This window comes from Paraburkholderia kirstenboschensis (genome assembly GCF_904848585.1).
In the GTDB taxonomy this organism is placed as follows: Bacteria; Pseudomonadota; Gammaproteobacteria; order Burkholderiales; family Burkholderiaceae; genus Paraburkholderia; species Paraburkholderia kirstenboschensis.
This window is the reverse complement of record NZ_CAJHCR010000005.1, coordinates 401,120-458,790: the sequence shown is the minus strand read 5'-3', so window position 1 is coordinate 458,790 and position 57,671 is coordinate 401,120. Positions and strand designations below refer to the sequence as shown.

Below are 57,671 nucleotides of genomic sequence, written 5' to 3'. Positions count from 1 at the left end.
GAGGAGACGTTCGAGCGGCTGGCGGTAACCGAGATCCGTCATTCGCGACCATCTGCGTGTTGGCGAAGCTACCGCGAGTCCGGGCGCACTTGAACTGCCGCGACAGCGATTTGAGCCGGCGATATATTGAACAGCGCCCCGACGGCCCTTCGAGCACACCACGCGCCGTCTTGATTCGGACCAGTTCATGTGCGCCTCGTAGTCCGAGCAGCAGCGCTGAGGGGGCGGACCAATATTGGTTACCGTTGCGTCAGTCCGTGTGTCACGTTTTGATTCTTCTCATGCATCGTGCGTAGTTCCTGAGCGCTGCGTGCTTCTTCCGCAAAGCCTTCTCTTCGACTACGGACAACACGCTTTCCATTGCCGACGGCTGCGACTTTTGCACGGCGTGCGGTGAAATTGGCGCATGTGGATAATGCGGCCGCAGTTTTTACCTGTCAGCGTTATTCATCAATGATGCAAGCGAACTAAACTGGTTTATGCATGCCTTAATTGGTGAGAGTCTAGATGGATCGGGGTGGGCGGTAGGGTGATCGACTACATCGTTGGCAAGGTCGGATTGATTGCGCGCCGCAATCCAGTTCTCTGGATTGCCGGCGCGCTATTGCTTGTGAACAGCGCGATGTCCTTCGCCAAACGTCCCGTCCACATTTCATCCCAAACGCGTTATTCGACTTCAGTTCTTTTCTATTCGTACCCAGTCTCTGCATCACCGGCCTACACGCCGTTTCGCCACGTACGCCGCTATGTGGTCCAGAATGCGATGCAATGGAGTGCTGTGGCTTACGGCCCGCCCGATAGCAACAATATCGTGCAAGGCAAACAGCGCTTCCGTTATGGGAATGCGCCGGGTAACCCTTACCTGGCCCCGCTCGACAGCGCTCAGGCCGCCCATTCACCCTTGCCCCCCGTTGGCTTCGGCCTTTCGTCCGACCCGCAGAGCGTTCCGCCCACTGCCGCAAGCGGTGACGACGACTGGAGCTTCAGGGCCAATCCGCTTCTGAACCTCAATCACGCGCATGAGCGCGGCGCAACCTTCTCGATTCGACACGACTTCTGAAGCGCGGCATCTCCCATCGCGTGAATAAAAAAGGCGGTGAAGGAACGCGGCGTTCGCCATTTTGCCCGTGCGAACGTGACGGCCGGGACGCCGGCACACTTAAACACGCCGGAAACCTCCCCGTTATGCCGGTGGTGTCAATGCCGCTCACCCTTCGGCATTGCGTTTCATGGCATGAAAATGCCGAGTGGCCGCATCCTTCATGGCGCGCAACCGGAATGGCAGCCACGCCGACTGGCCGGCCGTTAAACTTCGGAAGCCGTCGCTGTGGCCACTCTGGGTCGAGCGACCACAATGGACCCAGCCTGTGTGAAAACACATTGATCCCCTCAACTGAATCAACGCACTGAGGCCGGATGACTCATGAAGCGATTCGTTGAAGGCGATGACCGCAAGCAGGTCGCACTACTTCCCGAATGTGTCGATGACTACGTCGGGCAGGACAATCCGGTGAGAGTGATCGATGCCTTCGTCGACGAACTTGATCTCACAGAGCTCGGTTTCAACGGTACAACACCGGCGCTTACAGGCCGCCCGTCCTACCATCCTGGCGTGGTGCTCATGATGTATATCTACGGCTACCTGAACCGGATACCGTCGAGCCGGCGACTTGAGCGCGAATGCCAGCGCAATGTCGAGCTGATGTGGCTGACTGGACGTCTTGCTCCAGACTTCAAAACGATCGCAGACTTCCGCCGTGACAGCGGCGCGGCGATCCGCAAAGTATGCCGGCGTTTCGTCGAACTGTGTCGCGGGCTCAAGCTGCTATCCAGTGACATGGTGGCCATCGACGGTAGCAAGTTCAAGGCATCAAACAGCCGCGACATGAACTACACGGCAAGCAAGATCGACAAGCGCCAGAAGCAGATCGAGGAAAGCGAGCAGCGATATCTCGATCTGATCGAAAGCGCAGACCGCCGTCAGACTCTACGAGAAGATCGCCGTGCTGCGCCAGCAGATGCGTGAGCTCAACCAGATCAGCAGGCAGCTGGTAAAGCAGCCGGACAGGCAGTTGTCGATGGCGGATCCGGACGCGCGCTCGATGGCAACGAGTGGAAGAGGCTCCGGCATAGTGGGCTACAACGTCCAGGCAGCAGTTGATACGAAACATCATCTGATCGTTGAACACGAAGTAACCAATGTCGGCAACGATCATGGACAACTCAGCAGAATGGCGATATCTGCGAAGCACGCGATGGGCCGATCGAAGCTGAAGGTTGTTGCGGACCGCGGTTACTTCAGCGGGCCGGAGATAAGGGCATGCGATTTGAATGACATCAGCGCGTATGTTCCCAAGCCGCTCACGTCGGCGTCCCGGAAAAAAGGTCTGTTTACGAAGGCCGACTTTATCTACATAGCGAAAAGCGACACGTATCGATGCCCTGCTGGTGAGCGGGCGATCCATCGATTCACGACTGTCGAGCATGACATGAATCTGCGAGTCTACTGGCCCAGCGCGTGCCCACGTTGCCATCTCAAGGAATGATGTTCACCGTCTGACTATCGTCGAATTCGGCGATGGGAACACAAGAATGCGCTGGAAGTGATGCAGCGTCGGCTCGACCGGAAACCCGACGCCATGACCGTCCGCAGAAGTACCGTTGAGCATGTCTTCGGCACGGTCAAGCACTGGATGGGCCCCGCGCACTTCCTGACCAGGACGCTCAGGCGGGTTAGTACGTCTGACCGTAGTGGGTCGTCAGCACGCGTTCGCCGTCATCTGAAGCCGACATTCGATTCGAGTGGACGCAAACGACAGCGAAGCAGCGCGCTGCGGCCGCACGACGGATGAACGGCGAAGGTCGGCTGAGGGCGAACTGTACTCGACGGTCCTCGCGCCGATCTCCAATGCGCTACGGTCAACCGGATGACGACTTCGCGGAACGGGCTGGTGGGAACAACTTGGCCGCTCCGCCAAAAATAGGCGCGACGGAAAGTAGCCGCACGAATGCGCATGCAACATCATGTCGTGCGGCCAGCGTTGACTGCGCTGAACGACTTGCGCCCGCGGTAAGACCTGATTGACGTGGGTGACATCGCGAACTCGCAGACTGACAAGATCACAGCCACGTAGTTTGCTGTCGATTGCGAGGTTGAACAAGGCAAGATCGCGCACAGCGCGAGCGTTCTGGAGGCGAATCCGGATGGCTCAAACGTCTTTCGGTCTGAGCGGCGGCGTCTGGCCGAGCAGCCTGCCTTTGTTCCATGCTTCACGGGGTTGTTCGGTCTTCATGGCAGACTCCCACAAGAAAGATGGGAGTTCCATTGTGAAACGACGCTCTCGCCACTGCACCGTTCACAATCTTGCCGATTGTTGCCGCCAGCGTATCCTCCACCATCGTGACTCAACGGCTGGTTCACATCGAAACTTTCCTAAATGAGTAACGGAGGCGTTTCGGCCAATGCCGACATTCGGGCGTGCTGAGTTCTACGTCAGCAATATGGCGGCGGATTGCCGACGATGGCGGCATTGAGAACTGGGATGGCAGCTTCCTGCTTCAGCGAACTTACACTCTCGACCCCAACGCGCAGGTGAAACCATGCACACGCGCCATCAAATTCACGGCATCGGCCCGGATCCTGTAGGGACTCAGGTCGTGATGCCGATTTTCCGCTAGACACAAATGCCGCAGAAGACGTAAGTGCGTGTAAATTAGGATCTTGCTGCGACCCGCCACTGTGTCTTCGAATCGGTCGCCATCGGAGTCAGTCCTGAAGTTTGCACGGGAGCCGGCGTGAACACGAAGCACAGCAAGAAAGGTCATCTCGAAGCCGCGGCGTCACACCACGAGCAGGCCGCGCGACATCACCGCGAGGCGTCGCGGCATTTCGAGAACGATCGAGACTTTGCCCACGCCGCGCATCAGGCGATGATGGCCCATGGTCACACGTTGCATGCGATCGATCAGGCACACGCCGCTGGCGCGCACAGCACCAATACGCCGTCGATACCGCCTCCTTCGACCGGCTCTGTCGTAGATGCGGCGGACGTGGCGAAACATCATGCCGCGGCCGTGGAGCTTCACACGCAGGCGGCACAGCATATGCGCCATGCCGTCAAGCTCTTCGATCAGGACCGTAGCGCGGTCTCTCACGACGCACAACTAGCGCTCTCCCTTGCGCTGCGCGCGTTATCCCACGGCAACGAAGCGGCCAGACTATTTGTCAAGCTCGCTCCCAGTGGCACTTCGTGAATTAAGATTGGTTTATCACATCTGGTTCAGTGGAGTATTCGGGGTGGTACGGTATCCGCTAACACCGCTTATTGAGCGCACCGAAAGCTGAAACGCTTTCTGCGCGGCACGCACCTGCACAACGTACGGAACCGGGTTATCGCGGGCTATCCGGCCGTAGGACTGCCGTCGAAATCTGTGCATTGATAGGTGTGGCGCAACCCGGAGTACCACTCGCGACTAGGCGTTTCGCTTCAGCACGTCTGTTGCGATCGACTTCGCATGCGCTATGGCCTCTTGCGCGTTGAGAAAAACACCGAGCTGCTCCCAGCGCTCTTCGACAGCGTACGTTCCTTTCATACCAAGTGCCCTCTGAACACGCAATTGAGCTGCGTACCTGCCGTCCTCCAATGGTCGAGCAGTCGCTATTACCTTGTGCGGAAGGTCGGATCTTTCTGGCTGAACCAACTCGACAGGACCGCCAGGTACGCCGATATCTTTCAACTCGTTCCTGGCTTCGCAGTCCGGGCAGTAGAAGCACCACCCCTCGTCCTCGTGATTGGATCTGACCTGACCGCGAGCCAGCACGGCACGACATTCAACGTTTTCGCAGATGAACGGCATCACCAGTTTCCGGAGTTGTTTGAAAGAAATCCTAGCATGTCCGCCGACGGCCAACCATCGGCATTGTTGCCGTGCCTGAGGCTAAGGAAAACCCTCGGGCGCGAGCCGGCCAGGTCGCGTTACGCGCCGCAGAGTCGCCGTTATCGGGTATAAACCGCCGTCGATCGCCATAGTAGGTGGCCTAGGTCGAGCCAACAAATCGAGCAGCCTCGGTCGTGGACTCGCGAGAATGCTGGATGCGATCAACCTATCCGCCAAGGAACGGGATGACATGCCGCCACGATCGCAGCCTCTCGGCGGGGCAGCGTGGAGAGGCTGGCACTTCTGATGCTCGGGTCTTGTTCAGTTGCGAGACGACGGAGTGCATCATGAAAAGACTGATGGTATTCAATCTGTTATGCCCGTGCGGACACCGTGGCTGCATTGTCGAAAGCACAGATGAAAGCGCAGTGCCAGCGTGGCACTTCAACTTCGTCAGGCGCCTTTCTCACACTGGCGATTATGAAGGCCTCGACCCGATATTCGCCGATGTAAAGCCCGCTTGCCCCGATTGCGGAACGTCGTTGGGCCCCGAGCACGTCGTAGCACGGGTTGAGCTACCTGTTACCGGTGGCAACATGCCCCGCGCCACCTCAGGCGTCATGCCCCCGCCCATCGGACTTCAGAACGACCGGGAGCGGGGGTGAGCAAAAGTTGTTTCAGGCTGACACTGACGAAAGAGGGCATCGCTATGGCCGACCGATACGATCTGCAACGCTTCGTGGACGCGCAGCAGCCAGTCTATGCGCGGGTGACTGACGAACTGCACGCCGGCGAGAAGCGCAGTCACTGGATGTGGTTCATCTTCCCGCAAATAGAGGGGATTGGCAGCAGCCCGACCGCGCAACGCTACGCGATCTCCGGGCTCGACGAAGCACGCGACTACCTCGCGCATCCGCTGCTCGGTCCACGTCTGCGAGAGTGCACGGCGATCGTCAATGGCATCGAGGGCAAGAGGGCAGAGGGTGCAATGAGCGCCGGACTGATGTTTAGCCACCGCACGCTCCAGCCGGATCTCGATCGTGCCGGCAGCTAATGCAGGCCTCGTGTCCTGCGCTTGCGGCTCAACCGAAGATGATGCGCCGACTTCCGCTCGCGTGTCGCCTACAACTTTGGTGTCTATAGCTGGTGAAAGGTGCTTTGGGCGACTGCGAGGCCTCCTCGGTTCGAGGGTTCGAAAGCGACTGCAAGATTGAAACTCTTTCCGGTTACTTTGCATTTACCTCGTGCGATCACTCGAGCTGGTTCATCGTCAGGAGCGTCAACGGCGCCCTCGTGCGGGTGTGCTGGCAGGAACTGGGTTGCGCCGGGGGAAGAGTCGGCGCCGCCTCAGCTTCAACGTCAAGCGGGACCAGCCCCGCGATCCCCCGCTGCACGGACCCGAAATACCGACACTGTGGTTTCCAGCTGCCCCGCCTGCTCCTTGAGCGACAGTGCCGCCGCGGACGCCTGTTCGACCAGCGCCGCGTTCTGCTGCGTCACCTGGTCCATCTGTGCCACCGCGACATTGACCTGTTCGATACCCTTCGACTGCTCGTCGGATGCGGCGGCGATCTCGCCCATCAGGTCGCTGACCTTTTGCACCGAAGCGCGGATTTCCGCCATTGCCTGGCTGGCGCGGTCGACCTGCCGCGCGCCAGTCTCGACGCGGCGCAGCGAATCCGTGATCAGTTCCTTGATCTCCCGGGACGCGGTGGCGCTGCGCTGGGCCAGCGAGCGCACCTCACTGGCGACCACCGCGAAACCGCGCCCCTGCTCGCCAGCGCGCGCCGCTTCGACGGCGGCGTTCAGGGACAGGATATTGGTCTGGAATGCGATCCCTTCGATGACGCTGGTAATTTCGGCAATCTTGCCGGACGCGTCGGATAGACCCCGCATCGTCTGGACGACTTCCTGCGTCGCCTGATTGCCCTGCTCGGTCAGCAGCGCCGTGTTCGTCACCACCTGGCTGGCCTGCTTCGCGTTGTCGGCGTTCTGGCGAACCGTCGACGTCAGCTCCTCCATGGACGAGGCAGTTTCCTCCAGCGACGCGGCCTGCTCTTCGGTGCGTTGCGACAGGTCCAGGTTGCCGGCCGAAATTTCCTGCGCGGCGGTGTCGATCGACCGGGAGCCGTCCCGCACGATACTGATCGTCTGGACCAGTTTGCGTTGCATCGCCTGCAGGCCGCTCATCAGCTGCCCCATCTCGTCGCGCGTACGAACCTCGACCTGCGTCGTCAGGTCGCCGTCGGCGATCGCCCTGAAATGATGCAGAGCCTCACCCAATGGCGCACCGATCGCGCGCTGCAGCGACCACCAGGCGAGCACCGCCGCGCTGAGCGCGATCAGCATACCGGCGATGGCTACAACGACGAACCCATGGAAGCGGGCCCGCGCGGCATCAAACGTCGCCCGCGCAGTGGTGATCTGGATCTGGTCCAGTGCATTCAGGCCGTCGGTCACGTCGCTGGCCAGCGACGGCGGGATGTGCAGCCAGACCTCGGGGATCTTCGTCGCATCATGGGTGGCAATCGCGCGGAACATCGGCTCCAGGCCATTGGCGACGAGAGCATCGAATTTCGCATTCACGTCGGCCGCGCGGCGCGCCTCGTCGGGTCCGGAGAACGGCAGCGTGCGATACACGTCCCACGCCCGCTTTGACGTCGTGAGCAGATCACGGGCGGTCTGCGTTTCCTGGGGCACGTCTGGGCTGGCCGGATCAAGCGCGATGCGATACAGCCAGAGACGGGACCTCGACAGTGCAATGCTGGCCTGACCGAGCGCCGCTGAAGGAGCGAGATCGTTGGAATAGAGCTCCTCCACGTCGGCATTGCTCATTGACACGCCGACGACGCCCATGACGCCGCCGAGGATCAGCAGCACGCCGAGAAAACCCATCGCCAGCGCCAGGCGGACACGGATACTTAGATTCTTGAACATGATGATAGAACGGGTGAGAGGAGTGAAGGTCGTGCACAAGGCGCAGGAAGGAGGAAGCGAACCGCGCAAGCGCCAACGATACGTTGATAAAAATGTCATGTGTGATATTCGTATACGGCATTAGGCGGTAGAACTTGAGAGGCCGCGGTGGCTTCGGCTCGCTTTTTTGAGGACGGCAACGAGGTCGGCGTCGACCTCTGCCAGCAGTGCGTCAGGGACACGCTCGGCGCCTGGCTGCTGCGGATCACGCAGCAGTCATGACCCGGCTCGTCATACGTGATGGCATCGCTCCGCCGGCGCTGGATTTTCTCGCGTGGTGCGCCGGTGCCGGCGGAGTGTCAATCACGGCGGTGCAGCCGCTGCACGTCGTTGCGTGGGTCGAGCGGCAGACACATACCCACGCCGCACCGACTGTGAAGCAGCGGCTCGCGGCAATCCGGCATCTCTTTGACTGGCTCGTCAGCGGCCAGATCATCCCGCACAACCCAGCGGCGTCAGTGCGCAGGCAAGGTGAATCGAAATTCAAAACCATATGGTTCAGTATGGTGAAGCATACTGTTTTGCCACCAGAATAAATAAACCATACAGTTCAGTTATGTTAAAATCTACATCTGTAAAGACGGGAGATTGGTCAGGTGCGTTGCCGCCGGCGACGTCGATTCGATCGCATAAACAAAGGAGCGCCCGATGAGGGGGAAAACGGAAGCAAAGCGGCAGGCGATTGTTGACGCCGCGTTTGAGGTGTTCAGCGAGGTGGGGTTCGAGCAGGCGTCGATGTCGGAGATCGCGGCGCGGGCAGGCGGTTCTAAAGCCACGCTCTACAGCTACTTCGAGTCGAAGGAAGAGATGTTCACCGAGTTCATGACCGCCGCCGCGCAGGAGGAAGTCGGAGCGGCGTTCGTGCTGCTTAAGACCTCCACGCCGGTTCGCGATGCACTGGTGAGCTTCGGCACGCACTATCTGGTCGCGGTGCTGAAACCGCAACTGCTCGCGATACGCCGTCTCGCGCATCGCGAAGGCGGCCGGTCGAATGTCGGCGCCCTGTTTTACGAGCGCGGGCCGAAGCTGGGCTGGCAAACGGCGGCTGTCTTCCTGCAGCAATTGATTGACGCCGGGCAGTTGCGCAGCTGTGACGCAGCCATCGCGACAGCGCATCTGCGCACGCTGTATGAAGCTGAGTTGATGGAGCTGTGCCTGTTTGGCGTGCCGGCCGATACCAGCCCCCGCAACATCGCGAAGGTCGTCCAGAGAGCGGTCGACGTGTTCATGGCCGCATACGGGCCGGCGGACGCCGCACACACCACGCACTGACTATCCGGCTGCCGCCCGCATTGTGCGGGCGGCAGATCGGCATCCAGGGCAAACCGGCAGTCAGTCCTTATACAGCGCACTGGCCACGTAGCGGCGCCGCAGGTCGCCCAGCAGCGCTGCAAGGATCGCACTCACTGGCAGCGCGAGCAGCACGCCAAAAAAGCCAAAAAGCTGGCCAAACGCAAGCAGGGCGAAGATCACCGCGAGCGGGTGCAGCCCGATGCGGTCACCCACGAGTTTGGGAACAAGAAACGAACTTTCGAGAACCTGCCCAACTCCGTACACGGCTGCGACTGCGCCGATGCCGTACCAGCCGCCAAACTGCAGAAGCGCGGCAAGAAGGGCAAGGGCGAGTCCCACGGCGAAACCCACGTAGGGGATGAACACCGCCAACCCGGTGAAGAGCCCGATGGGCAGCGCGATGTCGAGGCCGGCCAGCGTTAGCGCTATCGGGTAGAACACGGCGAGCACGCCCATCACGAGCAACTGGCCGCGTAAGTATTGCGACAGCATGTGGTCCATCCTGGTCACGAGTCCCCGGATCTTGCCGACCCAGCGCAGCGGCACAAAGCTTTCCATCCGCGCGAATATCTGGTGCCGGTCGTAAAGCTGATAGAAAAGGACAAGCGGCACCAGTATGACGTTGCTCACCAGAGGCAGGACGACGTTGCTACCTGTACGCACGTACCGCAACGCGGCGAGTATGACGGTCTGGCCACCGCCGAACGTGTCGCCCGTGAGCAGGCGGCGAACTTCGGCCAGATCGAGCGAGTAGCTGATGCCCAGCAGTGCCAGTTTCGGTTGCAGCCACGCGTTGAGGTTCGCGATGAAGACGGGGATGGTCTTCGCGAGCTCCGGCCCTTCCTTGTGCATCACGGCAAGCACAAGGAGCGGCAGCAGGGTCAGAAGCAGTGCGAACAGCAGCATCATCAGCAGGACGGCAACTGCGCGTGGCACACGCTGGCGTACCAGCCACTCGACGCCCGGTTGCAGCATGTACGCGATGAGCGCACCGAGGAGGAACGGTGTCAGAACCGGTCGCAAGGTCCATAGAAGGACACCGAGCCCCGCGGCGATGACGCTCCCGACGAGGGTGTAGCGCTGATAGGGAGTAAGGATCATGGTCGAAAGTTGTATGGAGTAACCCGCAAGCGACCCCGCAGAAACCGGTGGCGTATCGAACGGGCCATCAATCGTCGTCATCCGGCATCGGCGAAGGCGGGGCGGGGGGGGCGCCCCCGGCATTCAGTGCGCCTGTGACGTATCCGCGACACGCATCGGTCTGGGCGCAAGCCAGATCGCAAGCGCGCCGACGATGAAGCAGCATGCGATGTTAAAGAAGAGCTGGTTGGTCGCGAGCATCACCGCCTGCGACTCGACCATGTTGCTGATTTGCGCCTGCGCCTGATCCGCACTCCAGCCGGAACCGGTCAGCGAGGACATGAAGTGGCCGGCCTGATCGACCAGGCCCGACAACTCCGCGCGGTTGTATTTCGTCTTGTCCTCCCACAACGTGTTGACGACCGACGTGGCAATCGCCCCGCTGAAGGTCCGGCAGAAGCTCATCAGCCCCGCCGCCGAGGCCGTTTCGGGCTCGTCGACGCTGCTCAGGCCGATGCTCGTCGTCGGCACGAAGAAGAACGGCAGACCGACGCCTTGCAGCAGCAGCGGCAGTGCCACCTGCCAGAAGTCCATGTCCGAATTCGCATGGGTGCGGAACAGCGTCACCGAACCGAGCAACATCACGCCGGCAAACACCAGCCAGCGTCCATCGAACTTCGTCGACAGCCTGGCTGCAAACGGCGCGGCGACAACCGCGAAGATGCCCGTCGTCGCCTGGGCATACCCGGCCCACGTGGCCGTGTACCCCATATTGTTCTGCAGCCACAGTGGCGTGAGCACGGTGGCGCCGAAGTACGCGCCGAACGCCAGCGACATGGTGACCACACTCGCACCAAAGCCACGATGGCGGAACACACGCAGATCGACGATGGGATTTCGCTCGGTCAGCTCCCAGATGAGGAAGGCGAGGAAACCAATCACCGCAACGATCGCGAGGACGCGAATTTCCATCGAGCTGAACCAGTCCTTGTCCTTGCCATCATCGACCATGATCTGCAGCGCAGAGACCCAGATGATCAGCAGCACGAGCCCGACCGTGTCGATCCGCATCCGGATCTTCTCCGATTCGAAGCGCTTGAGCATCATCCATCCGGCGTATGCGCAGATCAGCGACACCGGCACGTTGATGAAGAAGATGTAGGACCAGTGGTAGTCGTCGCAGATGATACCGCCCAGCACGGGGCCCATCACCGGCGCAATCAGTGTCGTCATGCTCCACAGGCCAAGCGCCGCGGCGGCCTTCTCCTTCGGAAAGATGCGCAGCAGCAGGGTTTGCGAGAGCGGCATGAGCGGGCCGCCCGCGAGCCCCTGAAACACACGGTACAGGATCAGCGTGCCGAGGGAAGTCGCCATCCCGCACAGTGCTGAACCTAGTCCGAACATGACCAGCGCCGCGATGAACACGCGTACCGTCCCGAAGCGACTCGCGAGCCAGCCGGTCAGCGGAACCGTGATCGCTTCGGCCACCGCATAGGACGTGATGACGTACGTGCCCTGGCTGGTCGAGGAGCCGAGTGCACCCGAGATGGTCGCCACGGACACATTCGCAATGGTGCTGTCCAGCACCGCCACAAAGTTGGCGGCGGCGATCATCACCGCCGCGAGAATTAGCATGGGGCCGGACAGCGGCGGCAATGCGATGTCATTGACCTGACTGGAAGACATGATGGCGGATCCTTAGTGAGCGGACGCGTCGTTGCCGCCGCGCGTGTCGACCGTCGCTTCCATCGACAGGTTGATGCCGAGCGGGTGCGCGCGAAGCTCGGCCGGATCGATCCGGACGCGCACCGGCAGGCGCTGCACGACCTTGATCCAGTTGCCGGTGGCGTTCTGCGCGGGGATCATCGCGAACGCGGAACCTGAACCGCCCGAGAAACCAACGACCTTGCCGTGATAGACGACCTTGCTGCCGTACAGGTCCGACTTCAGTTCCACCGGCTGGCCGATGCGCACCTTGCCGAGCTGCGTCTCCTTGTAATTCGCATCGACGTAGACGGATTCGATCGGTACGACTTTCATCAGTGTGGTGCCGCACTGAACACGCTGGCCCACCTGGACCTGGCGACTCGCGACGACGCCGTCGACCGGCGCGCGCAGCACGGTGCGCTCGAGATCGACGCGGGCCTGATCGCGCTTCGCACGTGCGAGCAGGACCTCCGGATTGGTATCGACCGTCGTGTCCGCAATCAGCACCTTGTTCGCCTCGAGCGAGCCGACGGCCGCGTCGCGGCTTGCCTTCGCCTGCAGGGCCGCGGCGCGGGCTGCGTCGAGCACCGCCCTGGCGGTGGCAAACGCGGCGCGCGCGTTGCTCAGCTCTTCGCCGGATACGCTCCCGGTGTGGGTCAGCACTTCGCGGCGCTGCATGTCGATCGCCGCGCGGTCAAAGTCGGCCTGGGCCGATGCGATCTGCGCGGCCATGCGGGTTTGGTCGGCTGCTCGCGCACTGACTTGCGCGCTCAGCTCCGAATCCGTCGCGACATAGCCGCGAACTTTGCGTTCGGCGCGGCCAAGATCGGCTTCGGCCTCCGCGAGCGCAATCTTCGCGTCGGTGTCGTCGACGACGGCCAGTACGTCGCCCTTGTGAACCTGCTCCGTATTCACGACCGGCACGCTTTTGACGATGCCGCTGACCGCCGGCGTGATCGATGCGACTTCGGCCGCGGTGTAGGCGTTGTCGGTCGACACGTAATGCGACGCGACGAAGTGCCAGTAGCTCGCGTACCCGAGACCGGCGACGAGAATGGCGCCGCCGAGCAGCGCGAACAGCTTCTTGCGGTTCGAAGGGGGAGCGGCGGCCGCAGCGCCGGTATCGGCGGAAGCAGCGGGGGCAGCGGAAGCAGGCGAGTCCGGCATCAGCGACTCGCTGGTTTTGACGAATTGGGTTTCAGACATGATCGGAGTCCTTGAAATCAGCTTTGCTTGTTGGAATGCGTTGCGTCGGTCGCGGCCGGCGTGCCGGCCTGATATCCGCCGCCGAGTGCGCGCACGAGCGCGACATCGAGCGAGAAGGTGCGCGACCGGATATCGGCGAGCTGGCGCTGCGCGGAAGTCATCGTGTCGGCGGCGTTCAGCACTTCGAGGTAGCCCGCAAGGCCGGCGCGATAGCGATCGAGTGCGACCTGGTGCGCCTGGGCAGCGTCGTCGTAGGCGGCTTGCGTCGCTTGCAGCCGGTCCGCCAGCGCGCGTTCGCTTGCGGCAACGTCGGCCACGTCGAGCAATGCCTTCGTCAGCGTTTCGTCGTAGTTCGCAACCGCCTCGTCGTAAGTCGCCCGCGCGCCGCGCAGTTCACCGCGCAAACGTCCGCCATTGAAGATGGGCAGCGTGATCGCCGGACCGAAGTTGCCGGCCAGCGAAGCTGCGTTCGTCAGCATGTTCAGGCCAAGCGACTGGAAGCCGATCGACGCGCCGAGCGTGATGTCCGGATAAAACCCGGCTCGCGCGACGTCGATCCGCTTCGCCGCCGCCTCTACGCGCAGGCGTGCAATGACCACGTCCGGGCGGCGGCCCAGCAGGCCGAGTCCGAGGTTGGCGGGCATGCCGGCAGGCTGCGTCAGATCGACGGCCGGCGGTGCGATGCGCAGGCCGCGGTCGGGACCGGCGCCCATCAGCGCGGCGATCTGGTTGCGCTCGAGTGCAATCGATTCATCGAGCGCGAGAAGGTCGGCCTGCGCGCTTTGCTGCTTCGACTCGGCCTGCTTTACGCCGGCCTGCGTTTCCAGGCCGTTTGCGAAACGGTCCCGGAACACCTGTGCGGATTGCGTGCGCACCTGCAGTGCCGCCTGCGCGCTGTCGCGCTCGGCGAACAGACGCGCGAGGTCGGCATACGCTGCCGCGATCGACGCGGAGAGAACCATGCGGGCCTGTGCCGCATCGGCGCGCGCGGCGTCGAGCTCCGACGTAGCGGCGGCCAGCGCCGCGCGATTCTTGCCCCAGAAGTCGATTTCGTAGCTGAAATTCAGCCCGGCGCTGCCGTAGGGGCGCCATCCGTGGGGAACGAAATCCGAGGGAATACCGTTGTTGTAGCTCTGCTTTTTCTTCTGAACCGAGCCGTCCGCATCGATTTCGGGCAGCAGCGCCGCGCCGGCCACTTGCGCCGACGCCTCGGCGTTATGCAGCCGCGCCTGGGCGGCCGCCAGTGTCGGCTCATCCTGGAGCGCTTCCCCGATCAGCGCGTTCAGTTGCGGATCGTTGTAGCCGAGCCACCACTGATCGGTGGGCCACGCAGACGCCGTGCTGCCTTGCTTGCCGCCGTCCGCACCAAGACTCTGCGCCGTCTCATATCTGCTGATGTCTTTCGTGACCGGCTTCTGCGGCATGTCGGGCAGTTGCGCGCAAGCGCTCACCACTATCGCGAACGCGAACGCGACGGCCAGCCTCACCCGTTTCACCTGACTCCGAATGTCCGTGCTCTCTTGCATGCTCCTGCTCCCTTCGCTCTTTACGATACCGGGCAGTCTAGTTATGCCGACCATGCCTGTCAACAGAAATAAACTGTACGGTTCAGATATGGTAAGATCACAACATTGAAAGTCGAAGGCCGGTCACGGGTGTCGCCGCCGGCCATGTTGTTGATCGGTCTTGCGACCGGAGGAGCGCATTGAAAATGAGAGTGAAGACAGAAGAAAAGCGGCAGGCGATCGTCGACGCCGCGTTCGAGGTGTTTAGCGAAGTGGGATTCGAACGGGCATCCATGTCCGAGATCGCGGCGCGGGCAGGCGGATCAAAAGCCACGCTCTACAGCTATTTCGAGTCCAAGGAAGTGATGTTCGCAGACGTCATGATGGCCGCCGCTGAGGAAGCCAAAGTGGCGACGGAGGTACTCAAGACCTCGCTGCCGATTCGCGAGACACTGTTGAAGTTCGGCAAACAGTATCTCGCCGCGACGCTCAAGCCGCAGGTACTGGCGGTGCGCCGTCTCGCGCATCAGGAAGGCGGCCGATCGGACGTCGGCGCCCTGTTTTATGACCGCGGGCCGAAGCTCGCCTGGCAAGTGGTGACTGACTTCCTGCAGCAAGCGATTGACGGCGGGCAGTTGCGCAGCTGTAACGCAGAGGTTGCGACCGCGCATCTGCGCGGGCTATACGATGCGGAGTTGCTGGAACTGTGCCTGGTTGGCGCGCCGGCGGATACCAGTTCCCGCAACGTCGCCAAAGTCGTTCAAAGAGCGGTCGACGTGTTTCTGGCCGCATATGGGCCGACGGACAAAGGTCACGCCGCATAGGCAGGCGCCCGGACGGGCGCGGAACTCGGGAGATGGCAAGCGAACCGCCACCGTGTCGCCAGGCGGGCGGTTTCGCCTACACCGCGTCGGAGAAATCCGCCGCGGGCAACGCCTGCATGGGTAGCAGCCTGCTAGCCTGTACCGGAGCCAATCCTCCCTTAAATCGGCCAGTGGATGTCTACTCTGAAATACGCCGGGATGACGGGCACGCCGATGGCGGTCCATGCGACCGCCGAAACTTCCGCAGGCAGCCGGCGAAGATGCAGCGCCTGATGGAATTGCTGGACAAGCGTTGAGAGCAGCCTATTGCTCGACCAGCCACGGTCTCGCGGCCAGCGATCTGCGGACGTCATAGATGAATCGCCGGCAAACGCCGTCATGCATCGCATGCATGCCTACCGCGACGAACAGCATCGGGGTAGCCGCGACAATCGCCGGTCTCTCAGGTATGGCTGCGTGGCTTGCGCAGCCATACGGGTTATTTCGGAAGCTGGGTCTGGACTTGCGTCGACGCTTGTGTCGGAACCTGGTTCGGAAGCTGCGGAAGCTGGGGAGGGTTCGGAAGCTGCGGCCCACCCTGTGAAAGCTGCTTCGTGGGGGATTGTCCGGCGGACGAGGGCTGCTGCGACGGGAATTGCTGCGGCAGATTGTTTTGCGCAAGCACGGATGTGCTAGTAAGGAATGCGAACAGTACGAGGAAGGTCTTTTTCATTTCAATTTTTCCAGCTGATTGACTTGAATTTGATGCGGTTGGCAGCCGCAGGCTGTCTCAGCGCGCGGCCAGGATTGCCTTGTAACGCCAGGTCGCCGTTGCGGTACTGAAGTCGACGGATCGATTCGACGCTGCGTTGTCTGAGGGGCGGGAAGCGGACGAACTATCCATCCCGCCGTAGTTGTCGAACGCCTGTCGTTGGGCTTCCACGCGGGCGAATACCGCCTGAAAGTCCATTGCATGTTGTGTAGCGGCGCTCGTGCGGTCGTGGTAGCCGACCGTTTGACCCTCAACCGTTTGACGCTGAACCGTTTGCGCAGCCGCTTGCTCATACTTTTGGGGACCATCGCTGCTAGCGAATGCGGCGGTCGAAAGGGACAGGATCGACGCGACAACAGGGACGGGGATGAAGGTCTTGGACTTTTGCATGATCAGACTCCATAGCGAGCGTCGGATGCAGGAGACGCGGTGTTGGGGGAACAACGGTTTGGCGAGGCATGGGTGCTGTTTGCCAGTTCGTTGGTGCCAGTTTAGTCAGTTACCGTCTGCTTACAAGCATCCCCGGAGCAATGGAGAGTTGCCGTCGCTGCAAGCCTCGCAGCCGATTGCCCTGAAGCGGCGCGCGCTTCTATACCGTGCCCGAAGGCAGGGACGCTGCGGACCATCTGAATGACACGCACCACAGTCGCTTCGACGGTCTCGAACTGGGCCTCACGTCAACGGGAGCGGCCAGTCGAGCGTGCACGCCCCGACAGAGGTTCGCTAACAAGACCCGGCGTGAGTACGGGAATAGCTTGAGCCTGTTGTTCTGCTGCCAGCTATTCGCGGTTCACGCAAACCCATATGTTGAAGATCTCGCAACTCATAATTGCGCACGTCGAATGATGGCGCGCTTTGTTTATACTGCATCCACTCATACACACCTCGCTATTTACGCAGGAATACTTATGGAACACCAAATCATATTCCAGGTCGGTTCATCGAACACGGAGGTCATTCATGAGCTCGTACAGCATGCATTGCGCAGCGCTGCTACGGCCTCCACCACGAATGGGGCTATCGATGTGCTTGGCCAGGCGCTACTCGAGGTCGAGCGCCTGGCCGCGCACACGAGCGTCCTCACGCATTGACCCCTCCGCGCATCTGCCACCGTCCGCGAGCCGGACGGCAACGCAGCGCGCGGCGCATCGCGACCGCCGGTGCAGCGTGGTTGCATCTTCTTAAGTCTGCTGTGATGTGTACAATCACATATGATAGTATAATCACATTTGGACCCGTCCACGAAACGGTGTAGGCGAGTCGCCCCAACACACGCTGCATCGACCCTGGAGATGTCACCCATAACTGTTCGACCAAAACTTGAACAATTCGCTGCATCGGTGGCAGGAATGATGCGACGACCGCGCTTCTTTTTCGCCTTGCTGTGCCCGTTCCCGCTCGCTGCGACGGTCTGCGGTTGCTCCACAATTGTGATGCCCACACCGCGGGTCATTGCGATTGTCGTTCCCGCGATGGCCGCACCGGCGATGATGCCGCAGCCCGATCCGAAGGCGCCGCCAATGTGGATTTAGGTCGCCGGGCGACCCGGCGGGCGATCGGATAAGCACCCGCGAGCCGGCGACGCCGCAAGACCCGTCACGCCAACAGGGTAATGCCAGGGTGACTCGCAGCGCCGCTAAACTTGCGACGCGAATCTGACGGATGCGCCGGCGGGCAACCGCGTCATCGTCGGGTCCCGCGGTTAAGACGGAGGCTTCCGCCGACGCTTCGACCCAACGGCCAAAGCCACTCGATCACTCGCTCAATGGGGCGTCGATGACTGTTTGCCATCGCCAATCTTTGGTGTGGTGTGCTGTTGCTTTAGCTTTAGCTTTAGCTGTAGGCAGTATTGCTGCTCAACCTGCGTGCCGTTCTTACGCCGTTTCTGCTTGGGGCGCTCGTTGCATACATTTTTCAGCCGGGCGTGGAGTAGCTGGCGCGCGATCGCCCTCCACGCGGCCTCACGGCGCTGGGGATGATGTATTTGTTTGCGCTGTCCGTCACACTCATCATCCGGCTGATGTGCGTAGCTGCCCAAAAGGAAGCCTCGGAGCGGTTTTGGGCGGCTGTTCGGATTCTTCGCCCTCTACCAGATCAGATCGACGTCGCGTTCGTCCGATCAGATGTGCAGCGCGATCGCGCCTACCGGCCGATTCTGTATCCTGGCCGTGCGGCCGCACGTGCGAAGGGGCGCAAAGCTCGCGCTAGTCGCGCCGTCACGGCAAGGTCTGACCGGCGGGAACGCTGGGCAGTGGACGTCGTGCGATCCGCTCGGCCTCCACACGTGAGAGACCGAACGCCTGCAACACGATGGCGGCGGTTCGCTGCGCAAACTTCTCCTCTTTCGAGCGAAGCATTTTTCGCGCACGAACTGTGCGCTTCGACGAGACGGTCAATTGCAGCTCGGCGGCAATTCCCGCGAGCACCGTGCCGATCACGGAGATAACGGACATGAGCTGGTCCGCGATCACAAAGCGCCTTTCTGAAATGCCCTTCTCGATGTCGCGCAGCAGGCGCAGGCCGAGACCCCTGCTGAGCGCGCGCGGCGACAAGCCTTCGCGGATAAGAAGTTGCCCCCAAACCGGCTCGCGGTGTGCCCGCAACAGCGTATGACGCACTGAGACGGCGATCACTTCCGCTGGATCGGACAACCCCGCGGCGTGGCGATCGAGCGAATTTGCGAATTCCTCGAACAGCCATTCGATCAGCGCCGTGAAGATGCCTTCCTTTGACTCAAAGTGGTTGTAGAAAGAGCCGAACCCGACGTCGGCTGCCTCGGTGATTTCGTTAATGGTCACGGAGTTCAAGCCATTGGCCGCCACCAGTTGCAGCGCAGCGTCGAGCAGGCGGGCGCGCGTCTCGCGTTTGCGACGGGCGCCGCGCGGGAAGCTCCCGTCGACGGCGCCGCAAGATGCGATTGGCGCCTTGAGCGCGCGTGCGCGACTGGTGCGCGGCTTTAGGGCATCTGGCATGTCGGCTCCGTGATCTTACTTGTTCGATGTTCAGATTTTAGATTTATATGTCATGGTTGACAATACCATCAGTAATGGGTCTAATCTCATTCCGGCCGCCGCAACCGGACGTACGAAGAGCTGATTAATGCCGAGGGAGCGAAAAAATGCCCATCGCGGTCTCGCCAGGTCTTCGGGCGAAACTGACAGGCTGGCAGATCATCGGGCCCAGGCATGAGCGGGCGCGGCGTCAACTACTGACTGCGTGAGTCGTGCCCGGATGGCATGCACCGATATGGACGTATAAAGAAGGACAACTAACGTATCAACGGAGCTAGTTTTGTATGTCCTCGCTGATAGCAAGCTGTGCTTGATGGCACTTCAGGTTTGCACCGCATGAGGAAACTTTCTTACCTGGGTTATTGCCCGTCTTGTGAACATCGTGAAACATTCCGGCCCTATCGCGCAGGCGCCTGCGCATCGCTTCTTACCTTCCTTCCTCCAATCTCTGCAGTGCGCACGCGTGGCGCTTGCGGCTAGTTGCGCGGTCCTGTTCTCGGCATGCCACCCGCGGGAAGCGGCCGCTCCGGAGCCGAAGCCCGTGGTCGCCCTGGCCGTGCACGCTGACGGGCGCACGGTAAGTGCTTTATGGCCGGCTCAGGTGCAGGCTCGCTACTCCACGGCGCTTTCGTTCAGAGTGGGAGGCAAGATCATCGAACGGCGCCTTCGTCTCGGCGACGCGGTCAAGGCGGGGCAGGCCGTAGCGCTCCTCGATCCAACGGATCTTCGCAGTAACCTGGCGAACGCGCGAGCGCAGCTCGATGCCGCCGAACACCGGTTCGTCTACGCGAAGCAGCAGCTCAATCGGGATCAGGCGCAGGCGCAAGCAAACCTGATTGCACCTGCGCAGCTCGAACAGACGCAGGACGCGTACGCATCCGCTATTGCGCAGCGCGACTCGGCGCTCGCGCAGATGGCGCTCGCGTCGGACAATCTGCGCTATGCGACGCTGACAGCAGACCATGACGGTGTGATTACGTCGGAGGACGCCGACACGGGCCAGAATGTTCAGGCAACCCAATCCATCTATCACCTCGACTGGACAGGCGACGTAGATATCATCTGCGACGCTCCCGAGCAGACGCTTAGCTCGGTGACAGTCGGCAGCATGGCGCGCGTCAGACTGCCTGCATTGCCCGGCAAGCTGTTCGAAGCTCGCGTGCGCGAGGTCTCGCCCAGCGCAGATCCGCAAAGCCGGACATGGCGCATCAAGCTCACCCTGAACGCGCCCAGCCCTGAAGTGCGCCCCGGCATGACCGCCACCGTTGCGTTCAATGCCGTCGGCAATGCGGCAGCCGCACAGCCGTTCACGATACCTGTGACGGCGCTCTTTCACCAGGGCGAGAACCCCGCAGTCTGGGTGGTGCGTGCGGGCACCGATACGCTCGAATTGCGTCCCGTGACGGTGCAGCGATATGACGAGCGAACGGTCTCCATTGCATCCGGCCTCCATGACGGCGACCGCGTGATAGTTCAAGGCGTGCATGCGGTGAGCGTGGGCCAGCACGTGCATGTAGTGGCGCCCCTGCATGGGGAGGACTTTCCGTCATGAATTCCCGCGACCATGAATCCGTACGCGAGAGCGGGCCCGTTCCGCATTCCGGGGCAGACCAATCTGGCGAGGACGGCTTCAACCTTTCCGGCTGGGCACTGCGTCATCAGCAGTTGGTGATCTTCCTGATTGGCCTCGCCACGCTTTTCGGCGTGATCGGCTATACGAAACTCGCGCAGTCGGAGGACCCGCCGTTCACCTTCCGCACGATGGTGATCAAGACCTACTGGCCTGGTGCGACTGCCCGCGAGGTGCAGGAACAGATCACGGACCGGATCGGCCGCCAGCTTCAAGCCGCGCCGAACATCGACAACATCAAGAGTTACTCGCGCCCGGGCGAGTCGATGATCTTCTTCGCCATGAAGGACTCGGCGCCCGTCAAGGAAGTGCCGGAAACGTGGTATCAGGTGCGCAAAAAGGTCGGCGACATTGCCGCGACACTGCCGAAGGGCACGGTCGGCCCGTTTTTCAACGACGAATTCGGCGACGTCTACACCAACATCTATGCGCTAGAAGGCGACGGCTTTTCGCCGGCGCAACTGCACGACTATGCCGACAAGCTGCGCACCGTCCTGCTGCGAATACACGGCGTTGCCAAGGTCGACTATTTCGGCGATCCCGATCAGCGCATCTTCGTCGAAATCTCGAACGCCCAGCTCTCACGGCTCTCGATCACGCCGCAACAGCTAGCGCAGGCGATCGACGCACAAAACACCGTGGCGCCCGTCGGCACCATCACGACCGCGGACGACCGCGTGTACGTGCGGCCGAGCGGGGCGCTCAAGGATGTACAGGCCCTCTCGGATGTGCTCATCACCATCAACAAGCGCACGTTCCGGCTGGGCGACATTGCGAAAGTCACTCGCGGATATGACGACCCGCCTGCGACCCAGATGCGCGTCGGCGGTCAAGCCGTGCTCGGCATCGGCGTGACGATGCAAAAGGGCGGCGACGTAATAAGCCTCGGCAAGGCGCTCGACGCACAAACCGCCGAACTGCAGGCTACGCTGCCTGCGGGGCTGAAACTTACACCTGTTTCAAGCATGCCGCACGCGGTCAAGCACTCAGTGGATGAGTTCGCAAGGTCGGTCGGCGAAGCGGTGGCAATCGTGCTGGTCGTCAGTCTCGTCTCGCTCGGTCTGCGCACGGGCATGGTCGTCGTGATCACCATTCCGATCGTGCTCGCGGTCACGGCACTGTGCATGCACTTGTTCAATATCGGCCTGGACAAGGTCTCGCTCGGCACCCTCGTGCTTGCGCTGGGCCTGCTCGTCGATGACGCCATCATCGCCGTCGAAATGATGGCGGTGAAGCTGGAGCAGGGCTGGAGCCGTGCGCGCGCGGCAGCATTCGCCTATTCGAGCACGGCATTCCCGATGTTGACGGGTACGCTCGTCACGGTATCGGGCTTCCTGCCGATCGCGCTGGCCAAATCCAGCACCGGCGAGTACACGCGTTCGATCTTCGAAGTGTCGGCCATTTCGCTGATCGTTTCGTGGTTTGCAGCGGTCGTGCTGGTTCCGTTGCTGGGTTATTACCTGCTGCCGGAACGCAAGCCTCAACCCGGCGGTGCACACCATGATCCGCATGAAATCGGCAACACCGGCTTCTACCGGCACCTGTCGGGGTGGGTTGCGTGGTGCGTCGAGCGTCGATGGGTCGTGCTCGGCATCACCGTCGTGCTTTTCGCGATTTCCATGCTGGCCTTCACGCGCGTGCCGCAACAGTTCTTCCCGAACTCTGAACGGCCAGAGTTGCTAGTCGATCTCAGGCTGCCGGAAGGCGCCTCGTTCGAAGCGACGCAGCGTGAAGCGAAGCGCCTCGAAAAGGCGCTCGACGGTAAGGCCGGGATAGACCACTTCGTCGACTTTGTTGGCACGGGCGCGCCGCGCTTTTACCTGACGCTCGACCAGCAGCTTCAGCAGCCGAATTTCGCGCAATTCGTGATTACGGCAAAAAGCGTCGAAAACCGCGAGGAACTGATGCACTGGCTCGACGGCAAACTCGAGAAGGACTTCTCTGGCGTGCGGGCGCGTGTCGCGCGCCTCGAGAATGGTCCGCCGGTCGGCTTTCCGATCAAGTTCCGCGTGAGTGGCGACGATATCGCGACCGTGCGATCGATTGCTCAAGACGTGTCGGACAAGGTCCGCGCTGATCCGCGCACGCGCAACGTGCAGTTCGACTGGGACGAGCCGGCGGAGCGCTCGATCTCGTTCGAGGTCGACCAGAACCGGGCGCGCCAGCTTGGTGTCAGCTCGGAAGATGTATCGAACTTCCTCGCCATGACGCTATCGGGGTACACGGTTACGCAGTACCGCGAGCGCGATAAGCTGATCAATGTCGATCTGCGTGCGCCAAAGACCGAACGCGTCGACCCCGCACAGCTCACGAGCCTCGCGATTCCGACGCCCAACGGCGCGGTGCCGCTCGGCTCGCTCGGACACGTGCGCAATACGCTCGAGTACGGCGTCATCTGGCAACGCGACCGTCAGCCGACAATCACGGTGCAGGCGGACGTGCGCGGCGACGCGCAGGGGATCGACGTGACCCGCGACATCGAACATGCACTTGCGGCGCAAACCGCAAGGCTGCCGGTCGGCTATCGCATTCAGGTGGGCGGCGCCGTAGAAGAAAGCGCAAAAGGCCAGACGTCGATCAATGCCGAAATGCCGTTGATGATCATTGCCGTGCTGCTGTTGTTGATGATCCAGCTGAAGAACTTCGCGCGCACGTTCATCGTGGTGCTGACAGCACCGCTCGGTCTGATTGGCGTCGTGGCCGCGCTGCTGCTGTTCGGCAAGCCGTTTGGTTTCGTCGCGCTGCTGGGCGTGATTGCGATGTTCGGCATCATCATGCGCAACTCCGTGATTCTGGTCGACCAGATCGATCAGGACATCGCGGCAGGGCATTCGCGCTTCGACGCGATTGTCGGGGCCACGGTGAGGCGTTTCAGGCCGATCACGCTGACCGCTGCCGCCGCCGTCCTCGCGTTGATTCCGCTCTTGCGCTCGGGCTTCTTTGGTCCCATGGCGACCGCGCTGATGGGCGGCATCACGATTGCCACGGTATTGACTGTGTTCTTCCTGCCCGCGCTGTACGCGGCGTGCTTCAGGGTCCGGCGCGACGAGCGCGGGGTGCAACAGCTCGTCGCCGAGCATACGGAAATTTGAGCATGAGTCTTGTATACAGAACATCCATTTTTGCCGTGACAGCGGCGCTCGCATTGACGGCTTGTTCGTTCGGCCCCAGCGGCGAACCGCCGGTGACTCCTTCACCTGAGCACTATGGCGCACAAAGGCAGCCATCCGGGACTGTCGCTGCAGCGGGCGTTGCACAGCAGTTCGATATCGGCGCGGCGGGCGTTCCGCAATGGTGGCGGCTCTACCGCTCCGACGCACTCGATGCGCTCGTCGAGGAAGGCTTGAGCAACAGCCCGACGCTTGCGGCCTCGCGGCGTACGTTGGCGGCCGCGCAAGAGCAACTGCGCGCGCAGGTCGGCGAGTCCACACTGCCGTCAGTGGATGGTGTCGCCCAAGTGGAGCGCGCGCGTTCGCCCGTTGTGCCGGGGCTTGGCCCGGAGCAGGTGCAATACAATTTTTTCGCCGGGCAGCTTGTCGCGCACTATACGTTCGACTTCTTCGGCCAGACGCGTTACACAAACAAGGCGAGCGCCGCTCGCGTGAATGTGCAGGCGTATGAGCTGGAAGCGGCCCGGCGGGCGCTCGCCGCCAACATCGTCGGCACGGCGATCAATGTGGCGGGGCTCGATCGTCAGATCGCGCTCACCGAACGGCTCGTCGCCGTGGCGAGGGATGCTGCGAACGAGGACCAGCACCGGTACGCGCTCGGGTCAGTGTCGCGTGCGCAGGCGCTCGCTTCGAAGCAGGATGCTGCTTCGGAGGCGGCGACACTGCCGGCTTTGCGCCAGCAGCGCGTGTCTGCCATCAACGCGCTCGCGGTGCTGATCGGCCGCGCGCCGGATAACGCCCCGAGCGTTCCCGCACTTGAGAGCCTGGCGTTGCCGGAGCATGTGCCCGTCGCGGTGCCGTCAGATCTCCTGCGTTCGCGTCCCGACGTACAGGCAGCCGACGCCACCCTGAAGGCCGCAGCCGCTGATGTGGGCGCTGCCACCGCGCAGCTCTTTCCGAGCTTGTCACTGACAGGCTCGATGGGCCGCGGTGGCTTTAGCTGGCCAACGGTGCTCTCGGGAGCGGGCGGACTCTGGGCCATTGGCGCGAGCCTGTCGCAGCCGATCTTCCATGGCGGCGCGTTGTTCGCGCAACGCCGCGCCTCGATCAATGCTTACGATGCGGCGGCTTTTCACTATAAGTCGACGGTGCTGTCGGCTTTCCATGATGTCGCGAATTCGCTTGCCGCACTGGATAACGACGCGCAGACGCTTGCGTCGACTGAAGCAGCGGCACAGGCCGCGCAGGCGGCGTTCGACGATACCGCGTCGCGCCGCCGCATGGGCTCGCTGCCGTCAACGGCGGAGCATGCCAGCGAGCAGCGGCTTCTCAGTGCACAGATCAGTTCCGTTCGCGCCGCAAGCCAGCGCATGAACGATACCGCTGCCCTGTTCCAGGCGATGGGCGAACTGCCGCCAGGCAAGCCGCAAACAGCGTCGGCGCAATGATCGCGCGTCGATGAAGCCGGGGAGGGCGGCCTGCCAGCCGGGCCGCTCTTCCTTGACTGCACCGCCGGGTATCGGAGCAGTCGTTTTCTATCCGAAATAAAAATGCGTCGACGCACAGGAAAGGTCAAGCCGGACTTCACGTGCATCGAACGCGCCACAACTTCAGGTTCTCCAGTTCCCTGTATGGAATATAAGAAACTGATCGCCTGTCACGAGTGCGATCTGCTGTTTCGCAAGCCTGTGCTGCGGGGCGGGCAGGCTGCGAGGTGTTCGCGCTGCCGTGCGAGCCTGAAAGGAGCGCACGGAGCGAGCGTGCCGCTCGACCGGATTGGGGCGATAACAGTCGCAGCTTTGATCACATTCTGTATAGCGCAGGCTTTCCCGGTCATACAGCTGCAGACCAACGGTATGACCTCGGAGGCGACGCTACTCGGCGCGGTGTGGGCGTTATGGACGGGCCACATGCGCATCGTCGCAACGATGGTGTTGTGCTCAGCGATCCTGTTTCCGCTGATCGAACTCCTCGCGCTTCTCTATGTGCTTGTTCCGCTGCGCCTTGGCAAGGTAGTACGTCATTTCAATCGAATGCTTCGCGTCGTGCAGTTCATCCGGCCATGGGGCATGGTGGAAGTGTTCATGCTCGGCGTGATCATCACGATCGTGAAAATGGTCAGCATGGCGCGGGTGGTCCCAGGGCCAGGACTGTTTGCATTCGGCGCACTCACGTTGATGTTGGCGTATCTCGGCGCTTTCGACCCGCGCATGCTGTGGTCAACGCGGGACGAAATAAAGCTTCGACAACCTTCTGGGATCCGCTGGACCAGGGTGAAGCGCCGGTGCGCCTCACGACGCCTGAGGTTCTTCGGGCTGAAGCCCGCGCCGGCGGTGCATAGGACGGCGCGGCGCGCCGGGCTCGTGGCGTGTCATACCTGTGGACTGGTGCAGAAGCACATTGCGGGGTCGTCAGACCAGCGCTGCTCCCGGTGCGAATCGGTGCTCCACACGCGCCATCCCGATAGCGTGACGCGCACGTCGAGCCTCGTTCTTGCTGCGGCACTCGCCTACATACCCGCGAATCTGTTGCCTATCATGCACGCGTCGTCCCTCGGCCACTCGGAGGACGACACGATCCTCGGCGGTGTGGCGTACTTCTGGACTTCGGGCGACTGGCCACTCGCCGTCGTTGTGTTCATAGCCAGCGTCGTGGTGCCGATGCTCAAACTCGCGATTCTCACGCTGCAGATCGTCGCGGCCCACCGCAGTCCGGACTGGCAACCGCTCGAACGGACGAGGCTGCATCGGCTCGTCGAGTGCGTTGGCCGGTGGTCGATGCTCGATGTCTTCGTTGTCGCATTGACGGTAGCGCTGGTGCATTTCGGTTCGTTTGCCGTTGTCACTGCCGGTCCGGGCGCGCTGGCCTTCGGCGCGGTGGTGATTCTCACCATGCTCGCGTCGCATCAGTTCGATCCGCGGCTGATCTGGGACAACGTCCGCTGCGGGCCAGCGCGTGATTCACGGCCATGAACGAATGCCGCTAGCGGCGTCCGCACTCCTCAATAACCCCATATTTTCGAACCACTTCCCGAGCGATGCATCTTCCCACGCCACCCAGACCTGACATAAAGCCGCGAAAACGCTGGATTCCCTCCCTCATCTGGTTAGTGCCGCTCATCTGTGCGCTGATCGGTGTTGCGCTGGTAGTCAAATCCGTCACCGACAAGGGACCGACAGTGACGGTCACATTCAGTAACGCTGAGGGCATGGAGGCGGGCAAAACGAAGGTCAAGTACAAGGACGTGGAGATCGGTTCGATACAGGCGGTCGCGCTGTCAAAAGATCTGCAGCACGTCATCGTTACGATCGAGCTGACCAAACAGGCCGAGAAATTCGCGAGCCGGGGCACGCGCTTCTGGGTGGTTCGACCGCGCGTGGGCGCTAACGGCATCTCGGGCCTCGGTACGCTGCTGTCCGGCGCGTATATCGGTGTGGACGTCGGGCAGTCTTCGGAAAGGCAAGCCGCGTTTGTCGGCCTCGAGAGTCCGCCTATTGTCACATCCGGGCAGCGGGGGCATCAGTACACGCTGAGAGGGGACTCTTTGGGCTCCGTCGATATCGGCGCACCCATCTTCTACCACCGGGTCAAGGTGGGCCAGGTGGTCGGCTTCTCGCTCGATCCGCATGGCACTGGCGTTATCGTCAATGTTTTCGTCAATGCCCCGTTTGACCAATATGTCGGCACCAATACACGGTGGTGGCACGCAAGCGGTGTCGACCTCCGTCTGGATTCGAACGGATTGAAGCTCAATACACAATCTCTGGCGACGGTGGTTGTCGGAGGTCTGGCGTTCCAGTCGCCGCCGGGTCAGGACGTTGGACAACCGGCCGGGGACAAGGCCGTGTTCCGACTCGCATCGGACGAGTCGGACGCGATGCGCGAGCCCGACGGCGCCCCGCTCAATGTCGTGATGCGGTTCAACCAGTCGCTGCGTGGCCTGTCTGTCGGCGCCCCTGTCGACCTCAGAGGCATCGCGCTGGGGCAGGTGACGGACATCGGTATCGAATACAACGAAAAAGAGAAGAGTTTCAGTATGAAGGTATCGCTGGCGCTGTATCCCGACCGGCTGAGCCGGCGCTCCAACGAAGCGCTACCCGCTCCGAACTCGCAGGGTGGTCACGAGTTGCTGGAACACCTCGTCATGGAAGGAATGCGCGGCCAGTTGCGGACCGGCAATCTGCTGACAGGCCAGCTATTCGTGGCGCTCGACATGTTCCCCAAAGCACCTCGGGCGAGTGTCGATGTACATCGCAATCCTATTGAACTGCCGACCGTGCCCAACACCCTTGACGAACTTCAGGTGCAGATTGCCGATATTGCGAGGAAGCTGAATCAGGTGCCGTTGGACAAGATAGGAGCCAACCTGAATGGCGCACTTGAAAACGCCAGCAAACTGTTCGGTCACATGGACACAGAGGTCGTTCCACAAGCTCGCGACACGCTAGCAGCGGCGCAGAAAACCTTCAGTACCGCCGAAACGACGCTCCGGCAGACGGCGCCCATGCAGTCGGACGTCCAGGACGCGATGCAGGAACTAACGCGCACCCTGCAATCCCTCAATGCGCTCGCCGACTATCTGGAACGTCATCCCCAAGCGCTCCTGTTCGGGAAGAAAGGAGATCAACGGTGAACCTCATCCAATCCCGCGCATGGCGCGCGGTCGCCCGTATTGCAACCGTCATGGGTCTCGCCGCGCTGAGCGCCTGTGCTTCTCCGCCGGCACACTTCTATACCCTCGGCACTGACGGGGAACCGACGCGTGAAAGCGTCGCGGTCAGTCCTGCCTTCTGGATCGACATGCGCGTGGTGAAGGTGCCGGTTTCAGTGGCAAGGAGCCAGTTCGTCGTACAGGACGATGCGGCGCGCGTCAGGATTCTGGAGGACGAGCGCTGGGCATCGCCGCTTGCAGACGAGATCCGCGATGCGCTGCTCGCAGCCGCGACTCGACAGGTGGGCGGCCCCAACACGCACCAGCCTGGTCACGCTGAGGACGCTCGCACGTACCAGGTCTCCGTCGACGTGCGGCGTTTTGAATCGTGGCCGGGCTCACACGCGTTGATTGACGTAACCTGGAGCGTAAGCAAGTCGAACGACTCAAGAACATTGACCTGCCGCAGCATAGTCAGCGAGCCGGTATCGGCCGGCTACGATGCACTCGTCAACGGCCACCGAGTCGCAGTGAGAAGGATAGGCGCCCAAATTGGCGAAGTCGTCCGGGAATTTTCGGCGTCGCCGTTCGTGTCGACGATTGCACCGGCGCGCATGCCTGCCAGTACGGGAGATTCGGCGTTGTCATGCCCAGCTCTGGCGGGCTGAACCGATGCCGGAATTGGCGCACCGCGCACCGGAAGGAAAATGGAACGAAACCGCCACCGCACCTACGCGGGAACATTCATGATCGCCGGGACCGAGGCTTGCAACAGCAGCGGGAACGACGATTCCTGCTTGCGTGACGAGGCCAATGACGTGTGCATCGTGCTCTTTGATCGCTGGTGCGAACGCCGCGAGATTACGCCACTCATCTACCTGCTCCATGCGTGGCCGTTTTTGCCGTCGGCGTCTCATCCGGTCAGAGCTGTGTCGCGAGCGCTTAACGAACTTTCGAAGTTCCACAGCGAAGCTCTCGACGACCAGGACCGCGAACTCATTGCTAGTGTCAAGGCTTTAGCCGATGAATTCTATCGCTAGCCGTCGACCGTACTTGTTCCCCGGGCCGGCACGCTGCCGGCTGACTTCAGGTGACCAAACCGACGGAATTAATGTGACCGGGCCTTCGAGCTCAAACGGCTTCAGTCCTCTCGTCGACGGCAGGCAGCGGACGCGCCGCAATCTTCTCCGCCTCTGCGCGCTTGATCCCGAGTGTGTACAACAGCGTGGCTGCTGTACGCTCGGGCAAGTGCTCTCCACTAAACCCGAGTTCCTTGAGTACGTCCGACGCGGGCGCACCGGGAGCGACGAAATTCAGGTCCGCGGCAATCACGGACAGCACGGTGCCCCCCACTGAAAGGAAGCCCATCAGCGGGTCTGAGAGCACGAAGCGCTTGGCCGCAATACCGTTGGCGATGTCTCGCAGCAGCCGCTGACCAAGACCGCGGCTCAGCGCGCGCGCTGAGAACCCTTCGCGTATCAGGAAACGTCCCCATACGGCGTCGCGCCGGGCACGCATCACCGTGTGGCGCACGGCGACGGAAACCACCTCGGCCGGATCGGAAAGACCACTGGCAACACGGTCCAGCACGTCCGCGAAGTCCTTGAAGACGTTATCGACAAGCGTCGAGTAAATGTCTTCTTTCGATTCAAAGTGGTTGTAGAACGAACCGAAGCCGACGTCGGCAGCCTCGGTGATCTCGTTGATCGCTACGCCTTCCATTCCTTTCTCAGCCATGAGCCTGAGGGCGGCGTCGAGCAGTCGGGCGCGCGTCTCGCGCTTGCGGCGCGCGCCGCGTGGCTCGCGCTCTTCTGCGACCGGAGCCGGGGAGGGTGCGGCAGGGGCTGCGGGCTTTGCTGTCCGGCGATTTGAAGGGTTAGGCATTGATAGATCCGATCCTGGTCATGCCCAAGTATAGATTCAAACGTCTACATTGACAAAGTGCGCAACCATGACGTTAGTGTCATCGACGGCAGGAGAGGCTGGTCTAGTGAACGACATATAGAGTGACGTGCTTCGGCGACGATGCGTGCTTGAACCTATGTGCCGAGGCATTGAGCCATCGCTCAAGACTACCGCCAGTGGCCAGCGCTGTCATTGTGCCGCGCTGTGCTGAATCACTGGCCTCGCCACAGTGTATGACCCTGTTGCTCGCACCCCTTTTTCAATGCTCCATTGCTCATTTCTGATACGAAGATCATCTGCGATTTCATTCTCAAAAGTGACTTAAGCGCGTACAATTCGTGTATTGAGCCGGAATCGGTTATTCGTCGAGCGCCGGCTGACGGCGCGGCGGCATGCCAGCGCTAGTTGTGGCGCGAGCCCACGTCTGCACATGGGGGAATCAGTGAAGGATTTAGGCGCCGTTCAGGCTCTCGGTTTGCACCAGATGCTGGCCGCAAGCGCTGCGCACGTGGTTGCCGTTACAGGCAGCTCGCAAGCAGTGGGCTGCACGACTGCCGTCGTCCACCTCGCGATAGCGCTGGCCAGGCAAGGGATGGACGTCCTCGTGCTGGACGAATACGCTGGCAACGGATCGGCCAGCGCGTTGCTCGGCGCCATCAAGGAAGCGGGCATGTTCGCTTCCTTGCCGAATGGCAGGCTGCCGCGAGTGCAGGCGGTCGGAACTGGTCCATTGCCGGTCGCCATCACCGGCCCGGGCGATACGAATGAACAACGCTACGGTGCCGTAGCATATGACGCGGCACCCGCCGCCGCCCCGGACGTCGTGCTGATCGACGCTGCGTTTAGCGACGGTAGCGTGCTCTCACCGCTCGCGTTGCAAGCTCACGACGTGCTGCTCGTCACAACCATGACAGCGAACGCAGTGGCAGAAACGTACGTTCGCATGAAACGGCTGCGTCTCACGCAGGGAATTGCACAGTTCCGCATCGTCATGAATCGGGTCGACAGTGAAGTCGACGCTCACGCGGTTCTGGAGAACCTCCGCGGAATCGCTCGCGACTATCTGGCCGTCTCCATTCTCGATGCAGGTTGCATCAGAGCCGTCCCCTGCATTGCACGGGCCGCCGAACTGCCGCGCGCTATCCAGGATGCGCTCCGTCCTTCCGCCGCCGTGGACGATTTTGTGCGTCTCGCAAGCGGTCTGAGGTCGTGGCCGCGGCGGCCGGCAGCACCGTCGCGCTCACCTGCGCCAACGCTCTCAAGCGTCCGCGCGATGACTCGACCGTGGGGTTACTCGCCGCCTACTAGCGCCCCATCATCGGCGCCTGCGCGAGAGGCTCCGAAAAGTATGTGCCGCATCTATAGGCCGCGCTTCAATTGAAGGCTAATCCCGATAGCAGTTTTTCACCCGTATTAGTATCGGGAAGCATCCAGTTTAGTTTCTTCTGCTTACAGTGTTCTGAGCGCGGGCAAAGCGCTAAACCATGGAATATATCGAAAGCTTGCGCGTATTTCGCGCCATTGTAGAAGTCAAAAATTTCAGGCGTGCTGGCGAAATGATGAACTTATCGCCGTCGGTCGTTTCGCGGGCCATCGCGTCGCTGGAAGAGCGCCTCGGCACCCGCCTTTTTCACCGTTCCACTCGGCAATTTTCGCTGACTGAAGCGGCGGAGCGCTTTTATAACGGCTGCACACGGATTCTGGACGATCTCGACTGTCTGGAAGCCGATGCCGCAAGTCATGGCCGACTGCCTGCGGGCGTCCTCAGGCTGGTCGCGCACACGTCCGCGGCACTGACATGGCTGGCACCATTGGTTGCATCGTTCAAGCTTAAACATCCGAACATCACCGTAGACGCCACGTTAACCGAGCGGCCAGTTGACCTGACGGCGGATGGTTACGACGTCGGTATCGTTATGCCTTTCATGCTGGCGACGGATCTGGCCGTGACGCGACTTCTCCATAGGCTGCCATTGGTGATCGTTACCACGGAGGCTTATCTGGGCAGGCGCGCTCGGCCTCGGCATCCGGCTGACCTGGCAGACCATGTGTTCGTCACTGTCCCGCCTTCCATGCACAAGCCATTCGTCACCTTCCGCACAGAGCATGAAAACGTCGGGGTCCCGCTCCACTACGAAATTACATCGAACAACCCGATCTTTAATCGCGACATCGTGCTCCAGGGATTCGGGGTCGCTCTGCTTCCAATCACGCTGGTCGAGCACGATATAAAGGCCGGGAGGCTGGTCCGCCTGCTTGAGCAGTATGAGATCGCAGATTCGGCGGCCGAGGTCCGTCTGGCTTACATGGGACGCACGCTGCTACCCCCAAAGGTGAGGGCGTTTATCGATCACACGGCGCAGTTCTTCGAGGAGGGCGCTCAAACGCTTGCGCCAGGTTGTTAGGTGCAGCAGCCCCTCGGGCAGCATGCGGATGACCGATTGAATCCGCACCCGAAGCGGTATGAAAATGCATGCAAAACGTGATACTCGAAAAGAACGGCGCATTAAAATCGAGGGACTGTCATGCCTGGTTTGCCCACCGATGGCCGCTGAAACCGGCAATCGCCGAAGGAAGACTCGAGCCGGGATGTGGCAATGGACTGCTGATCGACCGCTCTGCTCCCAGGCATCCACGAACTGAACCACGACGGTGTACCCCAGAACGCTGTTCGTGCGCCGCGTGGCACCGCTGAGCAGCATTGCTGCAGTGATCAGGACGGAAAGGTCTATGACTGGACCACGGTTATCAGCTACTCGGCAGCGGCAGCAAGTCGCCGATAGGGCTTTTTGCCAGTCCCGGATCATGAGATATCATTTTGGATGACTATCTATTCGATGACTGCAGACAGAGTCCGAAGCTCTGCCGGTCCCGGATTGCGACCTGTGAGTTGCTGGTCCGAAATGATATCGCTCGTACCTCGGACTACGACGGTTCGAGAGATCGACAGTGGTATTTCAGAAGCACGTAGTCGCTTGAGGATTGCAAATAGCAGATCACTTCTGGTATCCCCGGCGATTCTGGGGCTGGCGACATATCCGGTGGCGGTCAATGTTATTCCGTCAGGCGTCAACTGGCTGAAGGTCACCGAAGGCGTGGGGCGATCAAGAACCGATGGATGATCCAGGTAAGCTTGCAGAAGAACATCGCGTACCTGCTCCGGGTCGATGTCCAGCGCGAACGTAAGGCTCAGTGTGACAACTCCCTGCGTTTTGTTTCCCATTGTCACGTTCCGCACATTCTGCGAAATCAGGTGTGAATTGGGAACGATTACCGTTGATCTGTCCGCGAGCTGTATTTCGGTCGCACGTACACTGATACGCCGAATGTCGCCTTCAATGCCGGTGATACTGATCATGTCGCCTACTTTGACCGGCCGTTCCGCAAGCAATATCAGCCCGGAGATGAAGTTTTTAACGATCTCCTGCAGACCAAAGCCGATGCCTACTGACAATGCGCTGACGATCCATGCCAGGTTATGCCATTGCACGCCGAGTACGGAGAAGGTTTGCAGCGCGACGAGGACATAGCCGACATTGGAGAACACCGTTAGCAGCGACGCGCGCATACCTGAACTCATTTGCGTCTTGGGCAGAAACTCGGTGTCGAGCCATTTGCGGACGAGCCTAACGAGATACAGGCATAGTGCGCAGGTAAAGATAGCGCTAAAGATATGGGCGGGAACAATATTGAGCGCGTGTAATCGCTCCCCGCCGAGCACGCTGACAATGCTGCCGATCAGGTCTCCTGGCGTCGTGCCGAGCCCCCCCGTGAGCAGTGCGATGACTGCAGCCAGCATCAATGCGCTGCGAAGAACGCCAGACAGGATCGTTGCCACCTGTTCCAGATGGACTTCTTGCAGTCCGAATAGTCGCCCGACTGTTTTGCCGCTGGCGTAGCATGGCGAAAACACGCTTTCGGAAGCATCATGGGCGAGCTTCGTCAGCAGATAAAGGCTGCTCAGTACGAGATCGAACCAGACCAGTTCGTAGGTCAGGAACCGCGCAAACGAAACATAGCCACAAAGTAATGCAATCAAAGAAGCGCCGACGGCAAGGCTGACGGCGGCGTGGATAATTCCAGCGAGGGTCGAACGAGCCTCCGGCGATTCTCCTGCTGCGGCGAGCGAACTGCGTACGCGGTTTGCTCGTAAAAGCGACATACCGATGGTCAGCGCGACCACTAACGCAACCACGCCACGAGTAAAGAGGGTAATTTGCAGACTCGTGTCGATTGCGCGATTGAGTTGCTCGACGGCACCTGAAAATAGCAGCAGTGCGGCTAGTATCCATGGGAAAGGACGTAGCGCGCGAGCGACCGGATCTGCGATGGACGGCAACCGCCACGACGGATGTCGTGTGCTAAGCAATGCCCGGCCGAGAGCAACAACCAACGCACAGGTCACCACGTGTTTGATGAGTTCGTTGGCGAAGCTCTGCAGCGTAGCGGGCATCGCCTGCTGGCGGGTCAACGCGAAATAGAATAGATCAACGGCACATATGGTGGTCGCCACGGACGCCAATACGGTCGAGATCGCCATCGCGCTGCGCCGTAACCGGCCTTCCGGGAGGCGGTGCAGGCAAAGCCGTTCCGATGCTCTGTCAAGAAGCCGCGTGCCAATCGTTGCGATGGCTAGAGCGAACAGCACAAGCAGCGCGGTTACAACCCGATGCCCTTTTTGCCACGTCGATTGAATCTGCCTTTGGATCTGCCCATTGAAGTCTCGCAGACGTTGATAATCAGTCGTGTCGGGATGGAACGCGGGCGCCCAGAACGCGGTGCTGACTATGCTGTCTGATCGAAGGGCCAACTGATCCTTTAGATGGTCGTGCAGCAGTCGGGTGATCTGGGCGCTCAGCTTGCCAAGGTTTTCCTTGATGGTTGCCGCCTGCCTGATCGCGGCGTCGAGTTGTAACTGCTCAGCAGCGAGCACATTGCGCTGTTGGGCGACTGCGGGCGTTTCCGCTGCGGAGTCGGAAGCGGGTGCGGCTCCGAGTACGTCGAGCTGTGCATGCGTTTTCGCGCGATCAGGCTCAAGCGACGTGGTTATCAGCCTGTCGACGTCTTCGGCGACGTGCCGGCTCTGTGCATCCAGTTCGAACAACTGCGCGTCGCTTGTTGCCGTCGAAGCACGCTGCCGTATCTGGTCCTGCCTGGTCTGCAGCGCATTGAGCGTTTGCAAAGCGGTGGGACCTCCGCCAATGGAGGGCGAAACATCAGCAGGAGCGTCCAGACTGGAGGGCGGCAGCGCCGCTGCATTCAGAGCGGTGCTGGCGAGGCCGAACATCATGAGCGCGATAAGGCGAAGTATGACGGCGACCACTTGTCGCACGACGTGAAGGTGGCGAAGAGTATGCACTGGAGAGATCTGGCTCATGCGCGCGATATGTATGTGAGCAGAGTTGCATTCGGTCGCCGCTGGGCGGGAAATCGGCTGCCGCACTGACTTGGAAAAGTCTCAACATTTATCGTCATATATGACGATCTCGGAAACAGGATGGGGTGGTTGCACGTCGGCATTTCGCAGTCTGGATGAGCGGTAGGGCGCGAGGCGGCTATTTCATTTATCTGGGACGTACACCGGTCGCGGGGGCATTAAAGATCCCGACTCCGAATATTCATGCTCTCCTGCATGCCCCCGCGCTCACCTGAACTTCTTTTACCAATACGCACAGTCTAGTTATGGGAGGAGCACCTGTCAACAAAAATGAACTGTACGGTTCAGATAAATTAAGATTGCAACGATTGGAAATCGATGGTCGGCCGCGGGCATGGTCGCCGCCGGTCACGTCGTCGATCCGCGTGCAGAGCGGAGGCGTACGTGGAATGACGGTGAAAAACAGAACAAAAGCGGCAGATGATCGTTGTCGCTGAAGTTCAGGTGTTCAGCAAAATTGGGGTTGGAGTAGGTATGTCGGTGTTGTTGACTTGTGAAGGGCGCGCCGGCGAAAGCGCGTAACAGAGGATAACTAAGTCATGCGGCAATGCGAGCCCTCACTGCACCTTCCAACGTACCAACTTCAGCGGATTCCGTGACTACGTGATCGCTACGCCCACATGCCTTTTTCGTCCCTCAGCGTGAGGGCGGCGTCGAGCAGACGGGCACGCGTCTCGCGCTTGGGGCACGCACCGCGCGGCTCGCGTTCTTCCGGAACGGCAACCGGGGCGACCGGCGCCGCATGGGTAGGACGCTTTGCTGTCCGGCGATTTGTGGCGTCGGGCATGACAGGTCGACGTGTCGTCACTCCACGTATGGATTGGAATGTCTCTATTGACAAAAACATCAGCGATGACTTTAATGTCACTAACGACCGCGGAGAGCGGCGTTACAGACAACATGGCAAACGCCAAACGACAGATGGAGTGACTGTGGAGACAGCAGCAAAGGAGGGTGCCGTGCCGTCATGCGGCATGGCCAGATTGCCCATCGGGAGCGACGGCTTCGTCTCGCCCAGCACGATAGTTGGGAAGACCTCGAAGCCGCATTTCTTTGCGGGCTCGTGCCCGTCGAGCGGGCTGCCTCGGTCCGATCACACGCGACGATCGACCAGGACGCCCCGGGCGCCGATGCAAATCGGCTCGTGTTCGCGAGACTCGCCTTGCAGCGTAGCCCGCCGTCTCATCGGCGCGCGAACCCAGGAGCTGCATACGCCATCTGACCCGTCTGATTCCCCGTTGCCATGAAACTGACTACTGCACAGCCGAGCCGTCACCCCGATCCCACGACGAAAGCGTCGGCATTGGCCTATCTGATATTCGACCGACCAGACCTCGATAAAGCCGAGCAATTTCTCATTGATTTCGGTCTACAGACGGTGTCGCGCAGTGAAGACCTCCTCCTGTTGCGGGGAACGGGTGCTTCCCACTTTTGCTATGTGGTCCGGAAGGCACCAAAATCCCGGTTCGTTGGCTTCGGGCTGCAGGTCGATAACAGGGCCGAGCTTGATGCACTTGCAAAACTGCCGGGCGCCTCGGACGTCGAACGGTCGCCCTTGCCCGGCGGCGGCTATATCGTACGGTTGACCGACCCTTCCGGCTTTCGCATCGATGCGATATGGGGCCAGGCGCCGGCGACGGCGCTGTCCCATCGGCCGCCATTGCCGTTCAATTCCGTAGATGCGGCGGTCCGGATTAACGGAACGCAGCGACCGCCCGAACGCGCACCGGAAATCGTCCGGCTCGGACATGTCGTGCTTGAGCTTGCGGACTATCAGGAAACCTGCGCATGGTACACGCAGCATTTCGGCTTTATCCCGAGCGACGTACAGGTGCTTCCCGATGGCTCGCCCGTCGTCGCGTTCATGCGGCTCGATCTGGGTGACAAGCCGGCCGATCACCATACCCTCGCGCTTGCACAAGGCTTTCTGCCTACCTACAGCCATAGCGCCTACGAAGTCGTCGATGCCGATGCGGTCGGCATGGGCCAGCGCGTCCTGCGCGAAAAGGGCTGGACGCACGCATGGGGGATCGGCCGGCATATTTTGGGCAGCCAGATATTCGACTACTGGCAGGACCCGTGGGGCGACAAGCACGAACACTATTGCGACGGCGACCTCTTTACTGCCGATGCGCCGGCGGGTGTGCACGCGGTGAGCCGCGAAGCGATGGCGCAATGGGGGCCGACCATGCCGCGCAGTTTCACAAAGCCCAGATTCACGCCTGCAAGCATCGTGGCGCTCGTCAGAAACCTGCGCCGCAGCCCCGACCTGACGCTGAGCAAGCTGCGCTCGCTGGCAAAGATTTTCGCCTGAACCCAACCCTTCTATAGAATCCGGAGATCGATAAATGGCACTTCATGTTCTGCATTACAGTCATTATGGCCGCGCCCAATGGGGCATCGTGGCCAACGGCGCGATTACGCCAATTCCCGGCGAGTTCAACACGACCGCCGAGTTTATCGAGGCGAATCCGGTCGAACGGCTGCTGGTGCTAGGCGGTCCGACGATTCCCGAGTCGGAGGTGGACTGGCTGTCGCCCATTACTGCCAACCAGCAGTTCCTCTGCCAGGGCGCGAACTATCGCCAGCATATGATTGAGTCCGGCATGGACCCGGATGTGAAGAAATTCAACATGATCTTCACGAAGGCGACGAGCTGCATCGTTCCTGCCGACTCCACCGTCGTGAAGCCAAAGGAAGTGCAGTTCCTCGACTACGAGATCGAACTCGGTCTTGTCCTCAAACGCGACGTCACGTCCCGCGAAACAATCACCGACGGGAACCTGCATGACTACATTGCTGGTGCTGTGATCGTCAACGACTACTCCGCGCGCGATATCCAGATTCCGCAGATGCAGTTTTACAAGGGCAAGAGCTACCGCACGTTTGGCCCTGTCGGCCCTTACCTTTGCCTCCTTGAGAAACACGATATCCCGAAGTTGAAGGAGCTCGTGCTGACACTGACGGTCAATGGAACCGTCCGCCAGAATGACACGACTGCGGGTCTTGTCTATGGACCGGCAGAGACCTTGACGGAGCTTTCCGCCGTGCATGATCTGCGCACTGGCGACCTGCTCGCGACGGGCACGCCGTCCGGCTGTGCACTGAGCATTCCGTCGCCCGAAAAGCAACGCGCCGCGGCGCAACTGCCCGACGCGGAAAAATGGCGTCTGTTCCTGAAAATGCAGGAGCAAAGACCGCAGTACCTGCAGGTGGGAGACGTCGTGGAGGCGCATATCGCCAGCAACGATCGCTCGATCGATCTGGGCGTGCAGCATAACGTCGTTGTGGAACAGGCCGCATGAAAGGCGTCGCAAACATGGACGAAGTCCTTGCCATCGAAACGCAGGGACTGCCGGCGGATCTCCCGTCGAGCACTTACGAGATGATCTGCCGGGGCGCGGCGATTAATCCATCGGCACCCGCGCTTTCGTTCTTTGCAACGGCCGACCACTACCGGCACGCAGAGTGCTGGACGTACAGCGAATTCGTGCGCGATGTCACGCGAACTGCGAACATGTTTGCGCGCCTGGGAGTACAGCGCAACTCCGTTATCGCATACGTCCTGCCGAATCTCCCTGAGACACACTTTGTGATCTGGGGCGGGGAAGCCGCCGGGATTGTCTGCGCGATCAATCCGCTGCTTGAGAGTGACGCGATCGGCGAACTGCTCAACGCATCATGCGCGAGCGTGCTCGTCACGCTGGCGCCGCTTCCTGGAACTGACCTCTGGCAGAAGGTGCAGGCAGTGCTGCACAAGCTCCCTTGCCTGCAGCATCTGGTGCTCGTGAATCCGGCTGCCCGCATGCCGGGCGAAAAGGGACTTGCCGCCCGGATGCTTCAACGTGACGAGTGTTCAAATCTGCATGGGCCTGGCGGCGTGCACGGTGCCGTTCCTGCACATGTCGGCATCCACGATTTCAACACCGCCATCGCGAAGGAATCGGGGGAGGGGCTCAGCAGCAGCCGTCGAATCAGCGTCGATGATGTCTCGTCCTTATTTTGCACGGGCGGCACCACGGGGCTGCCGAAGATTGCGATCCGCCAGCACGGCAACGAGGTGGCCAATGCGTGGAACGCGGGTCAATTCTTCGGCGAAAGCATTGGTCCGGGAAAAACAATTTTTTGCGGGCTGCCGCTTTTCCACGTCAACGCGGTGACGGTGACAGGGTTGCTGGCGTTCTCGCGTGGTGCCCACGTTGTGCTCGGCACACCACAAGGTTACAGGGGCGAGGGCGTTGTAAATCGTTTCTGGGAAATTGTCGAACATTACCGTATCAACTTCTTCAGCGGTGTGCCGACACTTTACGGATCGCTGCTGGACATTCCGGTTGGCGAGCACGATATCAGTTCACTCGAGTATGGCCTGTGCGGTGCTGCCCCCATGCCGGTGGAGTTACTTCGCACTTTCCAGGATCGCACAGGGATAAGAATCCTTGAAGGCTACGGCCTCACCGAAGGTACCTGCGTTAGCAGCGTGAACCCTCCGCTTGGCGAGCGCAGGGCCGGTTCGATTGGTCTGCGTCTTCCAGGGCAAGCAATGAAAGCCGTAGTGGTTGATGGAACTGGCTGTTATGTACGGGATTGCGTTGCGGATGAGGTCGGTCAGCTGGTCATCTCCGGGCCAAATGTGTTCGCTGGCTACACGAGGCCGGAGCAGAACAGGGGCATCTGGATGGAAGATGGCGACGGCGGGCTCTGGCTCAATACCGGCGATCTCGGACGCTGCGACCCCGACGGTTACTTTTGGCTCACCGGCCGGAAGAAAGAGCTGATTATCCGCGGCGGACACAACATCGATCCGGCGGCAATCGAGGAACCACTGCATCGCCATCCCTCAGTCCAGATCGCCGCGGCTGTGGGGCGCCCCGATATGCACGCGGGCGAGCTGCCGGTCGCCTATGTCCAACTGAAGCCCGGCACAACCACAACCGAAGCGGAACTGGTTGAGTTTCTGCGTCACGAGATCAGCGAACGCGCCGCGTTACCAAAGGGGATACGGATCGTCGATGCGATGCCGCTGACCGGCGTCGGCAAGATTTTCAAGCCGGCGCTGAAACGGCGCGAAACGGCAGACGCCCTGGAGTCGGCACTCGCGGAGGCTGGCGTCGAGGATGCGACCGTTCACATCATTGATGACACCTCGCGCGGACTGTCGCTAGAGGTCGAACTTGCCAACCCCGCGTTTGAAGCATTGGCGACGTCCGCGCTCGGGCGCTTTCCGTTCGCATTTTCGATCTCGGCCGCCGCGAGGCCATCAAGTGCGGAGCAATCGGCGGAGGAGAAAGACCCGGCAGCGACAGATGCGCAGGGCAGCCCGACGTGACGCGAGCCACGACATCAGAGGGACGCGTTCGATCATGCACCCAGACTAAAGATTAAGCAGTCGTACGCGCCGCTATGTCGCGGCAAAAATGCCCGCCGATGTTTATAGGTTAGAACACCTAATTGCGTGGGGAGGCAGGATGTGATGTTGCATCAGAAAGGTCTTTGCGTTCGCGATTAAAAATGGCTTGGACCGATTTCTTCGGCACCTGTTCGCATTACCCGATTCAGTCGCCCGCGCTCTAATCAGAAACCGTGCGGCGTATCGAGCTGCTGCTACCGACAGGCCCGTTTGGATTCTTTTTCTTCCGGCACCGCGACGGTGGGCGGTGCGTGTCCTCGCCTGAGTCCGAACGCCTGGCGATGCACGCTTACTGGAGTGCAGCGACATGCGGGCGTCCGCCAATCGTAGCTATACGAAAGACGGAAAACAGCAATTGAGCAGTTCCACGGCAACACCGCCGATTTATAAAAATTTTCAGACAGAGACAGGAGACGACACGTGAGAAATTACGGGCGAGTGATCAATTCAGTCGGTATGGCGGCTTGTATCTGCCTGACTGCGCTTACTGAGAATGCACACGCCCAGTCGGCGGGAAGCATTACGCTGTCCACAGGATGGCTTCACATCGCGCCACAGGGTAACGCAACGCCGCTCGTCGTGCAGAGTATCGGCGGCGAAACGGTGAATCGCCAGCTAGCCGGTACCGGGGCGCATGCGACGTCAACGAATACGGTGGGAATTACCACCGAGTACTACGTCACGGACAACATTGGCGTCGCTATGCTTCTGGGACTGCCATTGACAGTAAACCTGGTAGGCGATGGGGCACTAGAAAAGTATGGCAACCTCGGCTCGACGAGGCCGATGCCGCCCGCCATTGAACTTCGATACCACCTCTTTTCAGTCGGCTCGAAATTGCGTCCATTCATCGGTTTGGGCGTGAACTATACGTGGTTCACACAGGTTCGGACAACTAATAGCCGGTTCGTCAGTGATAGCGTTGGTCCAGGTGGTTCGGCGCACGCAACACTCAGTTCATCGTGGAATCCGGTATTCGAAATTGGGGCGAATTACGCGATTGCAAAACACTGGTCTGTTGGAACCTCCGTCAACTATATGCCGGTAAAGACACACCTAACGTTAGACGGACAGACCGCGACTGGAACGCAGATCGTTTCGAAATCAACGCTGCGGCTCAATCCACTTAGCGTCTTCGTAAACGTCGCCTACACGTTCTAGAGCCTACGGGTTGCCAATGCGTCAATTGAGATTTCAGCGAACTTTTGAAGACATGGACCTTATTTTTTGCCACCCGGATGTGACTGCGGTTCACGACTTCGCGTACGACATGGGGCCGCACATGCTGCTACACACGCTGCTACAAAGAGGCCCGGCGTTGCCGGTGTCTGACTTACGGCCTGGCAAAGCCATGCTCGCCCGAGTTGCACGCTCGGGGAAGCGGTCAGTCATGCCGTCATGCCACCGCTTGCGCGGCAAAGCTTCTCTTTGGATCGAACAATGAAACGACAGGTCCTCAAAACCATTCTTTTTGCGTTGCCTAAGGTTCTTGACCTGACGGCACGCCGCTTTCCCGCTTATCGTGATCGCCTGAAGGAGCGCGATCTCGTGGCATGGATCGGACTTATGGATGAAAGCGTCGGCCGCGTCATCACATTCAGGAACGGACGCGTGCGGTCGCGCGCCGGCAAGCATCCGCGGACCGACGTGCGCATGGCCTTCAAGGATGTCGCCACCGCCCTGAAGTTCCTTTCTCCCAACCCGGACCAGGGCGAGATCATCCACGCCGCCAAGAATTTCAAAGTGGTGACCGAGGGCGAGGACGAACTGCTGGTGTGGCTAATGCAGACCCTGGGCATGATGCGCACCGTCGGCCTGCCGATGGGCACGCCTTTGCGCGACGGCACGCGCCGCTACACCACCTGCACCAACGGCGGGCCTCTGTTCGTCTACGTCAAGCATGGCCGCGTCGTTCGGGTGACGCCCATCGAGTTCGACAGCACCGATGCGCCGGGTTATGTGATCGAGGCGCGCGGACGCCGTTTCAGCCCGCCACGGCGTGGCCTGGTCGCGCCCCACGCGTTGACGCTCAAGTCACTCGTCTATTCCGACAAGCGCATCCTTCATCCCATGAAGCGGGTCGACTTCGACCCTGACGGCGAGCGCAATCCCCAGAACCGGGGCAAATCCGGCTATGTGCGTATCAGTTGGGACGAGGCCCTGGACATTGTCGCCAGGGAAATCAACCGGCAGAAGCGCGTTCACGGTCCCGGTTCCATCACATTCCCGATGTCGTCCCATCACCAGTGGGGCAACGTGGGCTACTACCTCAGCGCGCTGACGCGCTTTGCCAACCTGATCGGCTTCACCCGGGTCGCGGCCAATCCGGATAGCTGGGAAGGCTGGTACTGGGGCGCCATGCATCATTTCGGCAACTCGATGCGCGTTGGCGTGCCATCCGGCTATGGCGGCGTTGAGGATTGCCTGAAGGAAGCCGACATGATCGTCTTCTGGTCCTGCGACCCCGAGAGTACCAACGGTGCCTATGCGGGATTCGAGGGCACTCCGCGGCGGCTGTGGGCCAAGGAACTCGGCATCGAGTTCGTTCATATCGACCCGCACTGCAACCCGACCGCGCAGTTGCTTGGCGGCCGCTGGATTCCGGTCCGACCGCAAACCGACGCTGCTCTCGCCACCGCCATCATGTACGTCTGGGCAGTGGAGGACCTGTACGACAAGGATTACGTCGCCACGCGCACGACCGGGTTCGACGAGTGGAGGGCCTATCTTCTGGGCGAAACCGACGGCGTTCCCAAGACTCCCGAGTGGCAGAAGGGCGAAACCGGTGTTCCGCCCAAAGACGTCCGCGCGCTTGCGCGCCGATGGGGGAACAGGAAGGTCCACCTCGCCGTGGGGATGACCGGCGCGGGATTCGGCGGCGCGGGCCGTGGCGCGACCGGCGCGCAATGGGCGCGCTGCATGATCATGATGATGGCGATGCAGGGCTGGGGTAAGCCGGGGGTCAATTTCGGCTGCCTTGAAGCCGGTGTGCCCCACGACCTCCATTTCTATTTCCCCGGCTATGCGGACGGCGGCATATCCGGCGACCTGGCATGGACCGCCAATGCGGTGAACAATTACCAGCGCATGCCGCACATTCTGTCCATGAATCCGGTCAAGCAGATGGTCCCGCGGCAGCAACTGCCCGACGCCATCATCAACGGCCATGCGACGGGCTACCTTTGGGACGGCATGTCGCAGGAAGCCCAGTTCGCGCCATTCAGCTATCCCATGCCCGGGTATTCGCCGATCCACATGATCTACCGCTACGGCGGGTCCGCCTTCAGCACGGTGACGAATTCCGGACGCTGGCCTGAAGCCTACCGGCACCCGAGCATCGAGTTCGTGGTCAACCAGTCGATCTGGATGGAAGGCGAGGCCCAGTTCGCCGACATCATCCTGCCCGCGTGCACCGCGCTGGAGCGCTGGGACATCGGCGAATGGGCGAATTCCGGCGGCTATGCCCACCATGGTTTTAGCACGGTCAATCATCGCGTGATGACGCTGCAGCACAAGTGCATCGAGCCTTTGGGCGAGTCCCGTTCCGACTACGACATCTTCGCTGCCATCCTGACCCGGCTGGGTCTTGGCGGGGTGTTTACCGAGGGGGGCAGTGAACTGGACTGGGTCAGGCGGGTCTTCGACTCGTCGGATCTGCCCGATCACATTTCGTGGCGCGAGTTCTGCCGCAAGGGCTATTTCGTCGTGCCGCCCGAGAAGCCCGAGTTGCGCCATCCGGTGGACATGCGTTGGTTCGCGGAGGGGCGGCGCAAGGACCTGCAGGAGCCGCATCCGCTGCCGTCCCAGTTCGCCGAAAAATTCGGCATGGGCCTGCAAACGCCGAGCGGCAAGCTGGAGTTCGTGCCCGAGCTGCTCAAGCGGCACACTGCGGACAATCCCGAGCGGCCGCCGCTCAACCGGTATATCCCCTCGTGGGAGGGTTTGCGCTCGGAGCTGGCTCAGCGCTATCCGTTGCAGTTGATTGCCACCCACAGTCGTTACAGTTTCCATACTCACTGTGACGGCAAGAATTCCTCGGTCAACAGCGTCGAGGACCATCGCGCGCTGATTGGCGGGCACCGCTTCTGGCTACTGAGGCTCGGTCCGGCCGATGCGGCCATTCGAGGCATCGAACATCGCGACCTCGTCAAGGTGTACAACGACCGCGGCGCTGTGATCTGCGCGGCTGACGTCTCGGCGCTGGTCACTCCGGGAGTGGTCAAGTCGTACGAGGCGAGCGCCGAGTTTCAGATGATTGAAATAGATGGCGAGCGAGTCGAGATAGGCGGTTGCATGAACGTGCTCACCCCCGACCGGCCGCAAACCGCCGGGACCAGCAGTATGAGTCCGAACTCCTGCCTGGTGCAGGTCGAGAAGTGGCGAAGCGCCGAGACGTTCATGCTCGGTCGCGCAGCGTGAGGACTACAGAATGAGCAAGTTAAACCTGGTTATCAAAGTCGGGCGTTGCGAGAACTGCCAGAACTGCGTCATCGCCGCCCGGGACGAGCACGTCGGCAACGACTTCCCTGGTTATGCCGCGCCCGCCGCGGCCAGTGCCGACAGTCCCGTGCGCATCCTGCGCCGCGTTCAGGGCGACTCGCATATGGTCGAGACCACGTATCTGCCGGTCATGTGCAACCACTGCGACGAAGCCCCTTGCATGCGGGTGGGCGGCGATGCCGTTCGCAAACGCGCCGACGGCATCGTCATCATCGATCCGGACAAGGCGCGGGGCCGCAAGGACATCGTGAAGTCCTGCCCGTACAAGGCGATCGTCTGGAACGATGAGCTGCAACTGCCGCAGACCTGGATTTTCGATGCCCATCTGCTCGACCAGGGTTGGCCTGGGCCGCGTTGCCAGCAGTCATGTCCCACCGACGTCTTCGAGACCGTCAGGCTCGATGACGCAGCGATGGCCGAGAAGGCCCAGCGCGAGGGACTCAAGGTACTGCGGCCAAATCTGGGCACGAAGCCACGCGTGTGGTACAGCGGCCTCGAGCGTTGGGAAACCTGCTTCATTGGGGGAAGCGTCAGCGCCCGGATGGGAGACGTGGTCGAATGCGTCACGGATGCGGTCGTCGCACTTTACGTCGGCGATCAGAAGGTGGGCGAAACCGTGTCCGACCACTTCGGCGATTTCCGGTTCGACGGTCTCGCAAAGGACAGTGGCGGCTACCGGGTCGAGGTCCGTCACGCCCTCGGTAACGCGTGGCGCAAGTGCGAATTGGGCGAAAGCGTTTATCTGGGTGAGGTCAGTCTCGTCCAGTCCACTAATGACGCGGTGGTCGCATGATCGCGCAACGAAGCTGCTTTGCCTGAGACCGACAGGCCCCGTTAACCGGCGGACTAGCTGCGTAGGCAGTCGCCGGGCGACTCGAACGGAGCGCGCTATCGCTGGAACATATTCCAACGCGACGAGGGCGCTCTCGACATACTGCACCGATTCTTCACGAAAGGCGTTCTGGCGTTTCGTCTGAGCGTTTCGGTGCCTTTTTCCTCGATTCCGCCGTTCGCTGCGACGTCCCGTGTATCCAGCGCCCCTTGGTGGTGACCTTATTAAGCGTGTTGACAGATAAATCAGTATTGAGTCTAATGTCATTCAGGCGCGGACTGTGATGACCCATATCCGTTATTGACTGAACCATTTCGAAACGCGTCATCTGACACACCCGCCCATTGGCGACACCGCAGATGGCGGCCTGACCGGTACGCTATTACATGAAGCGCGAACGCCTGACACACTCACAGCGCAGAGAACAGACTCGGGAGTTCCTGTTTGAGGCTGCGCGGAAGATGTTCATTGAAAAGGGGCTGGCCGCAACAAGCGTGGAGGAAATCGCTGAGGCGGCTGGCTATACGCGCGGCGCGTTCTATTCGAATTTCGGCGGCAAACGGGAACTGCTGATCGAGCTACTACGACGCGATGACGATAGGGCGCTAGCGAATCTTCAGGGGATCATGAAGGAGGGTGGCACGGCCGAGGAAATGAAGGAGCGCGCCGTCGCGCACTACAGCAGATCTGTTCTTCAAAACGATTGCTTTCCACTTTGGGTCGAAGCCAAACTACTCGCGTGCCGAGATGCCGCGTTTCAGGAGCGCATGAGTGCGTTCCGGCACAAAAGGTTCGAACAGATTCGCGCGTATGTTGGCACGATTTCGGAGCGCAATAGCGGCCCGATGGTCCTGCCGACCGACGCTCTCGTGCTTGGCTTGATGAGCCTGTGCGATGGTGTGCAGTTTTCCGGAATGTGCGAACCGGAATTGATGAGCGACAAGATGATGCAAACAGTGCTTGCCGCATTTTTTTCATGTGTACTGTGGCGGTCTCCGAAAGAAATGCCGCTGGTCGATCATCGCGCGGGCGTGCACGACTGAGTCCGCCGGTCCGAGCGCCTCCGCGCGCGTACAGGATCCGCGACCAAGACCTGGCGCGATGAAGTCGAGCGACAACCGTCTGCGTGACGCGCTGTATCCTGCTCGCGTTTCGTTCGCCAGAGATAACCGCTCGGACAGCACTTCGGTTTCGAGCGGGCAATGCAAACAGTTATATGTTTTTCAAGCTGTTGAAGGATAAGGTCATGTATTACGAGCACACGAATTCCCGAAATACCGATGCCGGGAGCAGCACGAGTGACCCGAGCAAGTTTGATTCGGTCAAGAATCATGTCGTTGAGGCCACCGGTCCCAATGTGGCAAGGAACTGGGCATGGGCGCGATCTAGCGATTCTTATGACTGGATGGACTGGCACAGTCCATTCCTGCGGCAACTCCGTCTGAGTGACGACCGGGAACTGTAGCTCCGGCTCGTCGCCGTGTCCGCGCCTCACAGCTGACGCAGCCGTCGCGTACGAATGTTATTCGCACACTTGACGAACGCATAGATCCACACGTAACGAAAGCCTTTCGTACTGGGCAGCTTCGCATGACGCAAAGCCCACGCAAAGTCTAGGCTTGCAGCCCTTCGCCCACGAAATCGGGCTATGAATTGCGCGCGCTCTGGACACAACGGTTATCAGACATGGCGCTCAGTCGTCGCGCGGAAGCGAGGTATTTGTGTACGGACCGGTCGGGGAATTCAGTCAGAAGAGACAGTCTACAAGCCGCAGACTGTTGGGCGCATGCCGGCTAATGCTCAAGCGATGAGTGGTGGCTTTCTTCAATGTTGAGGATGCGTTGTCGTCTTGTATTTGCGGAGCAATCGTGAAGAGCAACGTATTGCGCGTGCCCGCGTCCCTGACGATGGATTCGACGATTGGAAGCAATAATGATGCGTTGACAACACGATGCACGTCGCTGACGCGACACACCGTCAGGGCATATCGTGGAGACAACCAGACCAGCATTTGTAAATTCCCTGTCGAGGAGGCTCATGCAAATAGACAACATTGCGCTCGCATGCTTGCTGGTTCTAGGACTGCTCTTGTTTGGCCTCGGATTGTCGATCTCGATGATGCGTTTTCGCAAAGGCACCAACACAGGCTGTGAGCCGGACCCGGCGGACCAGCTTTATAAGCTCGTGAGGGCGCACGCCAATACGGCCGAATACGCGCCGTTCCTCGCGTTGCTGTTTCTATATCATGGCGCGCGATCGCCTTCTGCGGCGACGTTGTCATTGATCATAGCGGCGACCGTGTGCCGCTGTCTGGTCGTCGTCGGACTAGTCACAGGGCCAACGATGGCGAAACCCAATCCTTTCCGATTCGTCGGCGCACTAGGCACCTACCTGACCGGCTTCGCGCTATGTGCGATGCTGCTGCGTTGAGATGCGACGAAGGCGAGATAACGGGAGCCGAAATCGATCGCTCGTCCAAGGGGCTACGAACCAAATGAAGCAGCTTTGCAAACGAACGCCAGCCAGCGTCTGTGGATGACGGGATAGTCAGCCTGATCGACGGCAAGCATACATGCAGCACTTGAAGCGATGAATGATCGCCTATTGGCTCGGCCAAACCCGTTTCCAGACGAATCACCGCAGGGTTTGCTCCTTGGAGCGGCTGTTCTAAATGGCTGGAGTTCGCCTATAGAGATGTTGCTCGCTTTGATTGTCGTTAGACCGATCTGAACCAAATTGGCTCGTGCTTTCAATCTCACGAATCCTGTCGTCTTAAGCCATGATCAGATGGAGGTGGCGGCGCCGGGAACAGCGCCGCCAGCTTTCTATGCGCCGTGCAACGCGGCGCGTCCGGTTTGCAGATAAGCCGACATCTCAGCCTCCGGCACCATCCCGCCGCCAGTCGCCCAAATGACGTGCGTCGCGTTGCGCATTGCTGCATCGTCGAGATTCATGCGGGCGCGATAGCCGTGGGCTTCCTTCGATACCCGCGCAAAACCCGGCGCGCCCGCAAGCGCGGACGGTTCCAGGCAAATGGCCTGTGTGTCCGCCATCAGCGCGAGAAGGGCGTACAACTCGCGGTCGTCGATCGTGTAGTAGCCGTCGATCATCCGCTGCATCGTGCGGCCGACGAAGCCCGACGGGCGACCGACCGCGAGGCCATCGGCGGCGGTCAGGTTGTCGATGCCGAAGTCCTGTACCGAGAGCTTCTCGTGCAAACCGGTGAGCACGCCCATCAACATGCATGGCGAGTGCGTCGGCTCGGCAAAGACGCAATGCACCGCATCGCCGAACGCGAGCTTCAAACCAAACGCGACGCCGCCCGGACCGCCGCCCACGCCGCACGGCAAATAGACGAAAAGCGGATGCTCCGCATCGACACGCACGTTCGCAGCATCGAGCTGGCGTTTGAGGCGTTCGCCCGCGACCGCGTAACCCAGAAACAGCGTCGTCGAATTCTCATCGTCGACGAAGTGACACAGCGGATCGTTCGACGCGAGACGTCGGCCGCTCTCGATCGCCTCGCCGTAGTCGCCCGCATATTCGATGACTGTCACGCCGTGCGCGCGCAAACGGTCCTTCTTCCATTGACGCGCATCGGCGGACATGTGCACGGTCGTTGTGAAGCCGAGCGTCGCGCTCGCGATGCCGATCGACATGCCGAGATTGCCTGTCGATCCTACCGCGATGCTGTGCTCGCGAAAGAGCGCGCGGCACGCATCGTTGGCGAGCACGCGGTAATCGTCGCCCTCTTTCAACAAGCCGTGGCGTATCGCGAGTTGCTCCGCATGAAAGAGCACTTCGTAAATGCCGCCGCGCGCCTTGATCGAACCGGAAATAGGCAGATGGCTATCCTGTTTGAGTAACAAGCGACGCGGCGCCTCGACCTCGTAGCGCCTGCTCAATGCATCCGCGAACAAGGGCACATCGGTCAACGGCGATTCGATGATGCCGCCCGCTTCGCGCACATCGTCGAAGGCTTGCGCGAGCAGCGGCGCAAACCGTTGCAGGCGTGCGCTCGCATCGGCGACATCCGATGCATCGAGCGGAATGTCGTCAATCGCATCGGCCAGCGGCGCGACGGCCGGGTTGAACCATTCGACGGGCTGAAGCTCCATGAGCTGTCGCAAGAGCGGATAGTCGCGAAGCCACGCGTCGAGCGGCTTGCCATACACGGAATCGATCATGTTCGGTCAGACGGCGGACGTGGAAGAGGAAGCGGAATTGTTCGAGGGCGCGACGGCATCGAGCACGGGCGGATGCGTGACGATGGACTTGAGATCGACATCGGTTGTGCGCAGTTTCGCGGCATCGGGGATCGGACGGCGCGTTTCATCGGACGATGCGAAGAGCGTTTCGAATGCGCGCGCTGCATCGAGCAAACCCAGATCGCCGCGGAACGCGCCAATCATCTGAAGCCCGAACGGCATGCCGCGATGATCGACGCCGCACGGCAAGGACAGGGCCGGGTTCGTCGCGAGCGTTACGACATAGGTCAGCGCAAGCCAACGATAGTAGTTTTCGAGCGCAACGCCGTTCACCGACTTCAGATACGGCTGCGTCCAGGGGAACGGAGACACGGGCGTGGTGGGTGACAGAATCAGATCGTAGCGGTCGAACAGCGTCTGGAAGCGGCGGAACAGGCGCGTTTGATTGCCGTGCGCGCGCACGCAATCGGCGAGTCCCATGCCGATGCCCATTTCGTAGTTCGCGCGCGGATTCGGCCCGAGCAGATCGGGACTGGTTTCATAGGCCTTTTGCAAGCCTGCGACGAAAGCTTCCGCGCGCAACACGTCGAAACAGCGATGCGCGCCTTCGAAATCGACTTCGACCGGCTCGCACACGGCGACATGGCCGCGCAGGAATTCGATCTTGCGGCGGAACACGGCGCGGATCTCGTCATCGACTTCACAGACACCGAAGTCTTCGGTGTAGCCGATGCGCAGCTTCGACAAATCGGTGAGCGCGCGCCCGTCCATCGTCGGATCCATCGCGAACGGATAGCCGAGCGGATCGCTGTCCGATAGCCCGACCGTCGCCGCGAGTTGCAGCCACGTGTCTTCGACGTTGCGTCCCATCGGCCCGACCACAGCAATCGGCGTCCAGCCCAACGGCTTGCGGTCGCTCGGCACGAGTCCAGGCGAGGTGCGCAATCCGACCACGCCGCACTTCGCCGCGGGAATGCGCAACGAGCCGCCCGTGTCGGAACCGCTTGCGAGCGGCACCATGTCGAGCGCAAGCGCGGCCGCCGATCCGCCCGACGATCCGCCGGCATTCAGACGCGGATCGAACGGATTGCCCGTCGCGCCCCAAACGGGATTGAAGCTGTTGGCACCAGCGCCCATTTCCGGCACATTCGTCTTGCCGACGACGATCGCGCCCGCCGCGCGCAAACGTCGCACGAGCGTGTTGTCGCGTGTGGGCACGTTCGCGCGATACAGCGGCGAGCCGTACGTCGTCAGAAGGCCCTCGGTCTCTTCGAGATCCTTGATGGCGATCGGCAGGCCGTGCAGCGGCCCGAGCGCGGCGCCGCGCGCCAACGCGGTATCGGCGGCGCGCGCTTCGAGACGAGCGCGCTCGAAGCTCGTTGCGGTGATCGCGTTGACATACGGATTGAGCGCTTCTATGCGCGCAATGCAGGCATCGAGCAATTCGACGGCGGAGATTTCGCGCGCTTGCAAGAGCGCACGCAGCGCGACGGCGCTATGACGCGTGAGTTCGTGACGGTCGGACATCGAGCGATCCTTTTGCAATGATACAAAGAGTGCGCTCAATGTAGACGACGAGAAATTGAGCGGCTAGTGATGTTTATCGAACGCTGGCTTCACTTTTGGACAACGCACGCCGGCGGCGTAAGTTCATCGCTCAAGCGCTCGACGAACGACTGCAGAAGCGGCGGCAATTCGCGCCGCGCGAGCGTTTGTATTTCGATGGCGCGTTCGCTCGTCGCGAACTCGGGCACAGGCAACGCGACCAGTTCGCCGGTCGCGAGACGCGGACGCACGAAGAGTTCGCCGCTGAACGTGACCGCGTCGCTTGCGAGCGTGAAGCCGAGCAGCGTTTCCAGCGTCGCGCTGCTGAGCACGCTCTTGCACGCTACGCCTTCGCGGCTGCAGTAGATGTCGATGAGCGTATGCAGCGTCGAATGAGCGCCGGGCAACGCGAGCGGATAGGCAAGCAATTCACGGAACGAAACCTGCGCCGACGATGCGAGCGGATGCGACGCTGCAACGATCGCGAATATGGGCGACGGCGCGGAGAACGCGACGTGAATGTCCTTCGCGGGACCAAAGCTGAAGGTCAGGCCGACATCGGCTCCGGCTTCGCGTACACGTTGCGTGACGCCCGCGGCGGTATCCACCACGACTTCAAACGACGCTGGCGCGACGGTGCGGCGGAAATCGGCCATTGCGCGCGGCAGGAACGCGGCCGCGAAACCTTCCGTGCATGCAATGCGAATCCTGCGGGCCGCCTCGCCGCGAAGCGCATCGATTTCGAGCGAAATCTGTTCGGCGTCCAGTTGCGAGCGTCGCGCGTATGCGGCGAGCATTTCTCCCGCTTTGCTCGGCACCATGCCGCGAGATTGCCGCACAAAAAGCGGCATGCCGAGTTCGCCTTCGAGCCGCGTGATCTGCCGGCTCACCGCCGACGGCACGACGTTCAGCCGATGCGCGGCGTCGGCGATGGAACCGGTATTGACGACTTCGAGAAAGTATCGGACAGCGGCTTCCTGAAGAATGCGGGCGTTCATGCTGGATCGATGTAGTGATGCGATCACGCTTCTTCAGCGGCTCCGAGACGGCGCGCATCGTTTTCGCTTGCGAGCCCGATCGACAAGCTCGTGACCGACGCAAGCGCCGTGGCCGCGATCAGGAAGCCGAACACGGCGTTGTAGTTGCCCGTCATGGACACGAGCAGACCAATGACCGCCGGCGCGACGAAACCTGCCACCTGGCCGCCGAAGTTCACCATGCCCGCACCCGTGCCGATCAACTTCTGCGGAAGGAACTTGGTGGGCAGCGCGAAGACGCCCGCGAATACGAAAGACTTGAAGAAATACACGATCGATTGATAGGCGATCACGCCCGTCACGGTTTCAGCCGTATACATCTCGTAGAGGAAAAAGCCGGAAATCACGCAGCACGCGGCCATCAGCCACTTCTCGCGGCCATCGAACCAGCGCGTGAGAATCCAGCCGCCGAGCGCCGTCGAAATGCTCGCGGCGACGAAGGGCAGCGGCGTCAACATGCCGACCGCTTTCAGATCGAGATGACGTTCGGTCAGCAGATACGCGGGCATCCATGCATCCAGACCTTTGTTGACGATGCCCATGCCGAACCACGTGAGCAGAATTTTCCACATCAGCGGCATCTTGAGGAGCGCGCGCGTCGCCGCACCGTCGATGCGTGTGGCCCGGCCCGACGCATCGCGCTTCTGATGCGTGTCCTTTACGGCGAACAGGTAGAACAGCGCGAACGCGACGCCCGCGATCCCCGCCACGACGAACGCATGACGCCAGCCCAGGTAGAGAATGAGCGGCGCGATCGCAAGCGGCGCGATAAAGCTGCCCACGTAGTTCGACGACATCAGCAATGCGGACATTTTCGGGCGATCGGCACGCGCGCACGATTCGGTGACGCCCTTGACCGCGGCGCCCGGATAACCGCCTTCGCCGAGACCAAAGATGAAGCGGATAGCGATCAGCGAGGCTAGCGACCATGCAAGACCCGTCATCAACGTGAACAGCGACCAGAACGCCACCGATACGACGATGACCTTTTTGCTGCCCCAGCGATCCGCGATCCAGCCGCCGGGTATCTGCATCGCGGCGTAGCTGATATAGAAGGTGCTCATGACGACACCGAGCGCCGCCGATCCGACGTGGAACTCCTTGCCGATGGCGACAAGCGACAGTGCAATCGCCGAGCGATCGATGTACGAAATGCAGTAGCCGAGATAGAGCAGCCCGAATACCGCGATACTCGCGCGCTTGCTTTTATTGGGGTCGATCATTGTGAGAATCTGTCGAGAGAGGAAAGATCGGGCCCGCTCCGGCCGTACCGAGCGCTCCCACTGCGACTAGTCGGACTGATGCTAGGTAGCCACAAATGCATCGGCAAGTGACATATTCCGAACGCTTGGTTTCCGAAAAATCACGCGTCGCGCGTTGATAAGGCACGGGAATGACAGCCACCTGAATGGGCCGGAAACGGGTTGGGATAAAGTATCGAGGCCTTGATGCCGTTATCAGATAGCGGGTAGGCGAATTACAAAAGGCACGCGGACCGGGGCCGGTCGCTACCTGATTTAATGCATGCAGAATGAGAGATGCATGGAGCGTTGATGAATATTGTTTCCGGACACCGACGCGACTGGGGGAAAGGTCAGAGCGATAACCAGACCACCGCTGTCGCAAATCCAGAGGCGGACCTGACTACGTCGATAGGGACGACAGCGCGGATAGATACGCTGCTTCAAGTCTCCCGCGATCGAATGCGCGGGCGGGACTGGGCGTGGTATCGCGCGGGAGACAAACTGCACCTGGCAGCACATTCCGGCGCCGATACGGTGTGGCCCGACGCCCTCGCGAACGACGCGTTAGCCCCGTTTTGCGAGTCGCGAGCACTGCATTGCTGGCCGACCGGAACTGGCGACAAAGCGCTGGGCTGGCTGCTCGCGCCGCTAAAGGACGCGAGCGACGAAGCGATCGCGGCATTCGCCAACACGTTGGGACTGCAACTGCTTGCGGACGCGCTCGTGCGCGCGCAACACACGCAGCGCGTGCTCCACGAAATTGCATACCTAGCCAGTTCGATCCGCGAGCGCTCCGCGTTCCTGCTTGCCGTTCACCGGCAACTGGCGACGATAATCGACGCAGAAAACTTTTATCTCGCGCTTTATGAGCCGGAAAGCAGGCGTATCACGTATCCGTATTATGTGGATGTGATCGACGTCGACGCGCTCGAATCCGAAAGCTATGACATGCTCGATCCGGATCGTTTGTCGCTGACCGCACAGGTCTTGACGACCGGACAACCGTTGTTGATCGACGCCGCCGGCATTCAGGAAGCGGAAGCGGCAGGCCGCTTCTATTGCGTTGGGGATCGCCCTGAATTCTGGATGGGCGCGCCGTTGAAGAACGCATCCGACGAAGTGTTCGGCATGCTTGCCATGCAGGTCTATGACGTATCGCGCATTTACAGCGCGGACGACAGGGCGCTGTTTCTCGTGGTCGCACGTCATGTTGCAATGGCCCTCGATCGCATTCTTCACCGAGCTAACCTTGAAAACATCGTAGCGCGCCGGACGTCGGAACTGTCGGAACTGAACGCCGCACTTCGGCAGGAGGTGGCCGAGCGAAAGCGGGCGGAACATCTGCAAAGTGCGCTTTTCAGTATTGCAGAGCTGTCGAGCGCGTCGGGGGACATGGTCGAGTTCTTCCGCAGTTTGCATCGCATTCTGGGCGAACTGCTATACGTGCACAACTTTTATATCGCGCTGTATGACGAAACGACAGCGACCGTTTCCTTCCCCTATTACGTCGATGAACTGGTTGACGAGCAGCCGGCTCCAAGGCGCTATAAACGCGGCTTCACGGAATACGTTATTTCGCAGCGTCGACCGTGTCTGTTCAATCGTACCGAGGCGGAGCGCCTGATTCGCGAAGGCAAGGTGGAACTCGACCACGACCATCTCAATCTGCGTTCATGGTTGGGTGTCCCGCTGTTCGAAGCCGGTAAGGTGCGGGGCATGCTTGCGGTGCAGAGCTACTCGACTGACGTTCAGTACACGTCCCGTGACCAGGAGTTGCTGACTTTCGTCTCGCGCCACATCGATACGGCATTGTCGCGACGAAGCGCCGCCGATGCACTGTATGCCGCGAACCTCGAACTGGAGGCGCGCGTGCAGGAACGCACTCGCGAACTCGATAGGGCAAACGCGCAACTGTTGCACGAGAACTTCCACGATTCATTAACCGGTTTGCCCAACCGCAGCCATCTGCTCGAGCGGCTGGGCGTGGAATGGATCCGGCATCTGGACTGCGGACGACGGTTGGTGGTGATGTTTCTCGATCTCGACCGCTTCAAGGTCGTCAACGACAGTCTCGGCCATCATTTCGGCGATCAGCTGCTGGTGTCGGCCGCGAAACGGCTGCGCGACTGCCTGAGCCGTAGCGACATGCTCGCGCGTCTCGGGGGAGACGAGTTTGCAATCCTGTCGCCCGACGCGTCGCTCGAAGCGGCAGTGGCTATCGCAGAGCGGATCTTGTCGGTGTTCGACTTGCCGTTTCATATCGACGACCACGTCGTTTTCTCGTCGTGCAGCATCGGCATCGTGACCGCCGAACATGAATTCCACAAGGAACCGGCCGACCTGTTGCGCGACGCCGACACGGCTATGTATCGTGCGAAAAACGGTGGCCGCGACAGTTACGTGGTGTTCAATCAGGAGTTGCGGCACGAGGTCTCCGACCGGATGCGGCGCGAAGGCGCGTTACGAAATGCGCTCAAACGCGACGACGAACTGATCCCGTTCTTCCAGCCGATCATCTGCACGATCACTGGCCGTCTAACCTCGCTCGAAGCGTTGGTACGCTGGCGGCAGGAAGATGGCCGCTTGCTCGCGCCCGGGGAATTCCTGCCGGCAATGGAAGGACTGCGGCTGATCGGCCGGCTCGATTTGTACATGCTCAATTGCGTCGCGGGAATTCTCGCGCAGCCTGCGCATGCCGGCTGGCCTCCCGTACATGTCAACTGTTCGAGCTACAGCATGACCCGCGCGGAGTTCGCCGACGACGTACTCGCGCTGCTGCAACAGCACGGCGTCGCGCCATCGCGCGTGCGTCTGGAATTGACTGAAGGTGCGTTGATCGCGGAGCCGGAAGTCGCCCGGCATACGATGCAGCACCTGACCGACAACGGCGTGTCGGTGGTGCTGGACGACTTCGGCACCGGATTTTCGTCGCTC

Annotated in this window: 41 protein-coding genes and 2 pseudogenes (1 of these 43 cut by a window edge); 27 read left to right on the top strand and 16 right to left on the bottom strand. The window is 60.9% G+C overall.

All coding sequences use genetic code 11. From position 1 onward, the window contains the following. The first annotated feature begins 529 nt into the window (after positions 1-529). The 3 genes and pseudogenes from JMY24_RS17375 (at position 530) to JMY24_RS17365 (ending at position 4,254) form a co-directional block, all read left to right on the top strand. Positions 530-1,060, top strand: a complete 531-nt coding sequence (locus JMY24_RS17375) for a hypothetical protein (protein ID WP_236597428.1) — start codon at positions 530-532, stop codon at positions 1,058-1,060. A 363-nt stretch (positions 1,061-1,423) separates the two neighbouring features. Further along, positions 1,424-2,741: pseudogene (locus JMY24_RS17370) on the top strand (IS1182 family transposase); the annotation flags it as partial. A gap of 1,054 nt (positions 2,742-3,795) precedes the next feature. Beyond that, complete coding sequence (locus JMY24_RS17365; protein ID WP_164853836.1) at positions 3,796-4,254, top strand: hypothetical protein; 459 nt, start codon at positions 3,796-3,798, stop codon at positions 4,252-4,254. Positions 4,255-4,473: 219 nt separating this feature from the next. Here JMY24_RS17365 and JMY24_RS38410 read toward each other — a convergent pair whose 3' ends face one another. Beyond that, positions 4,474-4,857 (bottom strand): hypothetical protein, encoded by a 384-nt coding sequence (locus JMY24_RS38410; RefSeq protein WP_128592619.1) that lies wholly within the window; start codon positions 4,855-4,857, stop codon positions 4,474-4,476. A gap of 730 nt (positions 4,858-5,587) precedes the next feature. On the opposite strand from JMY24_RS38410, the gene JMY24_RS17360 reads away from it, so the two are divergent. Continuing rightward, positions 5,588-5,932 carry a DUF1810 domain-containing protein gene (locus JMY24_RS17360; RefSeq protein WP_236597427.1) on the top strand — a complete coding sequence of 115 codons (345 nt, stop codon included), beginning with the start codon at positions 5,588-5,590 and terminating at the stop codon, positions 5,930-5,932. A gap of 305 nt (positions 5,933-6,237) precedes the next feature. On the opposite strand, the gene JMY24_RS39375 is transcribed toward JMY24_RS17360, so the two are convergent. After that, a complete protein-coding gene (locus JMY24_RS39375; protein ID WP_201702506.1) occupies positions 6,238-7,815 on the bottom strand; it encodes a methyl-accepting chemotaxis protein in 1,578 nt (525 codons plus the stop codon). 293 nt (positions 7,816-8,108) lie between these two features. Here JMY24_RS39375 and JMY24_RS17350 point away from each other — a divergent pair. Together JMY24_RS17350 and JMY24_RS17345 are read left to right on the top strand one after the other, a co-directional pair. Beyond that, positions 8,109-8,318: pseudogene (locus JMY24_RS17350) on the top strand (site-specific integrase); the annotation flags it as partial. Between the two features lie 184 nt (positions 8,319-8,502). Further along, positions 8,503-9,126 (top strand): TetR/AcrR family transcriptional regulator, encoded by a 624-nt coding sequence (locus JMY24_RS17345; RefSeq protein WP_128598219.1) that lies wholly within the window; start codon positions 8,503-8,505, stop codon positions 9,124-9,126. Between the two features lie 60 nt (positions 9,127-9,186). Here JMY24_RS17345 and JMY24_RS17340 read toward each other — a convergent pair whose 3' ends face one another. The 4 genes from JMY24_RS17340 to JMY24_RS17325 form a co-directional block, all read right to left on the bottom strand. Beyond that, positions 9,187-10,263, bottom strand: coding sequence for an AI-2E family transporter (locus tag JMY24_RS17340; RefSeq protein WP_128598222.1), 1,077 nt, complete (start codon positions 10,261-10,263; stop codon positions 9,187-9,189). A gap of 108 nt (positions 10,264-10,371) precedes the next feature. Beyond that, entirely contained in the window at positions 10,372-11,913 is a 1,542-nt protein-coding gene (locus JMY24_RS17335) for a DHA2 family efflux MFS transporter permease subunit (protein WP_128598220.1), read from the bottom strand. A gap of 12 nt (positions 11,914-11,925) precedes the next feature. Continuing rightward, positions 11,926-13,101, bottom strand: a complete 1,176-nt coding sequence (locus JMY24_RS17330) for an HlyD family efflux transporter periplasmic adaptor subunit (RefSeq protein ID WP_201702580.1) — start codon at positions 13,099-13,101, stop codon at positions 11,926-11,928. Positions 13,102-13,157: 56 nt separating this feature from the next. After that, on the bottom strand, positions 13,158-14,666 hold the full coding sequence (locus JMY24_RS17325; protein WP_201702505.1) for an efflux transporter outer membrane subunit: 1,509 nt from the start codon (positions 14,664-14,666) through the stop codon (positions 13,158-13,160). A 185-nt stretch (positions 14,667-14,851) separates the two neighbouring features. Between JMY24_RS17325 and JMY24_RS17320 the strand changes: the two genes are divergently transcribed. Beyond that, a complete protein-coding gene (locus JMY24_RS17320; protein ID WP_128598195.1) occupies positions 14,852-15,469 on the top strand; it encodes a TetR/AcrR family transcriptional regulator in 618 nt (205 codons plus the stop codon). A 769-nt stretch (positions 15,470-16,238) separates the two neighbouring features. Here JMY24_RS17320 and JMY24_RS17315 read toward each other — a convergent pair. Further along, the gene (locus tag JMY24_RS17315; protein WP_128598196.1) at positions 16,239-16,610 is read right to left on the bottom strand and encodes a hypothetical protein; all 372 of its coding nucleotides are present in this window, start codon (positions 16,608-16,610) and stop codon (positions 16,239-16,241) included. A 518-nt stretch (positions 16,611-17,128) separates the two neighbouring features. On the opposite strand from JMY24_RS17315, the gene JMY24_RS17310 reads away from it, so the two are divergent. Further along, positions 17,129-17,311 (top strand): hypothetical protein, encoded by a 183-nt coding sequence (locus JMY24_RS17310; RefSeq protein WP_128598197.1) that lies wholly within the window; start codon positions 17,129-17,131, stop codon positions 17,309-17,311. Between the two features lie 1,125 nt (positions 17,312-18,436). On the opposite strand, the gene JMY24_RS17305 is transcribed toward JMY24_RS17310, so the two are convergent. Beyond that, complete coding sequence (locus tag JMY24_RS17305) at positions 18,437-19,192, bottom strand: TetR/AcrR family transcriptional regulator (RefSeq protein ID WP_128598198.1); 756 nt, start codon at positions 19,190-19,192, stop codon at positions 18,437-18,439. A gap of 421 nt (positions 19,193-19,613) precedes the next feature. Between JMY24_RS17305 and JMY24_RS17300 the strand changes: the two genes are divergently transcribed. The 7 genes from JMY24_RS17300 (at position 19,614) to JMY24_RS17270 (ending at position 29,662) form a co-directional block, all read left to right on the top strand. Next, entirely contained in the window at positions 19,614-20,783 is a 1,170-nt protein-coding gene (locus tag JMY24_RS17300; RefSeq protein WP_413231253.1) for an efflux RND transporter periplasmic adaptor subunit, read from the top strand. Further along, positions 20,780-23,953: an efflux RND transporter permease subunit gene (locus tag JMY24_RS17295; RefSeq protein ID WP_128598199.1), complete on the top strand. Its 3,174-nt coding sequence runs from the start codon at positions 20,780-20,782 to the stop codon at positions 23,951-23,953. Before JMY24_RS17300 ends, JMY24_RS17295 begins: the two co-directional genes overlap by 4 nt. 2 nt (positions 23,954-23,955) lie before the next feature. Next, positions 23,956-25,419: an efflux transporter outer membrane subunit gene (locus tag JMY24_RS17290; RefSeq protein WP_201702504.1), complete on the top strand. Its 1,464-nt coding sequence runs from the start codon at positions 23,956-23,958 to the stop codon at positions 25,417-25,419. Positions 25,420-25,602: 183 nt separating this feature from the next. Then, positions 25,603-26,943 (top strand): paraquat-inducible protein A, encoded by a 1,341-nt coding sequence (locus JMY24_RS17285; RefSeq protein ID WP_201702503.1) that lies wholly within the window; start codon positions 25,603-25,605, stop codon positions 26,941-26,943. Positions 26,944-27,008: 65 nt separating this feature from the next. Then, positions 27,009-28,604, top strand: coding sequence for a PqiB family protein (locus JMY24_RS17280; RefSeq protein ID WP_128598202.1), 1,596 nt, complete (start codon positions 27,009-27,011; stop codon positions 28,602-28,604). Beyond that, positions 28,601-29,290: a PqiC family protein gene (locus JMY24_RS17275; protein WP_128598203.1), complete on the top strand. Its 690-nt coding sequence runs from the start codon at positions 28,601-28,603 to the stop codon at positions 29,288-29,290. The genes JMY24_RS17280 and JMY24_RS17275 overlap by 4 nt, the downstream gene beginning before the upstream one ends. A 39-nt stretch (positions 29,291-29,329) precedes the next feature. Continuing rightward, positions 29,330-29,662: a hypothetical protein gene (locus JMY24_RS17270; RefSeq protein ID WP_128598204.1), complete on the top strand. Its 333-nt coding sequence runs from the start codon at positions 29,330-29,332 to the stop codon at positions 29,660-29,662. A 91-nt stretch (positions 29,663-29,753) separates the two neighbouring features. On the opposite strand, the gene JMY24_RS17265 is transcribed toward JMY24_RS17270, so the two are convergent. Next, positions 29,754-30,506, bottom strand: a complete 753-nt coding sequence (locus JMY24_RS17265) for a TetR/AcrR family transcriptional regulator (RefSeq protein ID WP_201702502.1) — start codon at positions 30,504-30,506, stop codon at positions 29,754-29,756. Positions 30,507-30,969: 463 nt separating this feature from the next. On the opposite strand from JMY24_RS17265, the gene JMY24_RS17260 reads away from it, so the two are divergent. Together JMY24_RS17260 and JMY24_RS17255 are read left to right on the top strand one after the other, a co-directional pair. Further along, entirely contained in the window at positions 30,970-31,908 is a 939-nt protein-coding gene (locus JMY24_RS17260) for a MinD/ParA family ATP-binding protein (protein WP_201702501.1), read from the top strand. 103 nt (positions 31,909-32,011) lie between these two features. Beyond that, on the top strand, positions 32,012-32,932 hold the full coding sequence (locus JMY24_RS17255) for a LysR family transcriptional regulator (protein ID WP_128598400.1): 921 nt from the start codon (positions 32,012-32,014) through the stop codon (positions 32,930-32,932). Positions 32,933-33,357: 425 nt separating this feature from the next. Here the strand turns inward: JMY24_RS17255 and JMY24_RS17250 are convergent, their stop codons facing one another. Then, positions 33,358-35,904 (bottom strand): DUF3772 domain-containing protein, encoded by a 2,547-nt coding sequence (locus JMY24_RS17250; RefSeq protein ID WP_201702500.1) that lies wholly within the window; start codon positions 35,902-35,904, stop codon positions 33,358-33,360. 670 nt (positions 35,905-36,574) lie between these two features. After that, on the bottom strand, positions 36,575-36,751 hold the full coding sequence (locus JMY24_RS17245; protein ID WP_164853859.1) for a hypothetical protein: 177 nt from the start codon (positions 36,749-36,751) through the stop codon (positions 36,575-36,577). Between the two features lie 456 nt (positions 36,752-37,207). Between JMY24_RS17245 and JMY24_RS17240 the strand changes: the two genes are divergently transcribed. The 8 genes from JMY24_RS17240 to JMY24_RS39590 all read left to right on the top strand — a co-directional run bounded on the left by JMY24_RS17240 (position 37,208) and on the right by JMY24_RS39590 (position 48,537). Next, on the top strand, positions 37,208-38,278 hold the full coding sequence (locus JMY24_RS17240; protein ID WP_128598401.1) for a VOC family protein: 1,071 nt from the start codon (positions 37,208-37,210) through the stop codon (positions 38,276-38,278). A gap of 34 nt (positions 38,279-38,312) precedes the next feature. After that, positions 38,313-39,269, top strand: coding sequence for a fumarylacetoacetate hydrolase family protein (locus JMY24_RS17235; RefSeq protein WP_128598402.1), 957 nt, complete (start codon positions 38,313-38,315; stop codon positions 39,267-39,269). Next, positions 39,266-41,290, top strand: a complete 2,025-nt coding sequence (locus JMY24_RS17230; RefSeq protein WP_201702498.1) for an acyl-CoA synthetase — start codon at positions 39,266-39,268, stop codon at positions 41,288-41,290. Before JMY24_RS17235 ends, JMY24_RS17230 begins: the two co-directional genes overlap by 4 nt. A gap of 537 nt (positions 41,291-41,827) precedes the next feature. Next, complete coding sequence (locus JMY24_RS17225; protein ID WP_128598410.1) at positions 41,828-42,532, top strand: OmpW/AlkL family protein; 705 nt, start codon at positions 41,828-41,830, stop codon at positions 42,530-42,532. Positions 42,533-42,811: 279 nt separating this feature from the next. Beyond that, complete coding sequence (locus tag JMY24_RS17220; protein ID WP_201702497.1) at positions 42,812-45,790, top strand: molybdopterin-dependent oxidoreductase; 2,979 nt, start codon at positions 42,812-42,814, stop codon at positions 45,788-45,790. Positions 45,791-45,800: 10 nt separating this feature from the next. Continuing rightward, positions 45,801-46,664, top strand: coding sequence for a 4Fe-4S dicluster domain-containing protein (locus tag JMY24_RS17215; RefSeq protein ID WP_128598404.1), 864 nt, complete (start codon positions 45,801-45,803; stop codon positions 46,662-46,664). A 425-nt stretch (positions 46,665-47,089) separates the two neighbouring features. Beyond that, positions 47,090-47,746 carry a TetR/AcrR family transcriptional regulator gene (locus tag JMY24_RS17210; protein WP_201702495.1) on the top strand — a complete coding sequence of 219 codons (657 nt, stop codon included), beginning with the start codon at positions 47,090-47,092 and terminating at the stop codon, positions 47,744-47,746. A gap of 605 nt (positions 47,747-48,351) precedes the next feature. Further along, entirely contained in the window at positions 48,352-48,537 is a 186-nt protein-coding gene (locus JMY24_RS39590) for a DUF3331 domain-containing protein (protein ID WP_128598406.1), read from the top strand. Here the strand turns inward: JMY24_RS39590 and JMY24_RS17200 are convergent. Then, positions 48,451-48,714, bottom strand: a complete 264-nt coding sequence (locus JMY24_RS17200; RefSeq protein WP_164853856.1) for a hypothetical protein — start codon at positions 48,712-48,714, stop codon at positions 48,451-48,453. The genes JMY24_RS39590 and JMY24_RS17200 overlap by 87 nt on opposite strands. Positions 48,715-48,746: 32 nt before the next feature. On the opposite strand from JMY24_RS17200, the gene JMY24_RS17195 reads away from it, so the two are divergent. Then, positions 48,747-49,133 (top strand): MAPEG family protein, encoded by a 387-nt coding sequence (locus JMY24_RS17195; protein WP_128598411.1) that lies wholly within the window; start codon positions 48,747-48,749, stop codon positions 49,131-49,133. A gap of 395 nt (positions 49,134-49,528) precedes the next feature. On the opposite strand, the gene dsdA is transcribed toward JMY24_RS17195, so the two are convergent. The 4 genes from dsdA to JMY24_RS17175 form a co-directional block, all read right to left on the bottom strand. After that, positions 49,529-50,890 (bottom strand): D-serine ammonia-lyase, encoded by a 1,362-nt coding sequence (gene dsdA / locus JMY24_RS17190; protein WP_128598407.1) that lies wholly within the window; start codon positions 50,888-50,890, stop codon positions 49,529-49,531. A gap of 6 nt (positions 50,891-50,896) precedes the next feature. Beyond that, a complete protein-coding gene (locus JMY24_RS17185; protein ID WP_201702494.1) occupies positions 50,897-52,438 on the bottom strand; it encodes an amidase in 1,542 nt (513 codons plus the stop codon). Positions 52,439-52,527: 89 nt separating this feature from the next. Next, positions 52,528-53,454 (bottom strand): LysR family transcriptional regulator, encoded by a 927-nt coding sequence (locus JMY24_RS17180; protein WP_128598631.1) that lies wholly within the window; start codon positions 53,452-53,454, stop codon positions 52,528-52,530. A 23-nt stretch (positions 53,455-53,477) separates the two neighbouring features. Continuing rightward, positions 53,478-54,716, bottom strand: coding sequence for an MFS transporter (locus JMY24_RS17175; RefSeq protein ID WP_128598632.1), 1,239 nt, complete (start codon positions 54,714-54,716; stop codon positions 53,478-53,480). A 330-nt stretch (positions 54,717-55,046) separates the two neighbouring features. Between JMY24_RS17175 and JMY24_RS17170 the strand changes: the two genes are divergently transcribed. Continuing rightward, positions 55,047-57,671 carry the 5' portion of a sensor domain-containing phosphodiesterase gene (locus JMY24_RS17170; protein ID WP_128598633.1) on the top strand. The gene runs 336 nt beyond the window's last position, so the window shows 2,625 of its 2,961 coding nt (coding positions 1-2,625); its start codon is at positions 55,047-55,049; its stop codon lies beyond the right edge, outside the window.

Excerpts from the sequence above, each read along its gene's own strand:
- JMY24_RS38410 (WP_128592619.1), bottom strand. The coding sequence starts at position 4,857 with ATGCCGTTCATCTGCGAAAACGTTGAATGTCGTGCCGTGCTGGCTCGC.
- JMY24_RS17360 (WP_236597427.1), top strand. The coding sequence starts at position 5,588 with ATGGCCGACCGATACGATCTGCAACGCTTCGTGGACGCGCAGCAGCCA.
- JMY24_RS39375 (WP_201702506.1), bottom strand. The coding sequence starts at position 7,815 with ATGTTCAAGAATCTAAGTATCCGTGTCCGCCTGGCGCTGGCGATGGGT.
- JMY24_RS17345 (WP_128598219.1), top strand. The coding sequence starts at position 8,503 with ATGAGGGGGAAAACGGAAGCAAAGCGGCAGGCGATTGTTGACGCCGCG.
- JMY24_RS17335 (WP_128598220.1), bottom strand. The coding sequence starts at position 11,913 with ATGTCTTCCAGTCAGGTCAATGACATCGCATTGCCGCCGCTGTCCGGC.
- JMY24_RS17330 (WP_201702580.1), bottom strand. The coding sequence starts at position 13,101 with ATGCCGGACTCGCCTGCTTCCGCTGCCCCCGCTGCTTCCGCCGATACC.
- JMY24_RS17325 (WP_201702505.1), bottom strand. The coding sequence starts at position 14,666 with ATGCAAGAGAGCACGGACATTCGGAGTCAGGTGAAACGGGTGAGGCTG.
- JMY24_RS17320 (WP_128598195.1), top strand. The coding sequence starts at position 14,852 with ATGAGAGTGAAGACAGAAGAAAAGCGGCAGGCGATCGTCGACGCCGCG.
- JMY24_RS17315 (WP_128598196.1), bottom strand. The coding sequence starts at position 16,610 with ATGCAAAAGTCCAAGACCTTCATCCCCGTCCCTGTTGTCGCGTCGATC.
- JMY24_RS17310 (WP_128598197.1), top strand. The coding sequence starts at position 17,129 with ATGGAACACCAAATCATATTCCAGGTCGGTTCATCGAACACGGAGGTC.
- JMY24_RS17305 (WP_128598198.1), bottom strand. The coding sequence starts at position 19,192 with ATGCCAGATGCCCTAAAGCCGCGCACCAGTCGCGCACGCGCGCTCAAG.
- JMY24_RS17295 (WP_128598199.1), top strand. The coding sequence starts at position 20,780 with ATGAATTCCCGCGACCATGAATCCGTACGCGAGAGCGGGCCCGTTCCG.
- JMY24_RS17290 (WP_201702504.1), top strand. The coding sequence starts at position 23,956 with ATGAGTCTTGTATACAGAACATCCATTTTTGCCGTGACAGCGGCGCTC.
- JMY24_RS17285 (WP_201702503.1), top strand. The coding sequence starts at position 25,603 with ATGGAATATAAGAAACTGATCGCCTGTCACGAGTGCGATCTGCTGTTT.
- JMY24_RS17280 (WP_128598202.1), top strand. The coding sequence starts at position 27,009 with ATGCATCTTCCCACGCCACCCAGACCTGACATAAAGCCGCGAAAACGC.
- JMY24_RS17270 (WP_128598204.1), top strand. The coding sequence starts at position 29,330 with ATGGAACGAAACCGCCACCGCACCTACGCGGGAACATTCATGATCGCC.
- JMY24_RS17265 (WP_201702502.1), bottom strand. The coding sequence starts at position 30,506 with ATGCCTAACCCTTCAAATCGCCGGACAGCAAAGCCCGCAGCCCCTGCC.
- JMY24_RS17255 (WP_128598400.1), top strand. The coding sequence starts at position 32,012 with ATGGAATATATCGAAAGCTTGCGCGTATTTCGCGCCATTGTAGAAGTC.
- JMY24_RS17250 (WP_201702500.1), bottom strand. The coding sequence starts at position 35,904 with ATGAGCCAGATCTCTCCAGTGCATACTCTTCGCCACCTTCACGTCGTG.
- JMY24_RS17245 (WP_164853859.1), bottom strand. The coding sequence starts at position 36,751 with ATGCCCGACGCCACAAATCGCCGGACAGCAAAGCGTCCTACCCATGCG.
- JMY24_RS17240 (WP_128598401.1), top strand. The coding sequence starts at position 37,208 with ATGAAACTGACTACTGCACAGCCGAGCCGTCACCCCGATCCCACGACG.
- JMY24_RS17235 (WP_128598402.1), top strand. The coding sequence starts at position 38,313 with ATGGCACTTCATGTTCTGCATTACAGTCATTATGGCCGCGCCCAATGG.
- JMY24_RS17230 (WP_201702498.1), top strand. The coding sequence starts at position 39,266 with ATGAAAGGCGTCGCAAACATGGACGAAGTCCTTGCCATCGAAACGCAG.
- JMY24_RS17225 (WP_128598410.1), top strand. The coding sequence starts at position 41,828 with ATGGCGGCTTGTATCTGCCTGACTGCGCTTACTGAGAATGCACACGCC.
- JMY24_RS17220 (WP_201702497.1), top strand. The coding sequence starts at position 42,812 with ATGAAACGACAGGTCCTCAAAACCATTCTTTTTGCGTTGCCTAAGGTT.
- JMY24_RS17215 (WP_128598404.1), top strand. The coding sequence starts at position 45,801 with ATGAGCAAGTTAAACCTGGTTATCAAAGTCGGGCGTTGCGAGAACTGC.
- JMY24_RS17210 (WP_201702495.1), top strand. The coding sequence starts at position 47,090 with ATGAAGCGCGAACGCCTGACACACTCACAGCGCAGAGAACAGACTCGG.
- JMY24_RS39590 (WP_128598406.1), top strand. The coding sequence starts at position 48,352 with ATGAATTGCGCGCGCTCTGGACACAACGGTTATCAGACATGGCGCTCA.
- JMY24_RS17200 (WP_164853856.1), bottom strand. The coding sequence starts at position 48,714 with ATGCTGGTCTGGTTGTCTCCACGATATGCCCTGACGGTGTGTCGCGTC.
- dsdA (WP_128598407.1), bottom strand. The coding sequence starts at position 50,890 with ATGATCGATTCCGTGTATGGCAAGCCGCTCGACGCGTGGCTTCGCGAC.
- JMY24_RS17185 (WP_201702494.1), bottom strand. The coding sequence starts at position 52,438 with ATGTCCGACCGTCACGAACTCACGCGTCATAGCGCCGTCGCGCTGCGT.
- JMY24_RS17180 (WP_128598631.1), bottom strand. The coding sequence starts at position 53,454 with ATGAACGCCCGCATTCTTCAGGAAGCCGCTGTCCGATACTTTCTCGAA.
- JMY24_RS17175 (WP_128598632.1), bottom strand. The coding sequence starts at position 54,716 with ATGATCGACCCCAATAAAAGCAAGCGCGCGAGTATCGCGGTATTCGGG.